52 protein-coding genes and 1 pseudogene (2 of these 53 running past the window's edge) are annotated in these 55304 nt (G+C 70.5%); 30 read left to right on the top strand and 23 right to left on the bottom strand.

Annotated elements, in window-relative coordinates:
* On the bottom strand, positions 1–971 hold the 5' portion of the coding sequence (locus tag ACFWZU_RS05465) for a 2Fe-2S iron-sulfur cluster-binding protein (RefSeq protein WP_439700413.1). 121 nt of this gene lie to the left of the window's left edge; only the first 971 of its 1092 coding nucleotides appear in the window; its start codon is at positions 969–971; its stop codon lies beyond the left edge, outside the window.
* Positions 972–1003: 32 nt separating this feature from the next.
* Here ACFWZU_RS05465 and ACFWZU_RS05460 point away from each other — a divergent pair, with 32 nt between their 5' ends.
* From ACFWZU_RS05460 to ACFWZU_RS05445, 4 genes are all read left to right on the top strand, one after another.
* A complete protein-coding gene (locus ACFWZU_RS05460) occupies positions 1004–1441 on the top strand; it encodes a hotdog fold thioesterase (RefSeq protein WP_439700412.1) in 438 nt (145 codons plus the stop codon).
* A 189-nt stretch (positions 1442–1630) separates the two neighbouring features.
* Positions 1631–2575 carry a serine/threonine protein kinase gene (locus ACFWZU_RS05455; protein WP_439700411.1) on the top strand — a complete coding sequence of 315 codons (945 nt, stop codon included), beginning with the start codon at positions 1631–1633 and terminating at the stop codon, positions 2573–2575.
* Between the two features lie 68 nt (positions 2576–2643).
* Positions 2644–3078, top strand: a complete 435-nt coding sequence (locus ACFWZU_RS05450; protein ID WP_439700410.1) for a hypothetical protein — start codon at positions 2644–2646, stop codon at positions 3076–3078.
* Between the two features lie 124 nt (positions 3079–3202).
* A complete protein-coding gene (locus ACFWZU_RS05445; protein WP_439700409.1) occupies positions 3203–4390 on the top strand; it encodes a class I SAM-dependent rRNA methyltransferase in 1188 nt (395 codons plus the stop codon).
* A gap of 228 nt (positions 4391–4618) precedes the next feature.
* Here the strand turns inward: ACFWZU_RS05445 and pgaD are convergent, their stop codons facing one another.
* From pgaD to ACFWZU_RS05420, 5 genes are all read right to left on the bottom strand, one after another.
* Complete coding sequence (gene pgaD / locus ACFWZU_RS05440) at positions 4619–5086, bottom strand: poly-beta-1,6-N-acetyl-D-glucosamine biosynthesis protein PgaD (protein ID WP_439700408.1); 468 nt, start codon at positions 5084–5086, stop codon at positions 4619–4621.
* On the bottom strand, positions 5083–6339 hold the full coding sequence (gene pgaC, locus ACFWZU_RS05435) for a poly-beta-1,6-N-acetyl-D-glucosamine synthase (protein WP_439700407.1): 1257 nt from the start codon (positions 6337–6339) through the stop codon (positions 5083–5085). Before pgaC ends, pgaD begins: the two co-directional genes overlap by 4 nt.
* A 2-nt stretch (positions 6340–6341) precedes the next feature.
* Positions 6342–8177: a poly-beta-1,6-N-acetyl-D-glucosamine N-deacetylase PgaB gene (gene pgaB / locus ACFWZU_RS05430; protein WP_439700406.1), complete on the bottom strand. Its 1836-nt coding sequence runs from the start codon at positions 8175–8177 to the stop codon at positions 6342–6344.
* A 1-nt stretch (position 8178) separates the two neighbouring features.
* Positions 8179–10233, bottom strand: a complete 2055-nt coding sequence (gene pgaA / locus ACFWZU_RS05425; protein WP_439700405.1) for a poly-beta-1,6 N-acetyl-D-glucosamine export porin PgaA — start codon at positions 10231–10233, stop codon at positions 8179–8181.
* A gap of 194 nt (positions 10234–10427) precedes the next feature.
* Positions 10428–11621 carry an NAD(P)/FAD-dependent oxidoreductase gene (locus ACFWZU_RS05420; protein WP_439700404.1) on the bottom strand — a complete coding sequence of 398 codons (1194 nt, stop codon included), beginning with the start codon at positions 11619–11621 and terminating at the stop codon, positions 10428–10430.
* 122 nt (positions 11622–11743) lie between these two features.
* Between ACFWZU_RS05420 and ACFWZU_RS05415 the strand changes: the two genes are divergently transcribed.
* From ACFWZU_RS05415 to ACFWZU_RS05380, 8 genes are all read left to right on the top strand, one after another.
* Entirely contained in the window at positions 11744–12814 is a 1071-nt protein-coding gene (locus tag ACFWZU_RS05415; RefSeq protein ID WP_439700403.1) for a DNA topoisomerase IB, read from the top strand.
* 46 nt (positions 12815–12860) lie between these two features.
* Positions 12861–14303, top strand: a complete 1443-nt coding sequence (gene rmuC / locus ACFWZU_RS05410) for a DNA recombination protein RmuC (protein ID WP_439700402.1) — start codon at positions 12861–12863, stop codon at positions 14301–14303.
* A 141-nt stretch (positions 14304–14444) separates the two neighbouring features.
* Complete coding sequence (gene folE, locus ACFWZU_RS05405) at positions 14445–15044, top strand: GTP cyclohydrolase I FolE (RefSeq protein WP_439700401.1); 600 nt, start codon at positions 14445–14447, stop codon at positions 15042–15044.
* A gap of 401 nt (positions 15045–15445) precedes the next feature.
* Positions 15446–15781, top strand: a complete 336-nt coding sequence (locus ACFWZU_RS05400; RefSeq protein WP_439700400.1) for an EF-hand domain-containing protein — start codon at positions 15446–15448, stop codon at positions 15779–15781.
* Positions 15782–15887: 106 nt separating this feature from the next.
* Positions 15888–17198, top strand: coding sequence for a TCR/Tet family MFS transporter (locus tag ACFWZU_RS05395; RefSeq protein WP_439700399.1), 1311 nt, complete (start codon positions 15888–15890; stop codon positions 17196–17198).
* A 14-nt stretch (positions 17199–17212) separates the two neighbouring features.
* Positions 17213–17725: a DUF1993 domain-containing protein gene (locus tag ACFWZU_RS05390; protein ID WP_439700398.1), complete on the top strand. Its 513-nt coding sequence runs from the start codon at positions 17213–17215 to the stop codon at positions 17723–17725.
* A gap of 161 nt (positions 17726–17886) precedes the next feature.
* Positions 17887–18099, top strand: a complete 213-nt coding sequence (locus ACFWZU_RS05385; protein ID WP_439700397.1) for a hypothetical protein — start codon at positions 17887–17889, stop codon at positions 18097–18099.
* A gap of 183 nt (positions 18100–18282) precedes the next feature.
* Positions 18283–19938, top strand: coding sequence for an NAD(P)/FAD-dependent oxidoreductase (locus tag ACFWZU_RS05380; protein ID WP_439700396.1), 1656 nt, complete (start codon positions 18283–18285; stop codon positions 19936–19938).
* Between the two features lie 36 nt (positions 19939–19974).
* Here the strand turns inward: ACFWZU_RS05380 and ACFWZU_RS05375 are convergent, their stop codons facing one another.
* Complete coding sequence (locus tag ACFWZU_RS05375) at positions 19975–22923, bottom strand: bifunctional diguanylate cyclase/phosphodiesterase (protein WP_439700395.1); 2949 nt, start codon at positions 22921–22923, stop codon at positions 19975–19977.
* Between the two features lie 218 nt (positions 22924–23141).
* Between ACFWZU_RS05375 and dinG the strand changes: the two genes are divergently transcribed.
* The 7 genes and pseudogenes from dinG (at position 23142) to ACFWZU_RS05340 (ending at position 28509) form a co-directional block, all read left to right on the top strand.
* Positions 23142–25247, top strand: coding sequence for an ATP-dependent DNA helicase DinG (gene dinG, locus ACFWZU_RS05370; RefSeq protein WP_439700394.1), 2106 nt, complete (start codon positions 23142–23144; stop codon positions 25245–25247).
* A gap of 120 nt (positions 25248–25367) precedes the next feature.
* Positions 25368–25928 carry a HutD/Ves family protein gene (locus tag ACFWZU_RS05365; protein WP_439700393.1) on the top strand — a complete coding sequence of 187 codons (561 nt, stop codon included), beginning with the start codon at positions 25368–25370 and terminating at the stop codon, positions 25926–25928.
* A gap of 76 nt (positions 25929–26004) precedes the next feature.
* A complete protein-coding gene (locus tag ACFWZU_RS05360) occupies positions 26005–26592 on the top strand; it encodes an NnrU family protein (protein ID WP_439700392.1) in 588 nt (195 codons plus the stop codon).
* A 77-nt stretch (positions 26593–26669) separates the two neighbouring features.
* A complete protein-coding gene (locus ACFWZU_RS05355; RefSeq protein ID WP_231321914.1) occupies positions 26670–26867 on the top strand; it encodes a hypothetical protein in 198 nt (65 codons plus the stop codon).
* A 1-nt stretch (position 26868) separates the two neighbouring features.
* Positions 26869–27434 (top strand): annotated as a pseudogene (locus ACFWZU_RS05350) (DUF938 domain-containing protein).
* 132 nt (positions 27435–27566) lie between these two features.
* Positions 27567–28034, top strand: a complete 468-nt coding sequence (locus ACFWZU_RS05345) for a lipocalin family protein (protein WP_439700391.1) — start codon at positions 27567–27569, stop codon at positions 28032–28034.
* Positions 28035–28110: 76 nt separating this feature from the next.
* A complete protein-coding gene (locus ACFWZU_RS05340) occupies positions 28111–28509 on the top strand; it encodes a YchJ family protein (RefSeq protein WP_439700390.1) in 399 nt (132 codons plus the stop codon).
* A 122-nt stretch (positions 28510–28631) separates the two neighbouring features.
* On the opposite strand, the gene ligB is transcribed toward ACFWZU_RS05340, so the two are convergent.
* The 4 genes from ligB to ACFWZU_RS05320 all read right to left on the bottom strand — a co-directional run bounded on the left by ligB (position 28632) and on the right by ACFWZU_RS05320 (position 34198).
* Positions 28632–30317: an NAD-dependent DNA ligase LigB gene (ligB, locus tag ACFWZU_RS05335; protein ID WP_439700389.1), complete on the bottom strand. Its 1686-nt coding sequence runs from the start codon at positions 30315–30317 to the stop codon at positions 28632–28634.
* A 243-nt stretch (positions 30318–30560) separates the two neighbouring features.
* Complete coding sequence (locus ACFWZU_RS05330; RefSeq protein WP_439700388.1) at positions 30561–31313, bottom strand: NRDE family protein; 753 nt, start codon at positions 31311–31313, stop codon at positions 30561–30563.
* A gap of 91 nt (positions 31314–31404) precedes the next feature.
* Positions 31405–31983 (bottom strand): TonB-dependent receptor domain-containing protein, encoded by a 579-nt coding sequence (locus tag ACFWZU_RS05325; protein ID WP_439700387.1) that lies wholly within the window; start codon positions 31981–31983, stop codon positions 31405–31407.
* 109 nt (positions 31984–32092) lie between these two features.
* Positions 32093–34198 carry a TonB-dependent receptor family protein gene (locus ACFWZU_RS05320; RefSeq protein WP_439700386.1) on the bottom strand — a complete coding sequence of 702 codons (2106 nt, stop codon included), beginning with the start codon at positions 34196–34198 and terminating at the stop codon, positions 32093–32095.
* 171 nt (positions 34199–34369) lie between these two features.
* Here ACFWZU_RS05320 and ACFWZU_RS05315 point away from each other — a divergent pair, with 171 nt between their 5' ends.
* Together ACFWZU_RS05315 and ACFWZU_RS05310 are read left to right on the top strand one after the other, a co-directional pair.
* Entirely contained in the window at positions 34370–35545 is a 1176-nt protein-coding gene (locus ACFWZU_RS05315; protein WP_439700385.1) for a murein hydrolase activator EnvC family protein, read from the top strand.
* 86 nt (positions 35546–35631) lie between these two features.
* A complete protein-coding gene (locus ACFWZU_RS05310; RefSeq protein WP_439700384.1) occupies positions 35632–36972 on the top strand; it encodes a S41 family peptidase in 1341 nt (446 codons plus the stop codon).
* 386 nt (positions 36973–37358) lie between these two features.
* Here ACFWZU_RS05310 and tatC read toward each other — a convergent pair whose 3' ends face one another.
* The 4 genes from tatC to ACFWZU_RS05290 all read right to left on the bottom strand — a co-directional run bounded on the left by tatC (position 37359) and on the right by ACFWZU_RS05290 (position 39573).
* Positions 37359–38111 carry a twin-arginine translocase subunit TatC gene (gene tatC / locus ACFWZU_RS05305; protein WP_439700383.1) on the bottom strand — a complete coding sequence of 251 codons (753 nt, stop codon included), beginning with the start codon at positions 38109–38111 and terminating at the stop codon, positions 37359–37361.
* Positions 38098–38556: a Sec-independent protein translocase protein TatB gene (gene tatB / locus ACFWZU_RS05300; RefSeq protein WP_439700382.1), complete on the bottom strand. Its 459-nt coding sequence runs from the start codon at positions 38554–38556 to the stop codon at positions 38098–38100. The genes tatC and tatB overlap by 14 nt, the downstream gene beginning before the upstream one ends.
* Before the next feature lie 18 nt (positions 38557–38574).
* Complete coding sequence (tatA, locus tag ACFWZU_RS05295) at positions 38575–38820, bottom strand: twin-arginine translocase TatA/TatE family subunit (RefSeq protein WP_439700381.1); 246 nt, start codon at positions 38818–38820, stop codon at positions 38575–38577.
* Between the two features lie 66 nt (positions 38821–38886).
* Positions 38887–39573, bottom strand: a complete 687-nt coding sequence (locus ACFWZU_RS05290) for a lipid-binding SYLF domain-containing protein (protein WP_439700380.1) — start codon at positions 39571–39573, stop codon at positions 38887–38889.
* 102 nt (positions 39574–39675) lie between these two features.
* On the opposite strand from ACFWZU_RS05290, the gene hemH reads away from it, so the two are divergent.
* Complete coding sequence (hemH, locus tag ACFWZU_RS05285) at positions 39676–40722, top strand: ferrochelatase (protein ID WP_439700379.1); 1047 nt, start codon at positions 39676–39678, stop codon at positions 40720–40722.
* 50 nt (positions 40723–40772) lie between these two features.
* On the opposite strand, the gene ACFWZU_RS05280 is transcribed toward hemH, so the two are convergent.
* From ACFWZU_RS05280 to ACFWZU_RS05270, 3 genes are all read right to left on the bottom strand, one after another.
* Positions 40773–41204 carry a VanZ family protein gene (locus ACFWZU_RS05280; protein ID WP_439700378.1) on the bottom strand — a complete coding sequence of 144 codons (432 nt, stop codon included), beginning with the start codon at positions 41202–41204 and terminating at the stop codon, positions 40773–40775.
* Positions 41201–42394 carry a class I SAM-dependent methyltransferase gene (locus ACFWZU_RS05275; protein WP_439700377.1) on the bottom strand — a complete coding sequence of 398 codons (1194 nt, stop codon included), beginning with the start codon at positions 42392–42394 and terminating at the stop codon, positions 41201–41203. Before ACFWZU_RS05275 ends, ACFWZU_RS05280 begins: the two co-directional genes overlap by 4 nt.
* 105 nt (positions 42395–42499) lie before the next feature.
* Positions 42500–44638 carry a TonB-dependent receptor gene (locus ACFWZU_RS05270; RefSeq protein ID WP_439700376.1) on the bottom strand — a complete coding sequence of 713 codons (2139 nt, stop codon included), beginning with the start codon at positions 44636–44638 and terminating at the stop codon, positions 42500–42502.
* 143 nt (positions 44639–44781) lie between these two features.
* On the opposite strand from ACFWZU_RS05270, the gene ACFWZU_RS05265 reads away from it, so the two are divergent.
* A complete protein-coding gene (locus tag ACFWZU_RS05265) occupies positions 44782–45462 on the top strand; it encodes a hypothetical protein (RefSeq protein ID WP_439700375.1) in 681 nt (226 codons plus the stop codon).
* A 31-nt stretch (positions 45463–45493) separates the two neighbouring features.
* The gene (locus ACFWZU_RS05260; RefSeq protein WP_439700374.1) at positions 45494–46240 is read left to right on the top strand and encodes a pteridine reductase; all 747 of its coding nucleotides are present in this window, start codon (positions 45494–45496) and stop codon (positions 46238–46240) included.
* 3 nt (positions 46241–46243) lie between these two features.
* Here ACFWZU_RS05260 and ACFWZU_RS05255 read toward each other — a convergent pair whose 3' ends face one another.
* From ACFWZU_RS05255 to tsaD, 5 genes are all read right to left on the bottom strand, one after another.
* Positions 46244–47098 (bottom strand): DUF6159 family protein, encoded by an 855-nt coding sequence (locus ACFWZU_RS05255; protein ID WP_439700373.1) that lies wholly within the window; start codon positions 47096–47098, stop codon positions 46244–46246.
* A gap of 162 nt (positions 47099–47260) precedes the next feature.
* Positions 47261–47773 carry a 2-amino-4-hydroxy-6-hydroxymethyldihydropteridine diphosphokinase gene (gene folK / locus ACFWZU_RS05250; RefSeq protein WP_439700372.1) on the bottom strand — a complete coding sequence of 171 codons (513 nt, stop codon included), beginning with the start codon at positions 47771–47773 and terminating at the stop codon, positions 47261–47263.
* Between the two features lie 3 nt (positions 47774–47776).
* Complete coding sequence (locus ACFWZU_RS05245; protein WP_439700371.1) at positions 47777–49027, bottom strand: mechanosensitive ion channel family protein; 1251 nt, start codon at positions 49025–49027, stop codon at positions 47777–47779.
* 79 nt (positions 49028–49106) lie between these two features.
* On the bottom strand, positions 49107–49466 hold the full coding sequence (gene folB / locus ACFWZU_RS05240; protein WP_439700370.1) for a dihydroneopterin aldolase: 360 nt from the start codon (positions 49464–49466) through the stop codon (positions 49107–49109).
* 97 nt (positions 49467–49563) lie between these two features.
* Positions 49564–50625 (bottom strand): tRNA (adenosine(37)-N6)-threonylcarbamoyltransferase complex transferase subunit TsaD, encoded by a 1062-nt coding sequence (tsaD, locus tag ACFWZU_RS05235; protein WP_439700369.1) that lies wholly within the window; start codon positions 50623–50625, stop codon positions 49564–49566.
* Between the two features lie 72 nt (positions 50626–50697).
* Here tsaD and rpsU point away from each other — a divergent pair, with 72 nt between their 5' ends.
* The 6 genes from rpsU to ACFWZU_RS05205 all read left to right on the top strand — a co-directional run.
* The gene (gene rpsU / locus ACFWZU_RS05230; RefSeq protein ID WP_055999514.1) at positions 50698–50913 is read left to right on the top strand and encodes a 30S ribosomal protein S21; all 216 of its coding nucleotides are present in this window, start codon (positions 50698–50700) and stop codon (positions 50911–50913) included.
* A gap of 102 nt (positions 50914–51015) precedes the next feature.
* Positions 51016–51462: a GatB/YqeY domain-containing protein gene (locus ACFWZU_RS05225; protein ID WP_439700368.1), complete on the top strand. Its 447-nt coding sequence runs from the start codon at positions 51016–51018 to the stop codon at positions 51460–51462.
* A 295-nt stretch (positions 51463–51757) separates the two neighbouring features.
* Positions 51758–51928, top strand: a complete 171-nt coding sequence (locus ACFWZU_RS05220; protein WP_231321958.1) for a DUF1328 domain-containing protein — start codon at positions 51758–51760, stop codon at positions 51926–51928.
* Positions 51929–52055: 127 nt separating this feature from the next.
* A complete protein-coding gene (gene dnaG, locus ACFWZU_RS05215; RefSeq protein WP_439700367.1) occupies positions 52056–53846 on the top strand; it encodes a DNA primase in 1791 nt (596 codons plus the stop codon).
* Between the two features lie 67 nt (positions 53847–53913).
* Positions 53914–54537, top strand: a complete 624-nt coding sequence (locus tag ACFWZU_RS05210; protein ID WP_439700366.1) for a DedA family protein — start codon at positions 53914–53916, stop codon at positions 54535–54537.
* 50 nt (positions 54538–54587) lie between these two features.
* Positions 54588–55304: the 5' portion of a bile acid:sodium symporter family protein gene (locus tag ACFWZU_RS05205; protein ID WP_439700365.1), read on the top strand. It continues 297 nt past the right edge of the window; the window shows 717 of its 1014 coding nt (coding positions 1–717); the start codon lies at positions 54588–54590; the stop codon falls past the right edge of the window.

Raw genomic sequence — 55304 nt, 5'->3', positions numbered from 1 at the left:
GCGTCGATCATCGCTGGCGGCCCGCTCATGTAGACCTCGTGACCGGACAGGTCCGGCTGGTCCTCCAGCACCGCCTCGTGCACCAGGCCGGCGCGCACGCCCGAGGCGGCGGCCTGCTCGGGGTCGGACAGGACCGGGTGGAAGGCAAGGTTCGGCGCCTCGCGCGCCCAGCGCTCGGCGAGTCCGCGCAGGTACAGGTCGCCGGCGCTGCGCGCGCCCCAGTACAGCGCCATCGGCCGGCGCGTGGGCAGCGCCAGGAAATGCTCGACGATCGCCTTGACCGGCGCGAAGCCGGTGCCCCCGGCCATGAACACCATCGGCCGCTCCGAATCCTCGCGCGGCACGAAAGTGCCCAATGGCCCCTCGACGTGCAGCCGCGCGCCGATCGCCAGGCCCTCGTGCACCCAGGACGTGAAACCGCCGCCCGCCACGTGGCGCACGTGCAGCTCGATACTGCCGTCCTCCTTCGGGCCGCTGGCGATCGAGAACGGCCGGCGCCTGCCCTCCTCCAGCAGCACATCCAGGTACTGGCCCGGCAGCCAGTTGAGCGGCTTCTGGCCGGCCACGGGACGCAGTACCAGGCCAGTGACGCCCGGCGCCAGCGATTGCTTGCCGGTCACCTCGACGGTGAGACGGCGGCGCGCGATGTCCTCCACCGACGTGACCTCGCGCGCGGCGATGGTCAGGTCGCTGGCCGGCACCGCCTGGCACAGCAGGATCGCGTGGCGCGCCATCGCGCTGCCGCTCAGCGCGACCGGCGGATTGCGCGGATAGCCGCACTGGCCGGCCAGCAGCGTGGCCTTGCAACTGCCGCAGACGCCGGCGCGACATGAGTACGGCAGCGCGATGCCGGCGCGCTGCGCGGCTTCGAGCACGGTTTCGCCCGGCGCGGCGGGGAAGGTTCGGCCGGAGTTCTGGAGGGTGATGGTGAACACCCGCGCATTGTCGCCGCGAGGGCCGTGGACGGACAATGCATGCTTTCCCTTGAAGCGGCGCGTTCCCCATGGCGATCTGGAAGCAGGCACCCGACCTCGAGCGCATCAATGCGTGGAGCGACAACACGCTGATGCAGGTGCTCGGCATCCGCTTCACGGCGATCGGCGAGGACTGGCTCGCCGGCACGATGCCGGTGGATGCGCGTACGCACCAGCCGTTCGGGCTGCTGCACGGCGGCGCCTCGGTGGCGCTGGCCGAAACGCTGGGCAGCACCGGGGCGCTGCTGACGCTCGACCCGGAACTGGAGGTGGCGGTCGGGCTGGACATCAATGCCAACCACGTGCGTGGCGTGCGCTCGGGCGTGGTCACCGGGACGGCGAAGGCGCTGCACCTGGGCCGTTCGACCCAGGTGTGGGAGATCCGCATCGAGAACGAGGAGGGCGCGCTGGTGTGCATCTCGCGGTTGACCATGGCGGTGGTGCCGCGGCGGGCGGTGGTGCGGTGAACGACGGGTCGGAGCGCGCGTGCACTGCTCCCTCTCCCCAGCCTTTTTCGAAGATGGGGGAGAGGGTTGGGGTGAGGGGCCGGGGCTCGCGGGGATGAACGTTCGAAGCGCGCGAAGAGGAGCCACGCACGTGCGAAGTGCCGTCGAAAAACTGCTCCCCCTCCCCGGAGGGGAGAGGGAGCCAAAAGCATGAGCACCACCCCCTACGCCAACCTCACCCCCGACCTCGTCCTCGACGCCGTCGGCGCCTGCGGCCTGTGGCCGGATGGCCGCCTGCTCGCGCTCAACAGCTACGAGAACCGCGTCTGGCAGGTCGGCATCGAGGATGCGACGCCGGTGATCGCCAAGTTCTACCGGCCCGGGCGCTGGAGCGACGAAGCCATCGCCGAGGAACACGCCTTTGCGCTGGAACTGGCCGCGGACGAACTGCCGATGGTCGCGCCGCTGGTGTTCGACGGCCGCACCCTGCTCGACCACGCCGGCTACCGCTACGCGCTCTACCCGCGCCGGGGCGGGCGCGCGCCCTCGCTGGAATCGGCCGAGCAACTGGAGTGGCTGGGGCGCCTGATCGCGCGCCTGCATGCGGTCGGCTCGCGCTCGCCGTTCCGCCATCGCGAGCGCATCGACCGGACCACGCTGGTCGAGCGTCCTGCGCAGGCGGTGCTGGCCTCGCCGCTGCTGCCGCCGCACCTGGCCGAGGCCTACCGCACCGCCGTGCACCGGCTGGACCGGGCGGTGGCCGCACGACGGGAGGCGGTCGGTCCCGTGCGCCAGCTGCGGCTGCATGGCGACTGCCATCCGGGCAACCTGCTTTGGACCGACGCCGGCCCGCACTTCGTCGATCTCGACGACGCACGCACCGGCCCTGCAGTACAGGATCTGTGGATGCTCGCGCATGACGACGCGGCCATGGACATGCTGCTGGCGGGCTATACGTCCATGCGAGACTTCGACCACGACGAGCTCGCGCTCATCCCGACCCTGCGCGCCATGCGCCAGGTCCACCACGCCGGCTGGATCGCTCAGCGCTGGGCCGACCCGGCGTTTCCCGCCGCGTTCCCGTTCGCCGCCGAACCGCGCTGGTGGGAGCAGCATGTCGCCGACCTGCACGAGTTGGCCGACACGCTGGACTGAAGTCGCACACGCGGCGCCGCAAACGCGGCACACTCCGCGCTTTCGTTCACGTGCCCGGAACCTGTTCCATGCGCAGTTTTCTTTTCCGCCTGATCGGCATCCTCGAAATCGCCGGTGGCCTGTACGGCGCCGCGGGCGCGCTGCGCCGGCTGCTGGTGATGGGCTCGACCTACGACATGCTGCATGCGCTGCTGGCGCTGATCGCCTTCGGTTTCGTGCTGTTGGCGGGCGTGTGGCTGGTCGAGGGGAGCGATCGCGGCGTGGCGTTCTCGCGCGTGGCGCAGCTGCTGCAATTGCCGCTGATCGCCACGCCAGTGTTCAGCTATGCGTTGCACGCGGGGGCCTTCCTCAACATCCACACCACCTTCCACCTGGCGCGGCCGTGGCTGGACTGGAACTTCGGCACGCAGGGTTTCGTGCTGGCGGTGGCCGGGCCGTCGGTGTCGCGGATTGGCGTGAACCTGCTGGCGGTGGTGTCCTGGTTGATCCTCAAGCTGCGCTAACCGGATTGTAGGAGCGCCCTTGGGCGCGACCGCCATGTCCGTCGGCAACGCAAACCCCCGCATGGCGGTCGCGCCCAAGGGCGCTCCTACAGGTGTCGAGGGCGGCGCCGGGTATCATGGCGGGATGAACACCCCTTCCCCGCAAGATCCCGCCGCGCAACCTCGCATCCGCCTCAAATCCGACCGCGCGCCAGGCCACCCGTGGGTGTGGTCGGCGCAGGTGTACAAGCCCGAGCAGCGGTTGCCACCGGGCAGCGTGGTCGAGGTGGTGGACAGCAAGGACCGTTTCGTCGGCCGCGGCTTCTGGAACGGACACGCCCGCATCGCGCTGCGCCTGCTCACCAGCGACCCGTCCGAAGCGATCGACGCGGACTGGATCGCCGCACGCATCGCGCGCGCCGTGCAACTGCGCCGCGAACTTTTGCACCTGGACCACGCCAGCGACGCCTGGCGCGTCGTGCACAGCGAGGGCGACGGCCTGTCCGGCCTGGTGGTCGACCGCTACGCCGACATCCTGGTGATCGAGTACTTCGCCGCCGGCATGTGGAAGTTCCGCGAGGCGATCCACGCCGCCCTGCTCGCACACTTCCCCGGTGCGCGGCTGTACTGGTTTGCCGAGAGCCACGTGCAGAAGCAGGAATCGTTCGACTGCCGCAGCCCCGAGCCGCCGGCGCCGGTCGAGGTCCACGAGCACGGGCTGGCGTTCCACGCGGCGCCGGGGCTGGGCCACAAGACCGGCTTCTTCGCCGACCAGCGCGAGAACCGCCGCCGCTTCGGCGAGTTCGCGCGCGGCCGGCGCGTGCTCGACCTGTGCTGCAACTCCGGCGGCTTCGCCGTGCACGCCATGGCCGCCGGCGCGCGCGAGGCGGTCGGCGTGGACATGGATGCGGGCATCCTGGAGATCGCGCGCGCCAATGCCGCGGCGAACGACCTGGCGATCGACTTCCAGCAGGCGGACATCTTCGACTGGCTGCGCGAGGCGGCCGCGCGTGGCGAGCAATACGACGCGGTGATTCTCGATCCGGCCAAGCTCACGCGCGACCGCAACAAGGTGTTCGACGCGCTGAAGAAGTACTTCGCCATGAACCGCCTGGCGCTGGACGTGATCCCGCCCGGCGGCCTGCTGCTGACCTGCTCGTGCACCGGTCTGGTGGCCGAGGCCGACTTCCTGGAAATGCTGCGCCGCGTGGCGCTCAATGCCGGCCGCGAGATCCAGGTGCTGCAGGTCGCCGGCGCCGGCGCCGACCATCCGGTGCGCGCCGACGTGCCGGAAGGGCGCTATCTCAAGGCTGTGTTCTGCCGGGTCGAGTGATCCCCGCTGGGTGGGCTTCAGCCCACGCTGCTCCGCCACCGATCCGATGATGGGCTGAAGCCCGCTCTACGGGCTCCAGTCTTGCGATCCGGCGAAGCTGCCAAGCATGTCTTTCGAGGACCTATGCATGCCGCCCGCGGAACGCGTTCCGCGGCAAGCAGGGCGGGCTTCAGCCCAGCGCTGTTTCAGCGCACATCCGATGGTGGGCTGAAGCCCACCCTGCGAAACCTAGGCCGGCTCGGGTTCGCGATCCGGCGAGCGGCGCACCACCGGCCGCGCATGTTTGTCGAACACCAGCGTGCTGTGCTGCTGGCTGCGCAGGGCCTGGGCCTCGCGCGGGTCGATGTCCAGCGCCATCGCTTCCTCGATCAGCGTCACCGCGGCCGGCCCCTGCCGACGGCGGGTCCTGTGCGCGAAGCGGGCCTGGTTGTAGTAGGCCCAGCCAGCGAATACCACCGCGCTGACCAGTGCGTAGCCGAGGATCGCCAGCAGGTCGGTGGTCTGGTTCGCGTAGGCCTCGGCCGACAGCTCGATCCAGGCCGTGCGCACGCCGGCCAGCCAGGCGACCAGCGTGATCACCGGCAGCCACAGGTAGAACCACAGCATCCACGCCACCAGCGTGACCAGCGAGGACAGCGCGCGCTGCGTGGGCGTGCGGCGACGTTCGTTCTGGATCAGGAAGCCTTCGGCTTTCATCGCAGCCCCCGGTCCGGGCTGACCCATACCGCGCGCACGCCGCGGCGCTTGAGCAGCGCCTTGGGGAACGCCACGACGGTGGTCAGCGTATTGATCATCCAGTAGGCGATCGGGTACCAGATCATCCAGTAGTAGTTGCGCCCGATGCGCGTCTCGTAGCGCCGGTCGACGACCAGGCTGAGCATGAACTGGGTAAGGCAGGTCAGGCCGAGGATGACGCCGTGCCAGCGCGGCAGCAGGCTGGGCACCGCCAGTTCCGGCGGCAGCGCAATGAACTTGCCGACCGCCCACAGCGCGACCACCACCAGCATCAGGTAGGCCCACACCAGGCTCAGCAGGTATTCCAGCGCCACCGGCCACATGCGCCGGCGGCGCCAGTTGAACAGACCGGCGGCGTAGCGCAGCAGCACCTCGCTGCCGCCCTGCGCCCAGCGCAGGCGCTGGCGCCACAGGCCATGCACGGTTTCGGGGGTGAGCAGCCAGCACAGCGCGTTGGGCTCGTAGCGCACGTCCCAGTGGCGCATCTGCAGGCGCCAGCTGACGTCGATGTCCTCGGTGACCATGTCGACGTTCCAGTAGCCGACGTCCAGCAGCGCGCGCTTGCGGAACGCGGCGATCACGCCCGACACGGTGAAGATGCGCCCGTACACGCGCTGGGCGCGCTTGATCAGGCCGATGATCGAGGAGAACTCGCCGACCTGCAGCTTCCCGAGCAACGTCGAGCGGTTGCGGATGCGCGGATTGCCGGTGACCGCGCCCACGCGGGAGCTGTCCAGCAGGTGGCGCATCATCCAGTGCGCGGCGTGTTCGTCCAGCAGGGTGTCGCCGTCGATGCACACCAGGAACTCGTGGCGTGCCGCAAGCGCCGCCATGCGCAGCCCCATCGCCTTGCCCTGGTTGGCGGCGAAGTGGATCACGCGCAGCTGTGGCACTTCCTTCGCCAGCGCGTCCAGTTGCTCGCCGGTATCGTCGGTGGAACCGTCGTTGACCGCGATGATCTCGAATTCCGGCCAGCGCTGGCGCGCCAGTTGTTCGATCGTCTCGCGGATGTGCGTGCCCTCGTTGTGGCAGGGCACCAGGATGCTGATCGGTGGCTGCTCGGGCAGCGGCTGGGGTTCGGTGCGCGGTGGCTGCCGTCGCTCCCAACGCAGGAAGTAGAGGATGCTGCCGCTCATCCACAGCATCGACATCACCAGCGGGTAGTAGAAGGCGAAGTCGAGCAGCACGGACAGGGCGTGGTTCGTCGTTTCCACGATCAGCGCCCCTTGTACGGATAGGTGGCCGAGGAAATGCCCGGGCGGATGCGCTCGAGCTCGGGATGGTCGGCCGGGAAGTCGTCCGGGTAATAGCCCAGGTGCATCGCGCCGTGGACCTGCAGCAGGCGCATGCGGGCCAGCACCGCGTCCGTGTCAATCCGACGGTGCGTGCGCCAGTCTTCGGTGGCGAGCTCGAACACGGTCTTTTCGCGCGCGCCCGGCACCGTGGCAACGGCCGACGCAAGCTGTTCGAACCAGGCCTTGTTCGCCCTGGCGCCATCGAGCTGCGGCATCGCCATCAGGCCCACTTCGTCGTAGCCGGCCACGAACGCCGGCAGCGACTGCGCGAACCAGGCTTCGGCCTTGCCGTCGAGCACGGGCGCGGCGAACAGGTTGCGCGCGGTGCGCAGCTGCGGCCGCCAGCGGCGTGCGCGCTCGGTCAGCTCGTGGGTGTAGTCGACCAGCCATGCGGTGCGCGCGGGGCCCGGCGGCGGCGCGTCGTGCAGGCGGTCGGTGTCGCGCAGCAGCGCGTCGTCGGAGAACAGCAGGCCGTCGAACTTGGCGTAGCTGGCCAGGTCCTCGTAAAGGTCGCCGATCCACTCGCGCACGGCCGGCTGCGAGGGATCGAGCCGCGCCACGTCCTTGCCCTCGCCGTCCAGCACCCGCGCCGCCACCGGGTCGCCCGCGCGCGGGCGGAACGCTAGCGCCGGCATCCACGCGTAGACATGCACGCCGGCGCGGGTCTGCAGTTGCCAGGCCACGCGCGAGAACAGGTCCGCCCGCATCGGCAGGTGGCGGTTGGGGAAGTACAGCGCGTCGGCCACGCCGTCGCCGTCCGGATCGGCGTAGGCCTGCAGCCAGACCTGGTCGACGTCCATCCGCTTGATGCGGTCGAGCAGCTGCGAGAGGTTGCGTTCGCGCTGCACCGGATCCGGGTCATAGACATAGTCGAGGTCGACCTGGACCACGCGGCGCGGTTCCACCTCGTGCGTCGGCATCAGTTGCCAGGCCAGATCCGCCACGCCCGGATCGCCGCCCAGCAGCAGGCGTGGCAGCGTGCGGTCGCGGGCCGGGTCCGGCACGGCGTCGGAGAGCGTCAGCGACATCTCCATGCCGAGTGCCGCGGCGATCTCGCGCGCGGGACGGTTGAAGGCGCCGTAGGGCCACACGATCGCCTGCGGCGACTGGCCGGTGTGCTCGCGGATCGCCGCCGCGCTGCGGGTGAGGTCGTCGGTGATGCGCTCGCGCCAGGCCGCCTCGGTTTCGTAGCGGCTGCCGGCGGGGTCGTAGCGGCGCGTCACCGCCGAAGGCAGCAGGTTGCCTTGCGGGTTGCCGAGGATGCCCTCGTGCAATGCGTCGGTATGCGAGGCGATCTCGACCAGCCCCGAACGCTGCATCTGCCGCACCTGCGCCCAGGTGACGAAACAGGAGGCGTCGCAGTCGCGGCCGTTGTAGTCCAGGCGGTCGCCGGGCGTGGTCTCGATCCAGCCGGTCACCAGCGCCAGCAGCGCGGGGTAGTGGTAGGCCTGAAGCAGCGGGTAGACGCGCGTGTAGAAGCTTTCCAGACCGTCGTCGAAGGTGAGCAGGAAGGCCTTGTCCGGCAACGCGGGCCCGCCGTGCGCGGCGGCGCGCACCTGCGCCGCGCTGACCGCGGTCCAGCCGTTGGCGTGCAGGTATTCGAGGTGGCCGACCAGGTGATCGAGGCTGGTCGCGTCCGGGTCGGTGGTCGGCCCCTGCGCGGGGTCATGGATGTCGTGGTAGCTCAGGATCACCAGCCGGCCGGCGTGCGCGGGCACGGCCAGCAGGAGCAGCAGGGCGAGGATCAGGTAACGCATGTCACTCCCCCCAGTGCAGGGTTAGTTCGAGCGTGGCGCGCGTTTCGCGGCGGCCGTCGTAGGGCTGGCTGTGCCAGCCCAGGCGCCAGCCGAAACCGAGCCCCTCGTGCGGCTGCCAGGTCTGTCCGTAGGCGACGTCGGCGACCCAGCCGGCCGACTGGCCCTGCTGCGCGTAGCTGCCGACCGCCACGTCGACGAGCTGGTGCCAGCTGCGCCCGTAACGTGCGGCCAGCACGTGGTCCAGGTGCGCGGTGACCGTAGCGGCGCCGTCGCGCTCCGGGTTGAAATAGGCGGTATCGGCCAGGGTGTTGTGCGAGGCGTACAGGTCCGCGCCCAGGTCCAGCTGCAGCCGCGGGCGGGTCAGCACGCGACCGCTGACGCCCAGGTCGGCCGCGCGTCGGCGGTTGCCGTCGCTGAAGTTGGCCGCCTGCACGCCCAGCCGCGCGGCGAGCAGTTCGCTCGCGCGCCACTGGACCGTGCTGTCCAGCGTGCTGCCATGGATGCCGTAGTAGCGCGCGCGCAGCGGGATGTCGGCGCCGGCGCTGCTGGCGTCGGTGCTCCACGCCCAGTGGTCGCTGATCGTCCAGTCGAAACCCGCCTCGATCGCGGTGGGGTCGTCGCCGGTGCCGCGCGTGGGCAGCGCCTGCAGGTAGGCCTGCACGCCGCGCCACTGGCCGCGCACGCCCAGGCCGGCGTCGGTGCGATGCGCATCGCCCTCGGGCAGCGAGGCCTGCGCATGGCGGGCGACCGCGTAGAGGCGCCAGTGGTCGGCCAGCAGCGGCGAGGCGAGCGTGGCCAGGGTGTCCTGGTCACGGTCGCCATAGTCGATGGTGCTGCCGTGGCCAAAGGTCTGCGCGGCGTCGAACTGCCAGCCGCGCTGGCGGTCCCAGGCGCGACGCGCGCGCTGCACCTGCGCATTGCGCGGGTACTGTGCCTGGAGCGTTTCCAGGCCGGGTTCGACGCTGGCGAAGTCGCCCAGGTCGCGGCGGGCCTCCAGCTGGCCCAATCGGACGCCGATGTCCTGCGGGTCCAGCCCCTGTGCGATCGCCAGCTCCGCTTCGGCGCGTCGCGGCCAGCCGCGGCTGCGTTCGTTGTTGCCCAGTTCGCGCCGCCAGGATGCGCTGGCCGGTGCCTCGCGCACGCCTGCGGCCAACCGCGCGTTGGCTTCAGCCAGCAGGCCGGCGTAGCTGCGCAGCAGCGCGGCGTTGAGGTCGTCCTCGCTGCGGTGAGGGTTGGCCACCGGCGCGGACTGGCCCGGCTTGCGCAGCCACACCGGCTGCGCGGCGGCCGCCGTGTCGATGGCCTGCCTGGCCCGGGCGTACTGGCCGGCTTCGCTGTAGGCGTACATCAGCGCGATGGCCGGGTCGGACTCCGCCTCCGGAAGGCTGCCCGGGTCCGCCGGACCCGCGCGCTCGAGCAGGCGGGCGGCCTCCTCCGGCCGCTCGCGGTCGAGCAGCGCATCGGCCAGCGGACGCAGCACGTAGCCCGGCAGGGCCTCGCGTTGCGCCGGGGTCATCGCGTCGTAAGCCGCCACCGTTTCGGTCGAACGGCCCCCGGCCTGCAGCGCGACCAGCCGGTCCAGGCCGGCGCGGCGCACGATCGCCCGGTCGTCGGCATAGCGCGCGATCACCGCATCGATCCCGCGCACCGCCGCGTCGGCCGCCGCGTACGGGTCGGCCCCGGGGGCGACCGGGTCGCGCGCCGCGCGCCGCGCGCGCTGGGCCGCTACGTCGGCATCCAGCCGGGCCAGCAGCGCGGGGTCGGCCGGCAGCGCCTGCGCCAGCTCGCGGGCGCGGCCGACCGCGCCGGCGTCAGCCAGGATCGCGACCTGCCTGCGCAACAGTTCGACGTCGTGGGGATGTTCGCGCAGCGCGTCCTCGCAGATGGCGAGCGCGCGGGGCCAGTCACCGGCCTGGCGCAGCCGGTCGATCGCGGCGGCGGCCTCGCCCGGGCCGGCCGTGTCGGCCATGGCGGGGGCGGCCAGCAGCGCCGCCCACACGGCAACGGCGAGCGCAACGCGTCGGCTGCCCACTGGAATGGGGCCTCGAATGGGCATGGCCGTTTGTCCCCCTGCTCCTGTCCGCTCCGGCCGGGTCGGCTGCCGGGGAACGGAGGGTCGATCTGTGCGCGAGCGCGTTTTTTGTGAACTCTATCACAGGGAATTTCGCGGTTTCTTGACAGCCGTCCGGCCTTCCAGACTGCTGTCCCGACTGCATCCACTGGGCCCGGGCGCCGGCAGGTGGCCCGCTTTCAGCCGTCGTGCGGGATGCGTCCGCGCAGCGAGGACGCATCCCATGGGCCGGCCTGCGCGATGAGCCCGCGCGCGGCGTCCACCTGCCCCCACACGTTCCACAGCAGCACGCCGCGCATGCGGCCGTTCTCCAGGTAATAGACCACGCCCTTGCGGTGCGGCTCGCTCCAGTCCTCCACCACCTGCAGGCGCGCGTCGATGAGGCCGACTGCCTCGTAGCCGAGATCGAACAGGTCCGAGTAGAAATACGGCAGGGTGACGAAGTCACTGCCGGCACCGGCCATCGCGCGGCCGGCATGCGTGCCCATCTCGACGGCCGCGTTCTCGTGCTCCACGCGCAACCGACGGCCGAGCGACGGATTGAAGAAGTTGGCCATGTCGCCGGCGGCCCAGATGTGCGGGTCGCTGGTACGCAACTGCGCGTCGACCACCACGCCATCGCCGACCTCCAGGCCCGCCTGCTGGGCCAGTGCCGTGTCGGGCGTCACGCCGAGGCCCGCGGCCACGGCATCCACGCACAGGCGCCGGCCGTCGGAAAGCACCAGTTCGACGCCGTCGTGGCTGTCCTTGCCATCGACCACTTTCACCCCGGACAGCAGCTCCACACCGCGCTCGCGGTAGTAGTCGTCCAGGAACGCCGACAGCGCAGGCGGGTAGCGCCCACTGCCGATCGACGCGCCCGGGAACAGCAGGGTCACCTTGCAGCCGATGCCGCGGAGCGAGGCAGCCAGCTCGCTGCCGATGAAACCGCCGCCGACCAGGGCGACGTGCGCATCCGCCACGGCGTGGCGACGCAGGCGCCGGTAGTCGTCGAGCGTGCGGAACGCGATGGCGCGATCGCCCGCGTCGAAGGGCAGCGGACGCGGCGTGGCGCCGGTGGCCAGCAGCAGGCGGCCGTAGCGGTAGCCGTCGCCGTGGCCGTCGCCGACGCGGCGACTGGCCCGGTCCAGCGACTGCACGCGCCGACCCAGGTGCAGCATCGCCCCGGTGGCAGCGGTGTCCAGGTCGATCGATTCGGGCGTCTTGTCGCCCTTCCACAGCGCCTTCGACAACGGCGGCCGCTCGTAGGGCGGCGAGGTTTCCGCGCTGACCAAGCCGATGCTGGCCGCCGCATCCCCGGCGCGGATCGCCTTGGCCGCCGCGTCGCCCGCCATGCCGCCGCCGATGATCAGGTAGTCGTACGCGTATTCCATGGTCCGCTCCCTTGGCCTGCCCTCCGCCCATGATGCGCCCGTTCGGCGAACGCGGGAGACGCCGCGGTGCAAAGCCTGCCTGCACACGGCCTTGATCGTCGCGCCCGCCACACTTGGGGTCGATGAACACCCGCCCCAGCGAACCCGATCCGACCCTGCGCGCCGAGGTACGCAAGGCCGGCCTGGTCTACGTCAGCGACGCGCAGCCGGGCATTCGCCGGCTGCGGCGGGGCAAGGGCTTCGGCTACCGCGATGCCGATGGCCAGCCGGTCACCGACCGGGCCGAACTGGCGCGCATCCGAGCGCTGGCGATCCCGCCGGCCTACGAAGACGTGTGGATCTGCGCCAACCCCGACGGCCACCTGCAGGCCACCGGGCGCGATGCGCGCGGGCGCAAGCAATACCGCTACCACCCGGACTGGCGCGCTCTGCGCGACCACGGCAAGTTCGACCGCACCCTCGCCTTTGGCGCCGCGCTGCCCAGGCTGCGCCGGCGCACCCGCCAGGACCTCGCACTGACCGGCCTGCCGCGGGAGAAGGTGCTGGCGCTGCTGGTACGCCTGCTGGACGAGACGCTGATCCGCGTCGGCAACGAAAGCTACGCGCGCGCCAACAAGAGCTACGGCCTGACCACGCTGCGCTCGCGCCACGTACGCGTGGCGCGCGGCCGGCTGCGCTTCTGCTTCAAGGGCAAGAGCGGCCAGGAGCAGGAAGTCGAGCTGGACGACACGCGGCTGACGCGGATCGTGCGCCGCGTGCAGCAACTGCCCGGCCAGCGCCTGTTCCAGTACCTGGACGACGCGGGCGAGCGCCAGCCGGTCGACTCGGGCATGGTCAACGACTACCTGCACGAGGCCTGCGGCGAGGCGTTCAGCGCCAAGGATTTCCGCACCTGGGGCGGCACCGCCCTTGCCGCCGGCGTGCTGGCCTGCACGCCGCTGCCGGACAAGGGCGGCGAACGCGCCCGCCGCCATGCGCTGGTGGAAGCGGTCAAGCAGGTGGCCCGGGTGCTGGGCAACACGCCGGCGGTCTGCCGCAAGTCCTACATCCATCCGGACGTGTTCGAGGGCTGGCGCGATGGCAGCCTGCAGCGCGCGATCACCGAGGCCTGTGCGGGCAAGCCACGGGAGCTGGAGAAAGCCACGCTGCGCTTCCTGCGGCAACGCCTCAAGCCGACGCGTCGCGGCAGCTGAGACGGGTGCGCGTAAACTCCGGTTCCGTAGCTTGCCGGAACCTGCCATGCCCCTCGCCGACGTACTGCTCGCCCTCCTGCTCCTGGTCGCCCTCGCCATCCTCGTCTTGCAGGTGGTGCTGCTGCGCCGTGGCCGCGCCGACGACGGCCTCGCCGTCCGCCTGGACGCATTGAAGAGCGACGGCGAGCGCCTCGAACGCACGCTGCGCGAGGAGCAGCGCGCCGGTCGCGAGGAACTGCAGCAGGGTTTCGACCGCTTCCGCACCCACGTCGCCGAGCAGCTGGGCGGCATGTCGCGCCAGCAGGCCGAGCGCATCGACGGCTTCGGCCAGCGCCTGGATGGCCTCACCGCGCGTACCGACGCCGGGCTGCAGGGCCTTGCGCAGCGCCTTGCCGACGATGCGCGCAAGAGCCGCGAGGAAATGGTCCTCACCCTCACCCGCGCCAGCGACCAGCAACGCCAGCAGCTGGCTGCGCTCACCGCCGACAACGAAAAGCGCATGGGCGATATGCGTGCCACGCTGGAAGCCAAGCTCAAGGCACTGCAGGACGACAACGCCGCCAAGCTCGAACAGATGCGCGCCACCGTCGACGAGAAGCTGCAGAGCACGCTCGAGGCACGCCTGGGCCAGTCGTTCCAGCTGGTGTCCGAGCGGCTGGAAGCGGTGCAGCGCGGGCTGGGCGAGATGCAGAGCCTGGCCAGCGGCGTCGGCGATTTGAAGCGCGTGCTCTCGAACGTGAAGAGTCGCGGCATCCTCGGCGAGGTCCAGCTCGGCGCGCTGCTGGAGCAACTGCTCACGCCCGAGCAATACGAATCCAACGTGGTGACCGTGCCCGGCTCCAGCGAGCGGGTGGAATTCGCCATCCGCATGCCTGGCCAGGGCGACGTCGCGCAGCTCTATCTGCCGATCGACGCCAAGTTTCCGGTCGAGGATTACCAGCGTCTGCTCGAGGCGCAGGAAGTGGCCGACGCCGAAGCGGCCGCCGTCGCCGGCCGCGCCCTGGAAACGCGCGTGCGCGAGGAGGCGAAGCGGATCCGGACCAAGTACGTCGCGGCGCCACACACCACCGACTTCGCCGTGCTGTTCCTGCCGACCGAGGGCCTGTATGCGGAAGTGATCCGCCGCCCCGGCCTGTTCGAACTGCTGCAGCGCGACCACCGCGTGGTGGTCGCCGGCCCGACCACGCTCAGCGCGCTGCTCAACAGCCTGCAGATGGGGTTCCGCACGCTGGCCATCGCCAAGCGCAGTTCGGAGGTGTGGAACATCCTCGGCGCGGTGAAGACCGAGTTCGGCAAGTTCGGCGACGTGCTGGACAAGGTCAAGAAGAAGCTGGACGAGGCCGGCAGGCATATCGACGCCACCGGCGTGCGCACCCGCGCGATCGAGCGCAAGTTGCGCGGCGTGGAGACGCTTTCGGGCGAGGTGACCCAGCAGCTGCTCGGGGTGGCCCCGGAGGTCGAGGAAGACCTCGAAGAGGACCTGGGCTGAGGTCCCTCGGCGGGCGCGCATCCGTTCCACAGGCCGGCGCGTAAGAGCAGGCACGCTCCCGGCACGCGCGCTTTGCACATGCCGGGAAGCCAACCCGCGGCATGCCCGCTAAACTTGACCGACCGCAAGCCAAGGATCCGCATGAGCGACTCCCGCCATCCCAACGACGTCACCCAGGCCCAGGCCGAAGAGGCCGTGCGCACGCTGCTGCGCTGGGCCGGCGACGATCCCGCGCGCGAAGGCCTGCTGGACACGCCGCGGCGCGTGGTCAAGGCCTACCGCGACTGGTTTTCCGGCTACGCCGACGACCCGTCCGAATTCCTCAAGCGCACCTTCAAGGAAGTCGAGGGCTACGACGAGATGGTCGTGCTGCGCGACATCGAGTTCGAGAGCCACTGCGAGCACCACATGGCGCCGATCATCGGCCGCGCCCACGTGGGCTACCTGCCGACCAACCGCGTGGTGGGCATCAGCAAGCTGGCCCGTGTGGTCGAAGGCTATGCGCGCCGCTTCCAGGTGCAGGAGAAGCTCACCGCGCAGATCGCCCATTGCATCCAGGAGACCCTGCAGCCGGCCGGCGTGGCGGTGGTGATCGACGCCAGCCACGAATGCATGACGACCCGCGGCGTGCACAAGCGCGGCGTATCGATGGTGACCAGCCAGATGCTGGGTGCGTTCCGCGAAGACGCGCGCACCCGCGCGGAGTTCCTCGACTTCATCGGTATCCGCGGCGCCCGCTGAAGTTTCGTCGTCGGGCCCGATGCAGGGGCGCCCCGCCCCTCGCGTGCGTTTCGACCTTGCCACCCTGAGCCTGCCCGGCGCCCTGCAGGCGCTGTTGCTCGCGCCGCTGTTGCTGGTGGCCACCCGCGCCGATACCGGCCGCGCGCGCACCCGCTTGCCGATGCGCACGCTGGCGAGGCCCCTCGCGGCGAGGTCGCTGGAGCGGAAGGGGAAGTCCAGTCGATACCGCGTCGATCGGCGTGGCATGCTCACGCACGCCGATCGGACGCTCCGGGGGTGCGCCGCGCCGACCGGCGCCTTTACGGGGCGAAGCGCGCCGCCCGCCACCGCGTCGTGGCCGGGGAGGGAGGGTGGGCCTGACGGGCTTGCCGCCGCGGCGCGGGGCCTGCTCCAATGCGCCGATGCGCCACCTGCTTCCGCTCCTGACCGTGCTCTGTGCAACTGCCCACGCCAGCGACTACCCGACCGCGGTCTCCGCCTACCTGGCGCGGTTCGACCGCGACGGCGACGGCCGGATCGCGCCGCAGGAATACGTCGACTACCTAAGCGCCGGCTTCCACGCGATGGATGCCAACGGCGACGGCGTACTCCAGCCCGACGAGCTGCCACCCGGACCGCGGCGCCTGCCGCGCACGCTGGCCGCCTTCCAGGCGGACCTGCGCGCGCAATTCCGCCGCTCCGACCGCAATCACGACGGCTTCCTCAGCGCGCTGGAGCTGGCGCAGCCGCCCGGGTAGCGAAGCCCGGCCCTGCATCCGCCGCACCGCGCCCGTGCCGCGTACGCAGCAATCGGACCGCATCGATGCGCTATCGTGCCCGCTTCATTCGCCGGTGACCCGCCGCATGGATACCCAGCACACCGCACTCAGCGACACGCGCCGCCGCGCGGCGGTGGTCTTCATCTTCGTCACCGTGCTGCTGGACATGCTGGCGTTCGGCATCGTCATTCCGGTGCTCCCGCACCTGATCGAGCAACTGGCCGGTGGCGGCATCGCGAACGCCGCGTGGTGGGTGGGGGTGTTCTCCACCGTGTTCGCGGTGGTGCAGTTCGCCTTCTCGCCGGTGCAGGGCGCGCTGTCGGACCGCTTTGGGCGGCGGCCGGTGATCCTGATCTCCAATCTGGGCCTGGCGATCGATTTCGTGATCCTGGCGCTGGCGCCGACGCTGTGGCTGCTGTTCGTCAGCCGCACGCTGCTGGGCATGACCGCGGCGAGCTTCACCACCGCCAACGCCTACATTGCCGACATCACCCCGAAGGAAAAGCGCGCGGCCGCCTACGGCATGCTTGGCGGCGCGTTCGGGCTGGGCTTCATCGTGGGGCCCGGGCTCGGCGGCTTCCTCGGCGACATATCACTGCGGCTGCCGTTCTGGGTGGCCGGCGGCCTGGCGCTGTGCAACTTCCTGTATGGCTATTTCATCCTGCCCGAGTCGCTGCCGAAGGAACGGCGCACGCCACGTTTCGAACTGCACAGCGCGCATCCGCTGGGCTCGCTCAAACTGCTGCGCCGCTACCCGCAAGTGCTCGGGCTCGGGGTGGTGATGTTCCTGGTGTACCTGGCGCACTACGTGCTGCAGACTACCTTCGTGCTGTACGCGGACTACCGCTACGGCTGGGGCCCGCAGGCGGTGGGCTTCGTGCTGATGCTGGTGGGTGCCTGCGACGGTTCGGTGCAGGCCTTCCTCACCGGACGGCTGACGCCGCGCTTCGGCGAACGGCGGGTGCTGCTGGCGGGCATGGTCTGCGGGATCGGCGCATTCGTGCTGATGGGCGTGGCGAAACAGGGCTGGCTGTTCCTGGCGGGCATCCCGCTGATGGCGCTGTGGAGCCTGTCCGGACCGCCGATCCAGGCGATCATGACGCACCAGGTCGATCCCTCCGAGCAGGGTCGCCTGCAGGGCGCGATCACCAGCCTGGGCAGCTTCGCCGGCATCTTCGGGCCGTACCTGTTCGCTCAGGTGTTCGCTTTCTCGATTGCGCCGACGTCGCCCGTGCACCTGCCGGGCCTGGCCTTCGTGCTGTCGGCGCTGTTGCTGGTCGCCGGCACCATCATCGCCGCGCGTGTGACCGCGCGTACCGCGCCACTGGCCGGCGCCGAGCCCATCCACGACGCGGCGGCCGCCCCCGGCGCGCTGCCGCACGATTCCTCCCACTGACGCTGGAGTTCTCCATGACGCTTTCGATGTACCAGGCTTCCGTCCCCGTGTTCGTGCGTGCGCTGTCCAACCTCGCCCATGTGCTGAAGAAGGGCGAGGCGCACGCCCGGGCCAAGGCCGTGACCGACGAGGTGCTGCTGAACACCCGCCTGATCCCCGACATGCTGCCGCTGGTCAAGCAGGTGCAGATCGCCTGCGACATGGCCGCGCGCGGCGCCGCCCGGCTGGCGGGCGTGGAACCGGCCTCGTTCGAGGACAACGAGACCACGCTGGAGCAGGTCCAGGCACGCATCCAGCGCGCGATCGACTACGTCCAGGGTTTCGACGCCGGCCAGATCGACGGCAGCGAGGGCCGCCAGATCCACCTGAAGATGCGCAACGGCGAGATGGACTTCAAAGGCCAGGATTACCTGTTCGGCTTCGTGCTGCCGAACCTGTATTTCCACTGCACCACCACCTACGTGATCCTGCGCGAGGCGGGTGCGGAGCTGGGCAAGACCGACTTCATCGCCGGCGCGCAGCAGTAGATCTTCCACGGGCGCGGCGGCCAGCCGTCGCGCCCGCCTGAACGAAAGCGATGTGCCGGTTTTCCGGCACGTCGCGAAGCGTGATCGCGCTCACACTCGCCGCCGCGGCATGGCCCGCGCCCTGCTTGTCCCTGCGCGAATCTTCACGCCTCGAGCAGATCATGGACAGCTTCTACGAATGCGTCATTTGTGGCGGCCCGCAGCACGGGCTGGTCTACAAGCGGCCGCTGGACTCCCGCCATCCCACGCCGCTGGCGGTCGTTACCGACGACGGCCAGCTATGCACCCCGGCGGCGCGCAAGTTCGGCTCGCGCGTGGTGCTGCTGCACCCGCAGGCCACCGGCGAGCAGTTCCGGACCATTCTGGCGGCGTAACGGCGTGCCGCGTCACTCGCGCCCGGCGACGCGCAGGTCGCGTTTTGAACGCCTGATGGCAGCGCCTGCCGCAACGCGTCACCTTTGCGCGCCTTGTTCCGGCCGGCCCGACCCGCGGACAATACGCGGCCCGGCGTAACCGACCGCTTTCCCGGTCGCGGCCGCCTGCTCCATGCGAAACCCATGCTGCGACTGACCGACCTCAAGCTCCCGCTGGACCACCCGCCCGAGGCGCTCGCCACGGCGGTGCTCGCACGCCTGGGGCTCCCGGCATCGGCGCTGCGCGGCGTCAGCGTGTTCCGCCGCGGCTACGACGCCCGCAAGCGCGGTGCGATTGCGCTGGTCTACACGCTGGACGTGGATCTGGTCGACGAGGGGGCGGTACTGGCGCGCTTCGCCGACGACCGCCACGTGCAGCCCACGCCCGATACCGGCTATCACCCGGTCGCGCAGGCACCGGCGCGGCTGGAACACCGGCCGATCGTGGTCGGTTTCGGCCCGTGCGGCATCTTCGCGGCATTGATCCTGGCGCAGATGGGCTTTCGGCCCATCGTGCTCGATCGCGGCAAGGCCGTGCGCGAACGCACCAGGGACACCTGGGACCTGTGGCGCAAGCGCAACCTGCATCCGGAATCCAACGTGCAGTTCGGCGAGGGCGGTGCCGGCACGTTTTCCGATGGAAAGCTCTACAGCCAGATCTCCGACCCGCACCACCACGGACGCAAGGTCCTGACCGAATTCGTCAAGGCCGGCGCACCGGAGGAAATCCTCTTTGTCAGCAAGCCGCACATCGGCACCTTCCGGCTGGTGACGATGGTGGAAAACATGCGCGCGACGATCCAGGCGCTCGGCGGGGACATCCGCTTCGACCAGCGCGTGGAGGATCTGCTGGTCGAGACCGCGCCGGACGGCACGCGCCACATGCGCGGCGTGCACATGGCCGACGGCAGCGAGCTGCGCTCGGACCATGTCGTGCTGGCCGTGGGCCACAGCGCGCGCGACACGTTCGAGATGCTGCACGCGCGCGGCGTCTATCTGGAGGCCAAGCCGTTCTCCATCGGCTTCCGGATCGAGCATCCGCAGTCGGTGATCGACCGCGCTCGCTTCGGCCCGCAGGCCGGCCATCCGATCCTCGGCGCGGCCGACTACAAGCTGGTCCACCACGGCAACAAGCCGGGCCAGAGCGGCCGCTCGGTATACAGTTTCTGCATGTGCCCGGGCGGAACCGTGGTCGCGGCCACGTCCGAACCCGGACGGGTGGTCACCAACGGCATGAGCCAGTACTCGCGCAACGAGCGCAACGCCAACGCGGCGATCGTCTGCGGCATCACGCCCGAGGATTTCGCGCCCTACGGCGAGGGCCCGCTGGCGGGCATCGCGCTGCAGCGCCAGTGGGAGTCGCACGCCTTCATGATGGGCGGGAGCGACTACAGCGCGCCGGGCCAGCGCGTGGGCGATTTCCTCGCCGGCCGCGCATCACGGGCCCTGGGCGACGTGCTGCCTTCGTACAAGCCCGGCGTGCACCTGACCGATCTTTCCACCGCCCTGCCCGGCTATGCCATCGGTGCGATCCGCGAGGCGCTGCCGCTGTTCGACCGGCAGATCCGCGGCTTCGCCATGCACGACGCGATGCTGACCGGCGTAGAAACCCGCACCTCCTCGCCGGTGCGGGTCCGACGCAACGACGGCGACTACCAGAGCCTCAACACGCGCGGGTTGTTCCCGGCCGGCGAGGGCGCGGGCTACGCCGGCGGGATCCTGTCGGCGGCGGTGGACGGCATCCGCGTGGCCGAAGCGGTGGCGCTGGCGATCACCGGGTCGGAACCACGGGCGATCTGAAGCCCCTCCCCGTCGGGGGAGAGTAAGCAGAAGCCCTCAGTCGGCGCGACCCTCGCGCCCCAGCCACTTGCCGATCGGCGCGGGGTGCCCGAGCAGGTAGCCCTGGCCCAGTTCACAGCCCATGTCCAGCAGCGCCTCGCGCTGGGCCTGCGTCTCGATGCCTTCGGCGATCACCTGGATGTTGAGCGCGCGCGCCAGCGCCAGGATCGCGGCGACCACGGTGGTCGCGGTGGTGTGTTCCTCTTCGCCCAGCGCGTGCACGAAGGCGCGGTCGATCTTGAGCATGCGCAGCGGCAGCGAGTGCAGGTAGCTCAGCGAGGAGTAGCCGGTGCCGAAATCGTCCAGCGCCGCGCCCACGCCCATCGCGCGCAGGCGTTCGAGCATCGTGCGGACCTGCTCCGGGTTGTCCAGCAGCGAGCCTTCGGTGACCTCCACGATCAGCCGCCAGGGTGGCAGGCCGGTGCGTTCCAGCAACTGCACCAGGCGCGCGTCGAAGTCGCCGTGCCGCAGGTGCAGCGCGGACACGTTGAAGGTGAGGAAGGTGTCCTGGTCGGCCAGCCGCAGGAAGCGCTCGCAGCCGCGCTCGAACAGCCGCCAGTCGATCGATTCGATGTGGCCGCTGTCGTGCGCCACCTTGAGGAAATCGGCCGGCCCGAGCACGCCCAGCTTCGGGTGGTTCCAGCGCAGCAGTGCCTCGTAGCCCACCACCGCGCCATCCTCCAGCCGGCAGAACGGCTGCAGGTAAGGCTCGAACTCGTCGCGCGCCAGCGCCTGGCGCAGTTCGCCTTCCATCGTCAGCACGTCGATGACGTTCTTGGCGAGCGTCTCGTCGAACAGCTCGTAGCGCTTGCGGCCCTGATCCTTGGCGCGGTACAGCGCGATGTCGGCGTCACGCAGCACCTCGTCGGCGGTGACGTAGGTGCTGTCGCCGATGGCAATGCCCATGCTGGCCGAAGGCGCCAGTTCGCGGCCGGCGATCTGCATGGGCACGCCCAGCGCGTCGAGCACGCGCTGCGCCACCGCGACCGCCGCGGAGGGAATCTCGATGTCCTCCAGCAGGATCGCGAACTCGTCGCCGGACAGCCGCGCGACCACGTCCGGCTCGCGCACGCACTCGTGCAGGCGGCGGGCGATCTCCTTCAGGAAGGCGTCGCCGGCCAGGTGGCCAAGGCTGTCGTTGATGACCTTGAAGCGGTCCACGTCCAGGTACAGCAGCGCACAGCGGCGGCCCGGCTCGCGCTGCAGGATCGCCAGCACGCGCTCGAGCCGGTCACGCAGGAACCCGCGGTTGGGCAGGCCAGTGAGGGCGTCGTGCATCACCTCGTGCTTGAGCTGGCTCTGCACGCGTTCGCGTTCGGTGATCTCCTGGCGCAGTTCGGAGGTGCGCTCGGCCACGCGCTGTTCCAGCTCGGCATAGGCGCGCTGCAGCGACACGGCGGCGCGGCGGCGGTGGATGCTGTTGGCGATCTGCAGCGCGGCGAAGGTGAGCAGTTCCTGGTCGGCCTGGTCGTAGTCGATCGAGGGCGTGTAGCTCTGCACCGCGACCAGGCCGATTGCCTGCTCGTCGACCCGCAGCGGCACGCCCAGCCAGCACACCGCCGGGCGGCCCACGCGGACCAGGTCGACCTCGTCCCGCCGCGCGAGCTCCAGCGTATCTTCGTGGAAGGCCAGCAACGGCTGCCCGTTGCGCAGCACGTATTCGGACAGGCCTCGGCCGAGCGGGCGCTCCTGCGCCTTGCGCACGCCGGCGTCGACGTAATAGGGAAACACGAGCTTCTTGCGGTCGTCCGACAGCAGCGCAATGAAGAAATTTTCCGCGTTGATCAGCTCGCCGACCACCGCGTGGGTGCGCTCGTAGAATTCGTTCTCGTCGATGTCCGCGGTCGCCAGCTGTGCCAGGTGGAACAGCGCCGCCTGCAGCCGCTCGGCGCGCTGGCGCTCGAGCACTTCCTGCTGCAGCCCGCGGTTGGCCTGGGCCAGTTCCTGCGTGCGCAGGCGCACGCGCTCCTCCAGCTCGTCCTTGCTCTGCTTGCGTTCCAGCGCGGTGAGCACATGGCTGCCGACGAATTCCAGCAGCGCGCGGTCGTCTTCGGAAAAGCCGATGCCGGGCTGGTAGCTCTGCACCACCAGCGCGCCATGCACCTGGCCGTCGCGCAGCATCGGCACCCCGAGCCAGTCGACCGCTGCCGGGCCGGAGGGCGCGAAAGTGCCGCTCACCTGCCGGCTGATCTGCTCCAGGCTGCCCATCAGCGCCTTGCCGCCGGTGAGCAGGTGCCAGGTCATCGAGTTGCGCAGGCTCTCCAGCGGCACGTCGTGGCTGGTATCCGGCGCGTCGGTGTCCTCGACGTCGGCGTAATACAGGAACCGCATCGTGCCGTGCTGCGGGTCGCTGCGCACGATGAAGAAGTTTTCCGCATACATCAGCGTGCTGACGATACCGTGGAGGCGCTTGAGCATCTCGGGCATGTCCAGGTCGGACCCGGCCAGGTCCGAGATCGCGAACAGCGCACGCTGCAGTACTTCCGAACGCACCAGTTGCTTGTGCGAGTCTTCCAGGTCGGCCAGCTTCAGCGCGCGCTGGAGGTACGGCCCGGCCAGGCCCAGAAAGGGACCGAGCTGGAGCAGCAGCGGTTCCGCGGCCTGGCCGCGTTCCAGTTCGAGCATCAGGAACGCGCGCTCCTGCGGCAGCAGGCGCAACAGCAACTCCTGCCCCTGGCGCACGGATGTCCGGCCGCTGGATGCCAGCAGGGCACGGGCCCGGCCCACGCGGGCGTAGTCGGGCGGCCGGCCGCTGCTGCTGTAGGCGCGCGGCAACCCGCTGCCGGCCCAGGCCACGACGGCGTGGCAGCAACCGGCCAGTTCCTGTGCGAAGTTGGCCACGACGGTGGCGACCTCGGCGGGCGTGGTCGCCTCCACCAGGCGGGCCAACCAGGCCGCCTCGTCGCCGCTCGAGGGCTCCAGCGGCGTGGCACGTGAGAAATTCATGCGCGCGCCCCGCGGCGCGGCCGATCGCCGCAGCCATCGGCCCGCTCATGCGCCCCTGCCCTGCCATAGCGCCGTTTCATGGGATTCCCGTACCGCCCCTCGGTTTCAGCCCACGCGTGATGCATACCACAACATCGACCGCCGCGAACCTATCTTGAGCCGCGTGCATGCGGCGCAACGCCAGGGCGGAGCCCGCCGGCGCGGGCTAGAATCGCACGATGCTCACCGATGCCACCAAGGACGCGATACGCGCCGCCTACGCACGCCTGAAGGAAGGTCTTCCCGGCTTCCGCCCGCGTGCCGCCCAGGGCCGGATGATCGCCGAGGTGGCCAAGGCGCTGGCGACCGAAGGCGGCGCCGCGGTGGTCGAGGCGCCGACCGGCACCGGCAAGTCGATGGCCTATCTGATCGCCGGCATGGAAGTGGCGCGTGCGCAGAAGAAGAAGCTGCTGATCGCGACCGCCACGGTGGCGCTGCAGGAGCAGCTGGTCGAGCGCGACATCCCGCTCTATCTCAAGCTCGACGGCAGCCAGGCAAAGGTTGCGCTGGCCAAGGGCCGCGGCCGCTACCTGTGTCCGCGCAACCTGGCCATGGCGCGCCAGAGCCTGGGCGCGGAAGCCAGCCAGCTCGGGCTGGGCTTCGACGCCGACCTCGCGCTGTGGTCCAAGCCACCGCCCGAGCGGGACAAGCAGGCCTTGTCCAAGCTCGCCGGCGCCTTCGAGCGCGGCGAGTGGAACGGTGACATGGACGCCGCGCCGGAACCGGTGGGCGATTTCCTCAAGCCGATGCTCACCACCAGCGCCGGCGGCTGCACCGGGCGCAAGTGCATCCATTTCATGCAGTGCCCGTTTTTCGCGGCGCGTCGCGCGGTGGCGGATGCCGACCTGATCGTGGCCAACCAGGACCTCGTGCTGGCCGACCTGACCATGCCCGGCGAGGACGAAGGCTGGGGCGGCGTGATCCTGCCCAAGCCGACCGAAACGTTGTACGTGTTCGACGAGGCGCACCACGTGCCGGCCAAGGCGATCGACCGCGGCGCCGCCGAGGTGTACCTGGGCGCCAGCGTGCGCCAGCTGAGCCGCCTTGCGCGCCAGGTGTACGCGGCCTACTCGCTCACCGACAAGGAATCGCTGGGAAAAATCACCCTCGATGCCGGCGATGCGAAGCTGCAGGAACTTTCCGACGGCCTGGAGGAACTGGAAAAGGCGATCCGCCTGGCCTGGCTGCCTGACCCGGCCGAGAACGAGCCGATGTACCGCGGCTCGCTCGGCCAGTTGCCGGAGGACTGGGTGCTGCAGGCACAGGCGCTGCATGCGCAGACCGCCGAAGTCCAGCGCTGGCTCACCGCCGTGCGCCGCGCAGTGGTGGAGATGACCGACGGCGGCCCCACCCAGGAGGCGCTCGCGCGCGAGCTGGGCATGGCACTGGAGCGGCTGGACCGGCAGGAACGCACCTGGCACGCCTGGGCGGGCGACGATGCCGAGGACGCGCCACCGCTGGCGCGCTGGGTGACGCTCGCCGGCGACCAGCAGCTGGTCTGCCATGCCTCGTCCGTGTCCGCCGGCGGCCTGCTGCGCCACGTACTGTGGAACAACGCCAGCGGCGTGGTGCTGACCTCGGCGACGCTGAGCGCGGGCGGCAACTTCCGCGGCTTTGCCGATGCCGTGGGCCTGCCCGATGACGCCGTCACCCTGAGCCTGCCCTCGCCGTTCGACCTGGCCGCGCAGGCGCGGCTGGAAGTGCCGGCGATCGACGTGCTGCCGGACGCGCGCGAAGCCCATGCGCAGGCGATCTGCGACTGGATCGACGAACACCTGGACTGGAACGCGGGCAACCTGGTGTTGTTCACCTCGCGCGCCAAGCTCGACCGCGTGCTGCAGCGGCTGCCGATCGACAAGGTGCGCAAGGTGCGCGCGCAGGGCTCGCTCGGCAAGGCGCAGCTGATCGCCGAACACATCGCCGATGTCGAATCGGGCAAGGGCAGCACGTTGTTCGGCCTGGCCTCTTTTGGCGAAGGCCTGGACCTGCCCGGCAAGCTGTGCGAAACGGTGGTGATCACCCAGCTGCCGTTCGCCGTGCCGACCGATCCGGTCGGCGCCACCTACGCCGAGTGGCTGGAATCGCGCGGGCGCAACCCGTTCCTGGAAGTGAGCATTCCCGAAGCCACGCGCCTGCTCACGCAGTACTGCGGGCGCCTGATCCGCAGCGAGACCGACCGCGGCCGCATCGTGTTGCTCGACCGGCGCGTGGTGACCAAGCGCTACGGCGCGGGCATGCTGCGCGCGTTGCCACCGTTCCAGCGGGTGATCGAGCACGTCGCGTAGGGCCGGGCGCGTCGCCCTGCCAAACGAAGCCCGCAGCGCGGAAGGCGAAGCAGCGGGCCCGCCCGAACCCGCCTGGGCGGGCCGCCGACGCGGGGCCGAGGCCCACCCTACAATGCCGCCATGCCCATCCTTCGCCTGCACGACTGCCCTGCCCGCGCCTGGAAGAACGGCCTGGGCCGCACCCGCGAGCTGGCCGTGGCACCGCCCGGCGCCGGCATGGACGACTTCCTCTGGCGCGTGAGCGTGGCCGAGGTCGACCGTGCCGCGCCGTTCTCCGCCTTTCCCGGCATCGATCGCATCATCGTGCTGCTGGAGGGCGAGGGCTTCACCATGCTGCTCGACGACGGTCGCAAGCACGCGCTGACCGAACCGTTCGCACCGTTCGCGTTTCCCGGCGAGGCGCAGGTGGCGGTGGCATTGGCCGGCGGCGCCACCCGCGACTTCAACCTCATGGTCCGGCGCGGTCGCGCGCGCGGCCGCATCGCGGTCTGGCGCCAGCCCGGTCACGCCAGGCTGCAGGTGGAGACGGTGCTGCTGTTCTGCGCGCGCGGCCGGCTGGAACTGGACGGCCAAGTGCTGGAAACGGGCGACGCCTGGCTGCGGACGGCGACGGCTCCCGCACGCCTGCAGTTGGCAGCCGGTGCCGTGGTGCTTGCGGTGGACATCCTGCCGGCCGACTGAACGCGCGTGGCCATGCCATCGTCACGACGGCTCGCCACACGGCGCCTATGATCGGCCCGAAACCGGGGAGAAGCGCATGCAGCTGATGATCTACGGCCTGTTCGTTTTTCTCGGCATCCACGTGGTGCCGCTGGTGTTCCCGCGATGGCGCCGCCGGCAGATCGAGCGGTTCGGCGAGCGGGCCTGGAAGGGTGTGTTCGCCCTGGTGGCCTTGGCCGGCCTGGTGCTGATCTGCATCGGGTTCGGCCAGGCGCGGCGGTTGCCGCTGGTGCTTTACGCGCCGCCGCCGTCGATGGATCACCTCAACGCGCTGTTCACCCTGGTGGCCTTCGTGCTGGTGGTCGCCGCCTACGTGCCACGCAACCACATCAAGTCGGCGCTGGGCCAGCCCATGTTGCTGGGCGTGGTGGTGTGGGCGTCGGGCCACCTGCTCGCCACCGGCCTGTTGTACGACGTGGTGCTGTTCGGTGCGTTCCTGTCCTGGGCGTTGCCGATGGCGATCTGGTTGCGCCAGCGCGACCGGCTGGAAGGCATCGCCTACCCTGCGGGCACGCTGCCCGGCGATGCGGTCGCGGTGGTGATCGGTATCGTTGCATGGGGCCTGTTCGCCTTCTGGCTGCATGGCTGGCTGATCGGGGTCGACCCGATGGCCGGCATGCATTGACGGGTGCCGCCAGTCATCTTCGCGCCGGCAACCGGCCGCGATAGAGTCCTTCCCTTCCCACCACCCGAGGTACGGCCATGGTCGGTTTCCTGCTCTGGTTGCTGCTGCTCGTGTTCTGCTGGCCGCTGGCGCTGCTGGCGCTGGTGCTGTGGCCGATCGTCTGGTTGATCTCGCTGCCGTTCCGGCTGGTGGGGATCACGCTGCACGCGGTGTTCGCCTTCCTCGGCGCGCTGCTGATGCTGCCTGCCCGCGTGCTGCGCGGCCGCCCGGCCTGAGATGGGCAAGCCGTTCGCGCCGGGCTGCGAACGCAACCGCGAGCCGATCCTGGACGTGTTGCGCGAGGCCTTCTCGGGCTGCTCGCGCGTGCTGGAGATCGGCAGCGGCACCGGCCAGCACGCGGTGCATTTCGCCGCGGCCATGCCGTGGCTGAACTGGCAGTGTTCCGACCGCGGCGAGTACCTGCCCGGCATCCGCGCCCAGGCGGTTGGCCCTGCACACGCTACGACGCGGTGTTCAGCGCCAACACGCTGCACATCATGGGCTGGGCGGAAGTCGGGCAGCTGTTTGCGCGCCTGCCTGCCGTCACGACCGATGGCGCGGTGCTGGTCATCTACGGCCCGTTCAACTATGACGGCGACTACACCAGCGAAAGCAACGCCGCCTTCGACCGCTCGCTGACGATGCGCGATCCGCGCATGGGCCTGCGCGATGCGGAGGCGGTCGACGCGCTGGCACGCGCCGCCGGTTTCGAGCTGCTCGAAGATCGCGCGATGCCGGCCAACAACCGCTGCCGCGTGTGGCGGCGGCAACGTGATCCGCACGACGAGACGCGGGCCGGTTGACACCGGATTGATCGCCAGGCGTGCTTCATGAGGGGGCTTTCGTCGTTCGGGGAGCCCATGCAACAGGACACAGGCAGGCGATCACCACGTCCGGTGCGCAGCACCGGCGCCACCGCGCGTGGCGTAGAAGCCGTGCCATGGCTGGACCTCGAACGCTACATCGGGCGCTGGCACGGCTTGGCCTGGCTGCCGCTGCCGTTCCAGCGCCGCTGCTGGGGCGAACTCACGCTGGAATACGTGCCACGCGACGACGGCCTGGTCGCGGTGGTCAGCGCCTGCCGTGACGAGGATGGCCGGCTGAGCGAAGCGCACGGCGTACTGCGCCAACCCGAGCCCTTGCGCGAACCGGCACGGCTGCAACTGCGCTTCGCCCCGGCCTGGTTGAACCGCCTGCGCTTGGTGTGGAACGAGCATTGGGTGATCGCCCTCGATGCCGACTACCGCTGGGCCGTGGTCGGCGAACCGCGGCGCCGCTACCTGTGGATCCTGAGCCGCGAACCGCGCATGGACTACCACCTGTTCGAGGAGCTCAAGGCCATCCCGCGGCGCATGGGTTACGACCTGGCGCCACTGCTGGTCGCGCGCCAGCGGGCCGACTGATCGATCGGCGCGTTGCATTTTCCGCACGAGCCGTCAGGATGACCGGCAGCACTCTTCCGGTGGATTTCTGCATAACGTGCGCGCCGTCGATACCCTCACTCCCTGCCCTTGCGGCAACCCGGCCGGCTATGCGCACTGCTGCGGGCCGCTGCATGAGGGGCGCGCCGCGCCGACCGCCGAAGCGCTGATGCGTTCGCGCTACAGCGCGTACGTGTTGAAGCGCGAGGACTACCTGCTGGCCACCTGGCATCCGAGCACGCGCCCGGCGCACCTGAAGCTCGCCGCGCAGCAGCCGGCGCCGAGCTGGCTCGGGCTGTCCGTGAAGCGTCACGAGGACGGCGCGGTCGAGGCGGTGGTCGAATTCGTCGCGCGCCTGCGCTACGGCGGCGGGCGGGCACAGCGCCTGCACGAGGTAAGCCGGTTCCTGCGCGAGGGTGGCCGCTGGTATTACGTGGACGGCGAGATCCTGGCCTAGCGGTCCTGCGGGCAGCCCCCCCCTGTAGGAGCGCACCTGTGCGCGACCACGATGGCCAGTCGCACAGCAGATTGCCCCCGGTCGCGCACAGGTGCGCTCCCGCAGGGATTCCGCGTGTTGGGTCAGAACCCGGTGGCACCCATCGCGTGCAGTCGCGCGGCGAGGCGGCCCACCTCCGGGTGGCGGAAGAAGGCCTGCAACCGCGCGGCCCCGGCGGGACCGACGCCCGGCTCCTTCGCCCATGCCGCCGCGTCCCGCGCCGCCAGCACACCCCAGTTGGGCAGAGCGGCATTCCCCGCTGGCGGCATGCCCATCGCGCGCAGCCAGGATGCAAACCCGGCCGCCCGCGCATGTGCGAATGCCCGGGACAGCTTTGCGCCACGGGTGGCGCCGATGCCCGGCACCGCCGCCAGCTGCGCGGGCGTGAGCGAGAGCCAGTCCAGGACGCCGTGCACCAGCCCGGCATCGACCAGGGCGCGCCAGGTTGTCTCGCCGATGCCATCGATGCGCAAGCCTTGCCGACCGCCGAGCCAGACCAGCCGCGCCAGGAACTGGCGCTCGCAACCGGCATCGGGATGCCAGCAGTCCAGGCCATCGCGCGTCGTTGCCGGCGGGACGACTACCGCAGCACGCTCGCGGGTGCGCCACACCACGCCGTCGAAGCGCGGGATGGTGAGGCCGGCCAACGAGAGCGCGACCTGGTCGCCCGGTCGTGCGTCGAGCTTGCGCCAGCGGGCCAGCGAGCCGACGCTCACGCGTCGCACCGTGCGGTCGTCCAGTACCACCGGCTCCAGCTCGAGCACCACGCTGATGCGGCCGCGCCGCCCGCGGCGGAAGTCCACCGCGCGCACCGTGGCCAGCGCCCTGGCGGGCGGGTATTTCCAGGCGACCGCCCAGTCCGGTGGCGCGGGCTGCCACGCGGTGCCGCGCGGCCGGTGGCCCTGGCGCAGCACGGTGCCGTCGCTGGCGAAGGGCAGCGCCTGGCGGTACCAGCGCTCGCGCCAGCGGCGGACCTGCGCGAGGCTCGTCACCGGCTGGGTCAGCGCCACGCTGGCGCCGAAGCCCATGGCCTGGAGGCCCGCCAGTCGCGCACGCATGTCGGCCGGCCCGCTCGGCCAGTCCCACACGAACAGGCCGATGTGTGCCGCCGTCCGGGCGTCGAAAGGTTGGCGTGCCAGCGCACCGGCGACATCGGCACGCGCACGCACGCCGCCCTCGGTGGCCTGCCGGTGCCCCGGCAGGCGCCAGACCAGCTCGCCCTGCAGCACCACGCGCGGTGGCGCGTGCGCGAGGCGTTTCGGCACGGCCGCAATCCTTTCCACCTGCGCGGTCCAGTCCGAGCCATGCAGGCCGTCGCCACGGCTCACGGCCTGGCGCAGCTCGCCCTCGACATACAGCAAGGTGACGGCCACGCCGTCGGCCTTGGGCTGCACCCACAGGTCGCGGTCGCCACGCTCATGCATCCACGCCTGTACGGCCGCCGCATCGGGGAGCTTGGCCAGGCCGGTCTGCGCGATCGGCGCGCGGACGGGGCCGGTCGCATCGGCCAGGTGCGCCAGCGCCGGCGGCGCCTGTCCGGGAAAGCACGCGCGCCAGCTTTCGTAGCGGGCGAGGGCCTGGTCGTAGATCGCGTCGTCGACGGGCGAGCGGCCGTCCGTGCGGTAGGCGTGGTTCCAGCGGTCGAGCTGATCGTGCAGGGCCTGCAGCTCGTGCGTGGCGCGCGGGGTATCCCAGGCTGGGCAGGTGGCCAGGCAAGGTCTGATCAGCAGGCAGGCGGCCAACAGCCACCAGCGCCATCCGTGTGGCATCGAACCCTTCCTCGTGTGTGGCGGGTTAAACACGGTAGCGGTGCGCCGAGCGTTGGCGCAGTGGCGGTGCGCCGATCGGTTGCGTAGGGCGCACCCGATCGGGAGGTGGGGCGATGGCGGAGGAAGCGGTGGGGTTTTAAGGCGAGCCCCGGCCCCTCACCCAACCCTCTCCCCGGCGGGGAGAGGGCTCGCATCGCGCACGGCCTGGATGTCCGGCCCGCGGCGCGATCTTCGCGGGCAGCTTCACCAGGCCATGTCGCTCTGTCCGTCTGGACGTCCATCCGATCCGAACCGTCGCTCCATGATCCGCCCGCCACCCGTGCGGTCGATCAGCACCAGCGTGCTCGCGCGCGTGCCGTATTCGGGCCCGCGGATGAACGCGGGCGAGAGCCAGCGTTCCCGTTCGCGGCCGACGCCGGTATCGGGAAGCTCATGGTCGAGGGCGGGCTGCTCGTCGGCCAGCGCCGCGAACAGCGGCGCGGCGTCTTCAGCGCCTTCGTCCAGCCATGCCTGCAGGCGCGCCATCAGCTGACGCGTCTTCGGCCACGGCGTGTTGAAGTCGGCGTTGGACAGCCCGTGCACGCCCGGCGTCACCGCCTGCATGCGCGGCTCCGGCTGGTTGCCCAGGTAGAAGGCCGCCTGCGCGTCGAAGGTGAGCAGGTTGAACGGGCGATAGCGGGCTGCATCCCGGCACAGCGCGCGCGCGTGCGTGGTGGCGTCGGCCTCGCCGCGCAGCCAGTCGGTGACCAGCAGGCCGCGTGATAGCCCGGTCTGCGGCTGGCGCGGGTCGCGCACGTTGGTGACCACGCCGCAACGCCCGAGCGGGCTTACTCCGAGCCAGGTGCCGCCGGCTTCCAGATCGCGCCCGGCGATCACCGGCATGTCGCTCCACCGGGCCAGCGGCGCGCTCGGGCGCGCGTGGTATTCGTCGCGGTTGCCCGCCAGCACCAGCGGCCAGCGCGGATGGACGTTCCAGGCGAAAGCGATCAGGCACATGGACGGCTCGGGCCAAATGGAAAGGACTATTGTCGCCGACAAAAAAGGGTGCGCCGTTGGCGGCGCGCCCCGGAAGGCCCGCGTGCGCGGGTTACATCTTGTACTTCACGCCCACCGTGTAGAACCGCCCGACCATGCCCATCTGCGACCAGGTCGGGTTGTAGTTGACGCCGGCGTAGTTCGCCGGATCGAACGGCGCACGGCGATCGAACGCGTTGAGGACCGACGCATAGACCGAAAAGTGGTCGTTGAAGTCGTAGTTGCCGGTGAGATCGAACTGCGTCCAGGCGCCCACGTGGCAGCTCGGCGGGAACGGATCGCCGTTGTCGTCGGTGGAGATGCAACCCTCGCCCGCGTCCGGCGACTCCATGCTGATGCCGCTGGTGTAGTACAGCGTGCCGGTGATCGTCGCCGGGCCGAACACGAAGCTGTTCGACCAGGTCGCGCGGTCACGCGGCGTACCGGCGCCGGAGGACACGGCGTACACGCCGTGCGTGCCGACGAAGCGCTGCACCGTGCCGTCCTGCAGGGTGAGGTTCCACTCGAAGATGCGCGTGGCACTGAACTCGCTGCGCAGCTTCACGCCGCCGAAGTCGAAGTTGCCGATCAGGTCCAGGTCCACGCCCTTGGTCTGCAACGCGTTCTGGTTGACGTAGGGCGCCTGCACCACCTGGCGGAAACCGACACATGTCGGCCGCTGGCACGCTGTATGCCCAGTGCCTCGGCGGTTCTCCACCACGCACGCGTTTGCCGGCGTGGACGCCTATACCGCCATACGGCTACAGCTCCAGGCGGATGCCGACCGTCACGCTCCGGCCCGGTGCCGGTTCGTAGTAGCGGCCGTTGCCGTCGTTGACGATCACCGAGCCGACGATGTGGCGGTCGAACAGGTTGTCCACCCGTGCGGAGACATGCAGCCGGGTGTCGCCGAGCGCCAGGCCGTAGCCCAGGTCGAGGCCCGTGCGCAGGTACCCGGGCGCCGTGGCACTGTTGCGGTCGTCCACCGGCACCGCACCCACGCCTTCGAGTTCGAGGCCGCCACGCCATCCCAGCTCGCTCCCACGTTCCAGACGCAACGAGCCGTAACGCCGCGGCACGCCCGGGATGCGCGTGCCGGCCGGCACCATCAGGTCCGGTACGAGACAGGGCGTGTCGGCGCACGCCAGGAAGCCGCTGCGGAAACGCGCATCCAGCCAGGTCAGCCCAAGGCGCAGCCTCCAGCCGGCGCCGAGTTCGCCGTCGACCGACAGCTCCGCACCCTGTCGCCGGCTGCGCCCCACGTTGCGATACGTCGAGCGTCCGTCGTGGCTGCTCGCCACCGCCAGCTCGTCACGGCTGTCCGCGCGGAACAGTGCCAGCTCGACGCCGAGCTCATCGTGCGGTTGCCACTTCAGGCCCAGTTCGCCGTTGCGGCTGCGCACCGGCGCAAGGTCGAGCGCCAGGCCCGCGCCGCCATCGTTCCGATAGCCGAGCTCGTTGAAGGTGGGCGTCTCGAAGCCCTCGCCGTAGCTGGCGTACAGGCGCAGGTGCGCGCCAGGCCGGTAGTCGAGGCCTGCCACCGGCGTGGTCGCACGGTAACGCACGCGACCGCTGTCATCGGGATTGGCGGTGGTGACGTAGCGGTCGCGCGCGCGGAACGCGACCTCGCTGTGGCGCGCGCCGAGCAGCAGCGACCAGCGCTCGGCGAGGTGCCAGTACAACTGCGCGTACTGATCGAACGCCTGCACGCGGTCACGCTCGTCGCGACGAAGCGCCCCCGTCACGCCGAGGGTGTCGCCGACGAAGTTCTCGTAGCCGCGGCGATGCTGGTCCTGCGCGTCCCAACTCGTGCCCAGCACCGCTTCCAGCGGGCGCCCCAGCGCCTGCCCGCGATGGGTCCAGCGCGCATCGGCGCCACCGTAGCCGCCCGCCAGGTCGATCACCCCGCCGGCGCTGAGCGGACTTTGCTGCGCCACGGGCGGGATCGACAGCACCTGGTCCACCGCGCGCTGGCCGGCGTAGCCCATCAGGCGCACGCCATCGTGCTCGCCCTCGGCGCGCCAGGTCGCACCCAGCTGCTGCTGTTGCACGCGCTTGCGGGTGTCGAAGGCGGTGGCGGCGTCGACCGAGTGGCGGGGATCGGCCCGCCACTGCGCGCGGGTGAGGCCCAACGGGTCCTGCGTCCACGGCTGTGCCAGCGTGTCGAGTACGACGGTCAGCGTCCGCCCGTTGCCCAGGTCGAATCCCAGCCGTGCGTTGCCGGAGGTGCGTTGTGCGCGGCTGTGTGCACGGTAGCCGTCGGTGCGGAAATGGCCCAGCGTCACGTTGTAGTCGAGCGGACCGGTCATGCCACGCGCTCCGGCACCCAGGTGCCAGCTGACATCGGCACCGGCGAACGCTTCCAGCGTGCGCACCGGCACCGGCCCGCCGGCGGCCGTCCATACCTGCACCACCCCGCCGGAGGAATTGCCGTACAGCGCCGAGAACGGCCCGCGCAACACCTCCACGCGATCGGCCGCGGCCAGCGCGATGTGCGAAAGCTGGCCCTGCCCGTCCGGCATCGTGGCGGGGATGCCGTCGACGTACAGCCGCACGCCGCGCACGCCGAAGCTGGCCCGCGCGCCGAAGCCGCGGATCGAGAGTTGCTCGTCCTGTGCGTAGTTCTGCCGGTCTCTTGCCAGCACGCCGGGCACGCCGACCAGTGCCTCGGAAAGATTCACGCCCGGCTTGCCGCTGGCGCTGGTGGCTACCGGCACGCGGGACAGCGCGGCCGGCAGGTCGAACGTCGGGATGTCCAGCCGCACCGCCTGCACCGGCACCGGAGGCAACTCGGTGACAGTCTGCGCCGCGAGCGCCAGTGGCCAGCCGGCCACCGCGATCGCGGTCCACGTTCGACGCTTGCCCATCGACGTACCTGTCCGCTGACGAACGACCATGGTAGCGGCCGCCCGTGCAGGCGCTGTCGCCGGTGGCGCGGGGCGGGCTCCAGGCCCTCCGTTCGTCCGTCACCGCGCCGGTGGCCGAAACCCGCCGATGCCCGCCCTACGACGTGTCCGCTTCGGGGATAATCGGTCCCCATGCGCCACGCCACCCTTCGTGCCCTCGCCCGCCTGCTGACCTCCATCGCACTGGCCTTCGCCGTGCCGGCCATCGCGCAGGATGCCTCCCTGCACAAGCAGGCCCAGGCCAAACAGCAACTGGCCGAACTGCGCAGCAAGATGGAAGCATTGGCCCGCGAGCAGGCACAGACCGCCGCCCGCCGCGACAGCGCCAACGCCGAACTGGCGCGCCAGGCCAGCGCACTGGCCGAGGCCGCCCGCGCGCTGCGCGAGGCCGACGCCGCACTGGCGGCCAAGCAACAGGAACTGGAACAGCTCCAACAGCAGCGCAGCGACCTGGAACAGCGCCTGGCCGGCCAGCGCGCGGCCATCGCCGACCTGCTGCGCGCCACCTACACGCTGGGCCGCGGCACCGACCTGCGTCTGCTGCTGGGCGACCAGGACCTGGCGCAGATCGCCCGCGCACTGGCCTACTCGAAGTATTTCCAGCAGGACCGCGCCGCGCGCGTGGCCGATCTGATGAACGAGCTCGGCCGGCTGCAGCAACTGGAGGCCGACATCACCGCCGAGCAACAGGCCCTGGCCGCCACCCGCGCCGAGCGCGCGGACAAGGCCCAGGCGCTCACCGCGCAGCGCGCCGCGCAGCAGAAGCTGGTTGCCCAGGCCAACGCCAAGTACAAGGACGAGGGCCAGCGCCTGGCCGCGATGAAGCAGAACGCGCAGTCGCTGGACCACCTGGTCGACCAGCTGCAGCGTGCGATCGACGAGGCCGCACGCGAGGCGGCGCGCAGCGAGCGCGCCAGCCCCGCCGCGCCCAGCCGTGCCGGCGGCAAGGCGGACATCCGGGGCAACCTGCCCTGGCCCGCCTCCGGTGCGGTGGTCAACTACGGTAACGGCGTGCTGATCAAGGCCGAGGGCGGCAGCGAAGTGCATGCGGTGGCGCGCGGCCGGGTGGTCTACGCGGCCTTCCTGCGCGGTTACGGCCTGCTGGTGATCCTCAACCACGGCGATGGCTGGCTGAGCATGTACGGCAACAACGAAAGCGTGCTGCACAACGTCGGCGACCAGGTCGAGGCGGGCGAGGCGATCGGCACCGCCAGCCCGACCACCGGCCTCAACACCGGCGTGTATTTCGAACTGCGTCACAAGAACAAGCCGGTCGACCCGCGCGGCTGGCTGGCCAAGCGCCGTTGACGCCCCCTGCGGCGCACCGCAGGCTAACTTTGGAACGACCACGCTGCCGCGCGGTCGAAATCCGCCGGATACCCAGGAGTCTTCGCATGCATCCGATCCCCCGTGCCCTGGCCTGCGCCGTGACCGCCGCGCTGGCGTTCGCGCCGCTGCATGCACAGCAGGCGCCGGCCAGCGCCGCGAGCTCGGCGGCGCCGGCCAAGGCCGCCAGCGCGCCCGACCCGGTCGACCTGGACGACGTGCGCAACTTCAGCCGCGTGTACGAAGTGGTCCGCCAGGCCTACGTCGAGCCGGTCGACAACAAGACGCTGATGAAGGCCGCGATCAGCGGGATGCTGAGCGGACTGGACCCGCACAGCGAATACCTGGACAGGCAGGGCCTGCAACAGCTTTCCGAAGACACCACCGGCCAGTACAGCGGCCTGGGCATCGAGGTGCTGGAGGTCGACGGCACGCTGCGCATCATCGCCCCCATCGACGACACCCCGGCCGCGCGCGCCGGCATCAAGCCCGGCGACACCATCGTCAAGATCAACGGCAAGCCGGTCGACCCCGAAAACGTGGACGACATGTTCAAGCAACTGCGTGGCGAGCCTGGCAGCAAGGTCACGCTATCGATCCTGCACGAGAACAGCGACAAGCCGATCGACATGCACCTGGTGCGCGAGCAGATCTCGGTGACCAGCGTGAAGCTGCGCGAGCTGCAACCCGGCTACGCCTACATCCGCATCAGCCAGTTCCAGGAAGACACCGCCGACGACCTGGAGCGCAAGTTCGCCGCGTACGTGACCAGGCACGGCCAGCCCAAGGGCGCCGTGCTCGACCTGCGCTCCAACCCCGGCGGCCTGCTCACCTCGGCGGTGGCGGTCAGTGACGACTTCCTGGACGCAGGCGGCATCGTGAGCACGCGCGGACGGTTGGCCGACGCCAATCTCAAGTTCGACGCGCACCCGGGCGATCTGCTTCAAGGCGCGCCGATGGTGCTGCTGGCCGACAACGGCACCGCCTCGGCGGCGGAGATCGTCGCCGGGGCGCTGAAGGACAACCATCGTGCGCTGATCGTGGGCCGGCGCACCTTCGGCAAGGGCGTGGTGCAGACCGTGCTGCCGCTGGATGCCGACCACGCGGTCAAGCTCACCACCGCCCGCTACTACACGCCCAACGGCACCTCGATCCAGGCTGAAGGCATCAAGCCTGACATCGCGCTGGCCGAGCTCACCGTCAACCCTGCCGACAGCGCGCCCGAGCCGATCAATTCCGAGGCGGATCTGAAGCACCACCTGGCCAACGAGAACACCGCGGCCCAGGACATCGACAACGACGGCAGCGCCGATAACGCCAAGCTCGCCACCGAGGACTACACGCTGGCGCAGGCGTTGAACATCCTCAAGGGGCTGGCGCTGGGGCATCGCGTGGACGCCGTGAAGTAGCGCTTCCACCGTGCGGCTTGCTCCCTCACCTCCGGAGAGCGGCCTGGACTGAGGGGGACAAGGCTTGCGGGGAATGCGGCGAGCCGGGCCTTTGCCGCGAAGAGCAACCGCTCCATGCAACCGCCGGGCGAGCCCCGGCCCCTCACCCCAACCCTCTCCCCGCAGGGGAGAGGGAGCCACAAGCGTGGCCTGCCGCAAGGTAGGCGCACCCCGCCCTCGCAATGAGCGAAAGGGCCGTTCGAAACACGCCGATCACCATTACAACCGTGCGGCAACTTGACTCCCTCTCCCCGGCGGGGAGAGGGCTGGGGTGAGGGGGACAAGGCTTGCGGGAAAATCCAGCGAGCCGTGCTGTCGAATCCTCTCCCGCAGGGAGAGAGCGCGCGCTACTCGGAAGCCTCGCGCGGCTTGACCAGCCAGCGCACCGCCAGCACGCCCAGTTCGTAGAGCACGCACATCGGCACCGCCAGCATGATCATCGAGGTGATGTCCGGGGGCGTGATCACCGCGGCGATCGCGAATGCACCGACGATCGCGTAGCGGCGCATGCTGCGCAGCTTGGCCACGTCGACCACACCCACCGCAGCCAGGATCACTACCGCCACCGGCACCTCGAAGCACAGGCCGAAGGCGAAGAACATCAGCATCACGAAATCCAGGTAATGCGTGATGTCGGTCATCATCTCCACGCCCGCGGGCGTCACCGCGGTGAGGAAGCGGAACGCCGCCGGCAGCACCAGGAAATAGGCGAACGCGCAGCCGACGTAGAACAACACCAGCGCCGCCAGCAGCAGCGGCCGCGCCAGCCGCTTCTCGTGCTTGTACAGGCCGGGGCTGACGAACGCCCACAGCTGGTAGAGGATCACCGGCATGCTGATGAACAGCGCGGTGTAGAAGGCGAGCTTGAGCGGCGTGATGAATGGACTGGCCACCTCGGTCGCGATCAGGTGCGCGCCCTGCGGCAGGTGAGCCACCAGCGGCGCGGCCAGCAGCGTGTAGAGCCGGTTGGCGAACGGGATCAGCGCCAGCAACACGATCAGCACCATCGCGCAGGCCTTGAGCAGGCGCGAGCGCAGTTCGATCAGGTGCGAGAACAGGCCTTGCTGCAGGTCGATCTGCTCGGGCTCAGGCGATGCCATGCGGAGGGTCCTTCACCGGCGCTTGCCCGGGATCGTCGGCGAACAGGTCGCCGGTGAGCGTGTCGCGTTCGGGGGCAGCCTCATCGCTCTCGTCGGTCTCGTCCGCCGCCTCGCTGGCCAACCGCGCCTCGGCTCCGGACGCGGGCGGCGCGAGGGATGCGGGCGTTGCCGCCACCGCGCCGACCACCTCGCGCACCTCGCGGGCGGTGGCGTTCATCTGCGCCTGCGCAGCCTCGGCACGCGCGGCGGCCTCGCGGGCGGTGCGCTTGATCTCCTCGATCTCCAGCTCGCGCTCGACCTCGGTACGCACGCTGTCCCAGGTATTGCGCACGCGGCGCACCAGCGCGCCGGCGGTGCGCGCCGCGCCTGGCAGCTTTTCCGGGCCGAGCACCAATAGCGCAATAAGCGCCAGCAGCAGCATCTTGCCGAAGCTGATCTCGATCATCGCCGCGCCACCGCGCGCTTACTTCGTTTCGCTGGTGTCGCGCGCCTTGCTGGCGGTGGCGTCCGCGGCGGGCGGGTCGGCGCGAAGCTGTTCCTGCGCCTTGCGCTTGGCCTCCTCCTCGTCCTCGTCACCCTGCATGGCCTTCTTGAAGCCACGCACGGCGTTGCCCAGATCCGGGCCCATCTTCGCCAGCTTGCCGGTGCCGAAGATCACCAGCACGACGACAAGCAGGATGATCCAATGCCAAAAACTGTCCAGACCCATGACTTCAAACCTCTGACGGACTGTGCCGAAAACGCTGTGCTGCCAACCGGTATGCCGGCAACGGGATCAACGCGCAGTGTACTCCTCAAGCTGGTCGCGGAAGTCCACGACCGCGCCCGGCACATTGCTGACGCCGCCTTCGAAGATGCGCCGCGGCGTGATGCCCGAACCGTACACGGCCTCGTTGGCGTCGTAATCGATGCGCAGCACCGAGCCGTCCAGCGCCACGCCGGCGAACAGGCCGCGCGAGCGCGAGTAGGAATAGATCTCCGCCTTCATCTGCGCGTCGGTGGCGGCACTGGCGGTGCGTCCGACCGGGCCGGCGGCCGCGGCCGCATCGGCGCCGAGGGTGAACTTGCCGTTGACGATCGAATCCACGCCCCGCTGGGTGCGGAACACCAGCACCACGTCGGTGGAAGACACGCCCGCCTGGAAGCCCACGCTGCCGCCAGTCAGGGTGATGAAGCTGGGGTTGGACCAGGTGCCGTCCGGGGTCCGCACCGAGATCAGTCCCTCGCCACGGCGGCCGCCGAAGATGAAGCCCGCCTTGACCATGTCCGGGATCACCGCGATGGCCCTGGCGTTCTGCAGCAGGTCCTTCGGGATCGCCTTGTCGGGCGCCTGCATGACCTCGTGCAGCACGCGCACCGCGTTCTGCGCGCGCACCAGGGGCGGATCCTCGGCGTGTGCGGCCATCGACGGCAGCAGCAGGGCCAGCGCGATCAGCGAGCAACGACGCATTGCCTTGAACATGGGTGACTCCTTCCAAGGGGATGGGGGGTGCGGCACCGCGCCCGGCGGTGGGCGGGACGGCTTGTGGCAGACTCCACCGCCTGCCTGCCGCCGGTGCCTCCGATGCCACAGCGCAACCACTATACCGACCCTTCTGACCATGCCGCTGACCGGAACGTTCAGGCAGGCGCGTGTACGACCGGCGTGCTGCTGGTCAACCTGGGCACGCCTGAGGCGCCGACGGCGCGCGCGCTCCGGCCCTACCTGGCCGAGTTCCTCTCCGACCGCCGCGTGATCGACTACCCGCGCTGGAAGTGGTGGCCGATCCTGCAGGTCATCCTGGCGATCCGCCCGCGTCGCTCGGCGCACGCCTACGCCCAGATCTGGACCGAGGCCGGTTCGCCGCTGCGCGTGCTGAGCGAGGCGTTGGGCGCGGCGCTGCAGGCGGAGCTCGGCGGCCAGCTGCGCGTTGCGCTGGCAATGCGTTACGGCGCGCCGTCGGTAGCTGGAAAGATCGCCGAGCTGCAGGCTGCCGGCGTGCGCCGCCTGCTGGTGCTGCCGCTGTATCCGCAATACTCGGCCACCTCCACCGGCTCGGTGATCGATGCGGTCGCCGATGCACTAAAGCGCCTGCGCTGGCCGCCGGAGCTGCGGCTGGTCAACGACTACCACGAGGATCCGACCCACATCGAGGCGCTGGCCACCCGCATCGAACGCTGGTGGGAAGCCAACGGCCGCGGCGACAAACTGCTGCTTTCCTTCCACGGCATCCCCGAGCGCTACGTGCGCCTGGGCGATCCGTACCTGGCGCAGTGCCAGGCCACTGCCGCACGGCTGCGCGCACGGCTGGCTCTGGACGAGAACCAGTTGCTGATGAGTTTCCAGTCGCGCGTGGGCCGCGAAACGTGGCTGCAGCCGTATACCGACGCCACCGTGCGCCGGCTCGCCGGCGAAGGGGTCAAGCGTCTGGACGTGGCCTGCCCCGGCTTTGCCGTGGACTGCCTGGAGACGCTGGAGGAAATCGCCATGCAGAACCGCGACTTCTTCCTCGAAGCCGGTGGTCAGGAACTGCGCTACATCCCCGCACTCAACGACTCCCCCGAACAGGTGGCGAGCCTGGCCGCGATCGTGCGCCGGCACGCGCAGGGATGGCCGGGCTTGAACTCGTAGCGGCGTTCGTATCGAGCGTTGCCGCGCGAACGCGGGAGAAGGCCGCTGCGCTACCGGTGTGTCTGTTGCAGGCCAAGCACGCCCTCGACCCGCGCCAGCACACCGGCCAGCGGCGTGCGCAGCAGAAGCGCGCCCAATCCCAGGCCCAGCGCGTCGGCCAGCAGGTCCCACACGCTCGCATCCCTGGGGTTGTGCGGCCACTGCGCCAGCTCGATCAGCAGGCCGAACAGCAGGCAGGCGGCGGCCACGCCCAGGCGCGGGCGCGGCCGGTGGTAGAGGTTGCCCCACCAGCCCATCAGCGCGGCAAAGGCGAGCATGTGCAGCAGCTTGTCGCCCGCCGGCAGGGCCAGTGCCATCGCGGTGAGACGACGCGTCGCCGGCAGCAGCGCGATGGCGGCCGTGGCGGCCATCAGCAGCACGCCCAGCACGGCCCAGCCACGCCGCCAGCGCAATGGCGCGGCGTCCTGCGCCAGCGCGTTCACAGCCGTCCGCCCTGGTCGGCGGCGAGAAGTTCGGCGGCCAGCGGCAGCGCCGGCAGTCCGCGCGCGAACAGCATCGCCTGGAAGCGTTCGCCCATCTGCTCGGGCAGGGTCAGCCGGCGTACCTGCTGTGCCAGGCGCTGGCGGGCGAGGTCGTCGCCGGCCTGCGCATAGGCCTCTTCGAAGGCCGCCTGCAGCCCGCTGGCCAGCAGGAACTGCGCCTGCGGCAGGTAGGCGGCGACGCCGAAGCCCGCGCTGTTGCCGGCCTCGGCCAGCGCGGTGAAGTCCACCGAGGCGGTGAGGTCGTTCAAGCCCGGCAGGTGCAGCGGATCGCCGTGCGCGTGGTGACGGTAATGCGCCATCAGCGTGCCGTCAGCGCGCCCGGGCAGATAGAACTCGCGGCGCACGTAGCCGTAGTCGATGAACAGCATCAACCCCGCCTCCAGCGTGCCGGCGACCGCCTGCACCCAGTACGGCAGCTGCGGCAGCACTTCGGAGCGGTAGCCGTCCTCGAAGGACTGCCCCAGGTCGCGTTCGAGATGACGCACGGCGCCGGCGACCAGCGCGTCGGCCGGGCGATCGGTGCGCATCAGCCGGCCTTCGCCGTCGAGCGCGACGTGTTCCTCGTAGACCTCGCCGGCGCGCAGCGTGAAGCGCGTGGTCGGCAGCGCATCGACCACCTCGTTGGCGAACAGCACGCCGCGCCAGCTCTCTTCCGGCGGACGATCGAGCCAACGCACGCGTGCGTTGAGTTCCGCCGGCAGCGCCGCGGCAAGCCGGTCGCGCTGGCGCTCGCGCAGGTCGGCGCTCGGCTCCAGGATGAGGTAACGGCGCGGCAGCGTGCCGGCGTCGGCGAAGGCGCGCAACACGGCTTCGGCGAAGGCGCCGCTGCCGCCACCGAGCTCGAGGAAATCGGCCTGCTCGCCGAGCATCGCCAGCACCGGCTGCACCGCGTTGGCCACGCAATGCGCGAACAGGCCGCCCAGCTCCGGCGCGGTGACGAAATCGCCCGCCTCGCCGAACTTGATCTTGCCGGCGCTGTAGTAGCCCAGGCCCGGCGCGTACAGGCAGCGCTCCATGTACTGCGCGAACGGCATCGGCCCGCGCGAGGCGATCTGCTCGCGCAGGAGTTGCAGCAGGCGATCGGAGTGCGCGCGCTCGTCGGGGCCGGGATCGGGAAGTCGTGAAGCCATGGGCATCGGGTTCGGGCAAAAGATGCACAGGTTAGCCGATGGGATGTGGCGAGCCTGTCGGGGGCGTTCTCCTGCGGGAACGGACGCTTGCCGTCATCGACCCGCTCAGAAGTCCTTCTGCAGGCTCAGGTAGACGCCCCGGCGCGGTCCGAACTGCGGTGCGCCCACGCCGATGCCGCTGCCGTCGCGCAGCTGGTAGCTGCGATCGAGCGCGTTGAGCACCGCCAGCCGTGCGTGCAGGTCGCCGAAGCGGCCGGCGGCGAAGTCGTGCGCCACGCTCAGGTCGAGCTGGAAATACGCCGGCAGGTGAGCGCCGTTGGGGACCGCACCGTCGCGCCGCAGGCCGCTGCCGAACAGGTAGTCCGCGCCGACCCGCGTGCGCTCGCCGAGCACGTAGCTGACGCCGCCGGACGCAGACAGCGTCTGGTCGTGGTCGAGGTGGATGTAGTGCCGGGCGACGTAGGCCAGGTCGTCCGGATCGAAGTTGTACTGGCTGGTGATGATGCCCTTGCCGACCGCCTTGCTGGCCGCGAGGTTGAAGTAGGCCGAGACCGGCCCGGCGCTGTAGTCGGCGGTCAGTTCCAGGCCCTTGACCCGGCCCTGGGCGAGGTTGAACGTCGAGTAGACCAGCGCCGAGCCGAACTGGCCCTCGTCCTGAAGGCGGTCGACCTTGCGGTAGTAGGCGTCCGCGCCGAAGGTCCATCGCCCCAGCGTCTGCTGCATGCCGAGGTCGAAGTAGTCCGAGCGCTCGGCCAGCGGCGTGTTGTTGCCCAGGTCGGGGACGGCGTTGGTGGTGCCGTCGAAGCGGGCGATGTTCTCGCTGGTGATCATCTCGGTCGCCGGCGGTGTGAAATAACGCGCGTAGCCGGCGTGCACGACGGTGTCGCCGGTGAGCTGCCAGACCAGGCCGATGCGCGGGCTGAGCTGGCTCTCGGTGCGCTGAAACCGGTAGCGGTCGCCACGCAAACCCAGATTGAGTGTCCAGGCCTCGCCGAGGCTCCATTCGTCCTGCACATAGGCCGACCAGGTCTTCGCGGTCAGCCGGCTGGCGTCGAGGATCTCGATCGGCGTCGTGCTGGCCTGCCCGCCGTCGGCGTTGGCCGGGAACACCCAGGCGTCGTTGCCGCTGCCGGCACGCTCGAAGCTGCCGTAGAGGCCGTAGCGCAGCGTGTGGGCGCTGCCCAGCGGCGTCGCGAAGTCCGCCTGCAACGTGCTGGCGCGGTTGCTGCGGGTGACCGCCGAGGCGACACCGTTGAACATCAGCTCGCCGGCCCGGTCGGGCGTGTAGGCCACCCCGGTGTAGCGCTGGCCGAGGGAGACCTGGTAGCCGGTCTGTCCCAGCTTGCCCTGCAGCGCGAGTACGCCGAAGCGCGTGTCTTCCCGCTGGCCCGCATCGAGCAGGGCGGAATCGAACGATGTTCGGTCCTTATAGCCGAACTGGGGCTGCTGGCCCGGTGCGTCGGGAATCTCGAAGTGGTTGTTGGCGGTACCGAACAGGAAGCTCAGCCGCGTGTCCGCGTCGATCAGGTAGCTCACGTCGCCGAAGCTCCTGAGCTGGTCGGTATGGTCGTGGATCGGCTTGCGCGTGGCGGCCGGGTTCTCGATGCCGGCGTCGCTCTCCAGGTAATTGGCAGTGAAGAAGGCGCTCCAACGCTCGCTGCTGCCCCACAGCGCGACGTTCGGGTTGAGCGTGCCGAACGCGCCGCCCGTCACGCCCACGCTGCCGCCGTTGCCGAGCCGGTGGCCGCTCCTGGTGGTGATGTCGACCACCGCGGCGGTGCGCAACCCGTACTGCGCCGGCAGCGCACCGTCGAGCAGCGTGATGCTCTGGATCGTGCGCGCGTCGAGCGTCTGCCCGAAGCCGGAGATCGACTCGGGAATGATCACCCCGTTGATGCGGTATTGCAGGTTGCCGTGATCACCACGCACGTGCAGGCCGCCATAGGCGTCCTGCACCACGCCCGGCGCCTGCAGCAGCACCTGGTTGACCGGGGTGGCCGCGCCGAGGGGCAATTGCGCGATCGCCTGCTGGTCGATGACGTACTGGCTCGAGCCGGTGTCGGGCGAAAGCGCGTTGCGCGACAGGTCCAGCGCCGCACTGACGTCGATCGTGCCCAGCTCGCGCACCTGCTGCGGGGCGGGCGGCGCCTTGGCGTCGTCGGAGGTGGCATCCCCCGGTGCGGCGGCGGCAAGGGCGGGGCTCAAGGTGCAGGCGAGGCTCAAGGCAATCAGCGAACGATGCATCAGCGGGTTCCGGGAGAGGCTGGGGCGTGATGTTATAACGTAACTTGTCGGTGATCGTCCGCCCCGGGCCGGAAGTCACGCCGCGGCATGCACCATTCACGGCCACTCGCCCACACTGGGCGCCCCCGTCCGCAGGAGCCGCCATGGCCGATTCACCGATCCAGGTTCCCGCCGTGCCCGCCCCCGTCGAGCACAACCGCATCACGGCGGCCATCCTCGACTTCGCCAGCCAGATTCCCGACAGCCACGTGCACCGGGGCCTGCACCCGGAGGCGAAGGCGCGTGAACTGGCCGCCCAGGCCGCGCGCAAGGCGGCGCTCACCGCCGGCTCGCTGGCGCTGCCGCCGGGGCCGCTCGGCTGGCTCACGGTGCTGCCGGAACTGGTAGCGATCTGGCGCATCCAGGCGCAGATGGTGAGCGACATCGCGGCCGCCTTCGGCCAGCACGCCAGCCTGGGCCGCGAGCAGATGTTGTGGTGCCTGTTCCGCCATACCGCGGCACAGGCGTTCCGCGACCTGGTGGTCCGCATGGGCGACCGGCTGCTGTTCCGCCAGCTCTCGGCCACGGTGGCCGAGCGCGTGGCCAGACGGATCGGCGTGAGCCTGTCGCAGCGCGCGGTAGGCGCCGGTGTTTCGCGCTGGCTGCCGGTGATCGGCGCCGCGGGCGTGGGTGCCTATGCCTGGTACGACACCCGCAGCGTCGCGCGCACGGCGATCGAGCTGTTCGGCAGCGGTAGCCTGGTGCGCACCGAGCCGCTCGCGGTAGCGGACGAGGTGATCGAGCCGGACGATGTCGTCGGGCCAGATGGCGCCCCGTCACCGTGACGCCCCGCGCGCTTTGCGGCAAGCTCGCCCCATGAGCCCCCAGCATCCCCGTCCCGTTGCGCTGGTCACCGGCGGCGCCCGTCGCGTCGGCGCCAGCATCGCGCGCACGCTGCACGCCGCCGGCTACGACCTCGCCCTGCACTACCGGCACTCGGCCGACGAGGCCGCCGCCCTGCTGGCAGAACTGGAGCACGCACGTACCGGCAGCACGCTGGCGCTGCAGGCCGACCTTGCCGCGGTCGACGGCCTGCCCGCGCTGGTGGACCAGGTGCTGGCCCGCTTCGGGCAGCTCGATGCGCTGGTCAACAACGCCTCGGCGTTCTTCCCCACGCCGGTCGGCAGCGCGACGCCGGCGCAGTGGGACGAGTTGTTCGCTTCCAACGCCAGGGCACCGTTCTTCCTGGCCCAGGCCGCGTGGCCGGCGCTGCGCGAGGCGCGCGGGGCGATCGTCAACCTGGTCGACATCTATGCCGAACGCGCGCTGGCCGACCATCCGATCTATGTGATGGCCAAGGCCGCGCTGGCCGCCATGACACGCACGCTCGCGCAGGACATGGCACCTGACGTGCGCGTCAATGGCGTGGCGCCGGGCGCGGTGCTGTGGCCCTCCGAAGGCAAGGACTACGACGAGCGCGCCGCGATGCTCGCGCGCACCCCGCTCCAGCGTGCAGGCACGCCGGAGGACGTCGCCTCCGCCGTGCTGTGGCTGCTGCGCGACGCGCCGTTCGTCACCGGACAGGTGATCCGCGTCGACGGCGGACGCACGCTGTCGGTGTAGGCCCTACTGCTTCGGGCGGAAGGCGCCCTGCAGCAGGGCCGGTTCGAAGCCCGCGCCGGTCTCGCCGTCTTCGGCATAGCGGTACAGCGCGGCCGCATAGATGCCCTGCAGCGAGGCCTGCACCAGGCTCAGCAACACCAGCGCGACAACCACCACGACCACGGCCACCACGACCGCCGGCATCGAATGCAGCGCGAAGGCGCCACCGATCAGCAGCGCGCCCAGCAGCAGGGCCAGGAACGTCATCAACCCGAACGCCGCGCCCAGGCCCACGTTGCCGATCAGGTTCTCGCCCCAGGTGCGCTTGAGCAGGTCCACGCTGCGCTTGACCGCATCGACCGGCCCCGCGCCCTGGCTCGCCAGCACCGGCACCACCAGGAACGTCGCCACGGTCCAGGCCAGGCCGAGCAGACCGGCGACCAGCCGGCCGACCAGGCCCAACCGCTCCTGCAGCGCGCGCAGGAACAGGCCCACCGTGGCGGCGATCAACGCATAGCCCAGGATGCTGGCCCAGCGCGAGCCGGCCAGGGCGAGGCCGTCGGACAGGCTGGTCGGCTCGCCGCGCAGGTGACGCAGCGCGCAACCGGCCAGCGCGGTGTTGAAGAACACGATGACGAAGTACTGCACCAGGTAGAAGCCGAACATCAGCAGCCAGGTGGCCGCGGACCAGTGCTCGCGATCGAGCGTGCGGCCGTCGCTGGCGATCGCCGCCAGCGCCACCGGCACGAGGAAGCTCGCCGCCACCACCAGCGAACACAACCCGGACAGCAGCGGAAAGGCCAGCAACGCCTTGTCCGACCGCAGCACCGCGGCACTCGCCTTCATCAGTCCCCAACTGCGCGCGAACTTGCCGGCCATGCGATTCCCCCCATCGATCCGTGAATACCGGGCGCCTTTCTAGCACCCGCTCCGCGGTAACGACAGTGTCCGACGCATTTGCGACGCCCTGCAGGAGCGCGCCCTGTGCGCGACCGCGATGCAGCGCGGGACCGGCTGCACGGTCGCGCACAGGGTGCGCTCCTACGGGCGTCTGGCCGATCCAGGAATTGCCTGCGGCGTCACCAGTTCCAGCGGTTCGCGGTCGTGCGGAAAGTCGGCCCACAACTGCGCCATACTGCGCCCGTCCAGCGGATGGCGCAGGTCAGGCGCGATGTCGGCCAGGGGTTTGAGCACGAAGGCGTGGCGCAGTTCCTGGCGCGGGATCTGCAGGTGCCCGGGACCGTCGAGCACGCGCTGGTCGTAGAGCACGATGTCCACGTCCAGTGTGCGGTCCGAATAGCGGGGCACGTCGCGGCGGCGGCCGTGGCGGTCTTCCAGCGCATGCAGCCAGTCGTTCAGCGCTTCGGGTTCCAGCTCGGTCTCCAGCGCCACCGCGAGGTTGATGAAATCGCTGCCCTCGAACCCGACCGCGCGGCTGCGGTAGGCCGGCGACACGTCGATCGCGCCGAAGCGCGCACGCAGCTCGTCCAGCGCCGCGCGCAGGTGGCGCTCCGGTTCGAGGTTGGAGCCCAGGCTCAGATAGGCGCGTCCCATCGCTCAGGCCCCGGCCAGCGCGCGGGCACGCACGGGCGATGCCAGCACCGTGCGCACGTCCTGGCCGGAGGGGTGCTGGTAGAGCGCCAGGCCGAACTCGGGCAGCAGCGCGAACAGGTGCTCGAAGATGTCCGCCTGGATGCCTTCGTACTCGGCCCATGCCGTCGTGGCGGTGAAGCAGTACAGCTCCAGCGGGATGCCCTGCGCGCCGCTGTCGAGCTGACGCACCATGCAGCTCAGGCCATGGTGGATGCGCGGATGGGTGTCCAGATAGGCCTGCACGTAGGCACGGAAGGTGCCCAGGTTGGTCAGCCGGCGACGGTTGGCCGGCAGCGCGGCGGCCTCGCCCAGCGCCTGGTTCCACTGCGCCACATCACGCGACTTCGCCGGCAGGTAATCGGCCAGAAGGCGCAGCCGGGCCAGCCGCGCGAGCTGCGCCTCGTCCAGGAAATGCACGCTCGCCGCGTCGATGTGCAGCGCGCGCTTGATCCGCCGTCCGCCGGTCTCCTGCATCCCGCGCCAGTTCTTGTAGGGCTCGGACATCAGCCGCCAGCTCGGGATGCTGGTGACGGTGTTGTCCCAGTTGCGCACCTTGATCGTGTGCAGGGCGATGTCGATGACGTCGCCATCGGCATGGAGCTGTGGCATCTCGATCCAGTCGCCTACCCGCAGCAGGTCGTTGGACGACAGCTGCACCCCGGCGACGAAGCCCAGGATGGTGTCCTTGAAGATCAGCATCAGCACCGCGGACATCGCGCCCAGGCCCGACAGCAGCAGGCCCACCTGCTTGCCGGTCACCGCCGCGATCACCACCAGCGCGCCGACCAGGCACAGGCCCAGCTTGGTCAGCTGCACCGCGCCCTTGATCGAGCGTTGCTGCCCGGCGGGCGTCTGCCGGTAAACGTCCTCGGCGGCCGACAGCGCGGCGTTGAGCGCCATCACCACGCACAGCACCACCAGCGCCAGCATGGCCTTGGCCACCGCGGCCTCGGCCGCGTCGGGTACACCGGGTACCAGCGCGATGCCATAGGAAAGCGCGAGCGGCGGCACCAGCCGTGCCAGCCAGCGAAAGGCACCGTGCTGCAGCAGCGCATCGTCCCAATGCCACGCGGTGCGCCTGGCCAGGCCGCGCACCAGCCGCAGCAGCAGGCGCCGGCACAGCTCGCCGGCCAGCCACGCCAGCAACAGCACGGCCAGCACGCCCAGCAGGGTGCGCATCCAGGGACGGTCGATCAGTTCGGACAGGGAAGGCATGCGGTCTCCTTTCGGGGCCGGTCGCGCGCGGCAAGCCACGCCGTGGCGGACGGCGCCAGCGCGGGCGCCGCCGGTGGGTTTACTGCGGGCGGATGCCGCGCTCGATGCGCACGCCGACCGATTTCGCGCCGCGCACGGCGCCGGGCTTGGACAGTTTCAGGCGCACCCAGGCCACGCCGAATTCATCGCGGATGATCGCCGCGCAACGCTCGGCCAGCGTCTCGACCAGGCCGAAGCTGGAGCTGCCGACGTAATCGATCAGCCGCTTGGAGACGTCCTTGTAGTTGAGCGTGTGCGCGATGTCGTCGCTGGCGGCCGGCACGGTGTTGTCGAACGCCATCTCGATGTCGAACGCGAGCGTCTGGCGCACGCGCCGCTCCCAGTCGTAGATGCCGATCACCGCGTCGATGCGCAGGTCTTCGATGAAAACGATATCCATCGCGTCAGTTTAGGACATGTGGCCAGGCGACCCGCGCGCGACCCGCGGTACCGCCGTCGCGGGAGGCCGCGCATGGCGGTCGCGCACGGGTGCGCTCCTACACCGGTTGCAGGCTTTCGAGGTCCCAGCGGGGCGATACGCGCACGGCTTCGTCCTGGCCCTGGCCGGCGGCCAGCCGGATCGCCCCGGCCAGCGCGATCATGGCGCCGTTGTCGGTGCAGAACTGCAGCCGCGGGAAGTAGGTCCGGAAACCGTCCTTTTCGCCGGCGGCCGCCAGCGTCTCGCGCAGGCGCTTGTTGGCGCCGACGCCGCCGGCGATCACCAGCCGATGGGTACCGGTGGCCTCCAGCGCGCGACGGCACTTGATCACCAGCGTGTCCACGATGGCTTCCTCGAAGCCGCGGGCCACGTCGGCGCGAGTCTGTTCGGACTGGTCGGACTGCTTCCAGGCCAGCAGCACCTGGGTCTTCAGGCCCGAGAAGCTGAAATCCAGCCCGGGCCGGTCGGTCATCGGGCGGGAGAAGCGGAACACGCCCGGCCGCCCCTGCTCGGCCAGCTTCGCCAGCGCCGGGCCGCCCGGGTACGGCAGGCCCATCAGCTTGGCGGTCTTGTCGAACGCTTCGCCGGCGGCATCGTCTAGCGTGTCGCCAAGCAGGCGGTACTGCCCGATCGCGCGCACCTCGACCAGCATCGAATGGCCGCCGGACACCAGCAGCGCCACGAACGGCGGCGCGGGGGGATCGGGCTCCAGCAGCGGCGCCAGCAGGTGGCCTTCCATGTGGTGCACGCCGATCGCCGGCACGTCCAGCGCCCAGGCCATCGCCCGCGCCGCCGCCGCGCCAACCAGCAGCGCGCCGACCAGCCCGGGCCCGGCGGTGTAGGCCACGCCGCCGAGGTCGGCCGGGGTCATCCCCGCCTGCGCGAGCGCCTCGCGCACCAGCGGCAGCAGCTTGCGCACGTGGTCGCGGCTGGCCAGTTCGGGGACCACGCCGCCGTAGTCCGCGTGCAGCTTGATCTGGCTGTACAGCGTGTGCGCCAGCAGGCCCTCGCCCGGCGCCCCGGGCGTCCAGCGCAGCAGCGCCACGCCGGTCTCGTCGCAGGAGGTTTCCACGCCGAGAACGGGCTTGACAGGCGGGTTTGAAATTTCTTTTTTGTCCACGCTATAATTCGCGGCTCGCCCTATTCCACAGGCGCGCCAGGTTGGCGGGCCAGTTTACCACTCGGAGTTTTCATGCCCAGCGTCAAAGTCCGCGAGAACGAGCCGTTCGAGCTTGCCCTGCGCCGCTTCAAGCGTACCTGCGAAAAGGCCGGCGTCCTCGCCGAAACCCGCAAGCGCGAGTTCTACGAGAAGCCGACCCAGGAGCGCAAGCGCAAGCGTGCCGCCGCGGTGAAGCGCCACCTGCGCCGCCTCTCGCGCGACGTTTCGCGCAAGACCCGGATGTATTGATTCCCGCTGCCGCTGCGTAGCGCGCGGCACGGTGGCAAGACATCCCGAGGCCGGTGTTGCCCATAGGCGACACCGGCCTTTCGCGTTTCCGGAGACAAGCCCATGAGCCTCAAGCAGCGCATCACCGACGACATGAAGGCCGCCATGCGCGGCGGCGAGAAGGATCGGCTGGCCGTGATCCGCCTGATCCTGGCCGCGATCAAGCAGCGCGAGGTGGACGAGCGCATCGAGCTGGACGAGACGCAGACGCTTGCCGTGCTGGAGAAGATGCTCAAGCAGCGGCGCGACTCGATCGTGCAGTACGATGCCGCCGGTCGCGTGGACCTGGCTGACGTCGAGCGCGCCGAGATGGTGGTGATCGAGGCCTATCTGCCGGCCAAGCTCTCCGAGGCCGAGGTCGACGCCCTTATCGACACCGCCATCACGCAGACCGGCGCCAGCTCGCCGCGCGACATGGGCAAGGTGGTCGGCGTGGTCAAGCAGCAGGCCGCCGGGCGCGCCGACATGGCGCAGGTGTCCGCGCGGATCAAGGCGCGGCTAGGCGGCTGAGCCGCCCTTCCTCTCCCCTCCGGGGAGAGGATTGAGGTGAGGGGCCGGGGCTCGCAGGAAACCCAGCCAAAGCCGCGCTCCGACCTGCTCCGCCGCGAGAGTGGCCCCTCACCCCAGCCCTCTCCCCGGAGGGAGAGGGAGCAAGATCGCAGCCCCCGAGAGGAGAGGAAGCAAGTTCGCGTCACGCCCCGCACAGCGAGCTGATGCGCACCCTTCACGCCCCATCGCCTACAACAGCGCGGCGTCGCCTGATCGGAGGCCCCCGCCTCCGGCCGCGCGGCGAGGGAGAAGCCGCATGCTCAAGTGGGCCATCATCTTCGCCATCATCTCGCTGATCGCCGGCTGGCTCGGTTTCGGCGGGATCTCCGGCATCGCGGCGACGATCGCCAAGGTGCTGTTCGTGATCTTCGTGATCCTGTTCATCATCGCCCTGCTGGCGGTGATCGGAGTGTTCCACATCCTGTAGCGCACGCAGGGTGGCCTCGGGCCCACCGGCGCCGCGACGCGGGTGGTGGGCCAGCCCGCCCTGCCGTCGCCTACATGGCGTCGCAGGCGCCCCGCAGCGCGCGCGCAAGCCCTAGACTAGGCCGTCTATGCGCGGCCGTATTCCTGACAGTTTCATCGACGAGCTGCTTGCCCGCGTCGACATCGTCGACGTGATCGAGCGGCGCGTGCCGTTGAAGAAAGCCGGGCGCGAATGGACCGCCTGTTGTCCGTTCCACAACGAGCGCTCGCCCTCGTTCTACGTCAGTCCGGCCAAGCAGTTCTTCCACTGCTTCGGCTGCGGCGCGCACGGCAGCGCGGTGAAGTTCCTGATGGACTACGAGCGGCTGGAGTTCCCGGACGCCGTGGAGGAGCTGGCCCAGGCCGTCGGCCTGACCGTGCCGCGCGAGGGCGGGCGCGAGGCGGCGCCGCGCGAGGACAAGACCGACCTCTACGGGCTGCTCGACAGCGCCGCGCGCTGGTACGAGGGCGAGCTGCCCAGGAACGCCGAAGCGCAGGCCTACTGCCGCAGGCGCGGACTGGACGCCGAAACCATCGCGCGCTTCCGCCTCGGCTGGGCGCCGGCCGGCTACGACGGCCTGATCAAGGCGCTCGGCGGCAATGACCGGCGCATGCAACTGCTGACCGAAGCGGGCATGGTCGCCACCGGCGAGCGCGGCCATCGCTACGACCGCTTCCGCGAGCGGCTGATGTTTCCGATCCTCGACCGCCGCGGCCGCGTGATCGCCTTCGGCGGACGCATTATTTCCAGCGCGCCTCCCGCGCGCGAAGATCAAGAAGCGGGCATCCATGCCCGCACTTCTCAACAGAGCACGGGCCCGAAGTACCTCAACTCGCCCGAGACGCCGCTGTTCCACAAGGGCCGCGAGCTGTTCGCGCTGTGGCAGGTCAAGCAGGCCAACAGCCAGCTCGCGCGGATCGTGGTGGTCGAGGGCTACATGGACGTGATCGCGCTGCATCAGGCGGGCCTGCCGATCGCGGTGGCCACGCTGGGCACCGCGACCACGCCCGAGCACACCGAGGTGCTGTTCCGTGCCGCGCCCGACGTGGTGTTCTGCTTCGACGGCGACCGCGCCGGCCGCGCCGCCGCCTGGAAGGCGCTCGACGCCGCGCTGCCGCGGCTGCGCGACGGCCGCCAGGCGTACTTCCTGTTCCTGCCCGACGGCGAGGATCCGGATTCGCTGGTGCGCAAGGAAGGCAAGGAAGGCTTCGAGAAGCGCCTGAAGGAGGCCACGCCGCTGTCGGACTACTTCTTCGGCGAACTCTCGCACGACGTCGACACCGCCAGCCTCGACGGCCGCGCGCGGCTGGCCGAGCGCGCGCGGCCGCTGATCGCCAAACTCCCCGACGGCGCCTTCCGCGACCTGATGGCGCAGGAGCTGGAAAAGCGCACCGGCGCCCGCGCCAACGTCCCGGCCGAGCCGGCCGCGCGCCGCGCGGTGCAGCGTCCGGTGGCCGTGCAGCGCTCGCTGGTGCGCAGCGCCATTGCGCTGCTGCTGGCGCAGCCGGGGCTGGCCGACCTGGTCGAGGCGCCCTACCGGTTCCTGCGCCTGGACAAGCCGGGCGTGGGGCTGCTGGCCGAGTTGATCGACCTGTGCCGCGCGCGGCCAGGCATCAACCCGGCGATGCTGGTCGAACACTTCGCCGAGCGGCCCGAGTACCTCTCGCTGCAGAAGCTGATGGCCGCGATGGTGGTGGGCGAGCCGGAAACCCAGCGCGAGGAATTTCTCGGCGCGTTGGCGCGCATGGACGAACAGGCCACCACGCTTCGCCGCGAGGCACTCACCGCCCGGCATCGCGACGGCACGCTGACCAGCGCGGAGAAGGCCGAACTACGCGAACTGCTGGCGGCCCGCCGCCCGGCCCGGACGCAGGGCTGATCGATGCCGTTCGTCTGCCGGCGCGTGCGCCAGGTCCATTGCGCACGCGCGCCTGCCGGGAGCACTGATGCCGCTGCTTGAACGGCTGATCCTGCTGTTTGCCGACAGCGGCTACCTCGCGGTGTTCGGCGCGTTGCTGCTGTGCGGCGCCGGCGCGCCGTTGCCCGAAGACATCACGCTGGTCGCCGGCGGCGTGATCGCCGGCCTGGGCTTTGCCAACGTGCACGTGATGGCGCTGGTCTCGCTGGTCGGCGTGCTGGCCGGCGACGCGGCGATGTTCCTGCTCGGCCACCGGCATGGCGCGCGCATCATGCAGTGGCCGCTGGTGGCGCGCCTGCTCACGCCCGAGCGCTACTGCAGGGTGCAGGAAAAATTCGCCCGCTACGGCAACCGGTTGCTGTTCCTCGCGCGCTTCCTGCCCGGCATGCGCACGGCGGTGTACGTGACTGCGGGCGCCACGCACCGCGTCTCGTTCCTGCGCTTCTTCCTGCTCGACGGGCTGGCCGCGCTGATCAGCGTGCCGGTGTGGGTCTACCTCGGTTACTTCGGCGCCAACAACCGGGAGTGGCTGACCACGTGGATCGGGCGCGGGCAGCACGGCATCTGGATCGTCGCCGCGGTGCTGGTGGTTGCCGGACCGGTGCTGTGGTGGCGCCATCGTCGTCGGATGCAGTGCGGCAGGGGCGACTGACGCACCCCCGCTACACTCCGCAGCTGTGCTCGTTTCCGCTGCCGCACCCCATGCCACCTCTTCCGCTGCGCCGCCTGCTGCCCGACGGTTTCACCCTAGCCCTGCTCGCCGCTGTCGCGCTGGCCACGGTGCTGCCGTGCCGAGGCGAGGCGGCCGTGTGGCTGGACAACACCACCGACGCCGCAATCATGCTGCTGTTCTTCCTGCACGGCGCGAAGCTTTCGCGCGAGGCCATCGTGCGCGGCGTGACGCACTGGCGGCTGCACCTGGCGGTGTTCGCCAGCACCTTCGTGCTGTTTCCGCTGCTGGGCTGGCTGCTCGGTCCACTGTCACGCGCGCTGCTGCCCCCGCCGCTGGCGCTGGGCATGCTGTTCGTCTGCACGCTGCCGTCCACGGTGCAGTCCTCGATCGCGTTCACTTCGATCGCCGGCGGCAACGTGCCGGCCGCGGTGGTGAGCGCGTCGCTGTCGAGCCTGATCGGAATCGTGCTGACGCCGCTGCTGGTCGAGCTGTTGCTGGCCACGCACGGCGGACACGCGCCCGGCGCCGCAGGCGTGTGGGGGATCGTCAAGCTGTTGCTGCTGCCGTTCGCCGTTGGCCATCTGCTGCGGCCGTGGATCGGGGGCTGGGTCGACCGGCATCGGCCGCTGCTGGGCTTCACCGACCGCGGCACGATCCTGCTGGTGGTCTACGCCGCGTTTGGCGAGGCGGTGGTCGAGGGCCTGTGGCGTGCCACCGCACCGCTGGCCCTGCTGGCCACGCTCGGC

It is taken from the genome of Frateuria sp. GZRR33, assembly GCF_051900425.1.
GTDB lineage: Bacteria > Pseudomonadota > Gammaproteobacteria > Xanthomonadales > Rhodanobacteraceae > Frateuria_A.
The sequence above is the reverse complement of the archived record's forward strand: the minus strand, read 5'-3'. Positions and strand labels throughout refer to the sequence as shown.

Coding starts and splice junctions, on each gene's coding strand:
- ACFWZU_RS05460 (WP_439700412.1), top strand. CDS start 1,004: ATGGCGATCTGGAAGCAGGCACCCGACCTCGAGCGCATCAATGCGTGG.
- tatB (WP_439700382.1), bottom strand. CDS start 38,556: ATGATCGAGATCAGCTTCGGCAAGATGCTGCTGCTGGCGCTTATTGCG.
- ACFWZU_RS05330 (WP_439700388.1), bottom strand. CDS start 31,313: ATGTGCCTGATCGCTTTCGCCTGGAACGTCCATCCGCGCTGGCCGCTG.
- ACFWZU_RS05390 (WP_439700398.1), top strand. CDS start 17,213: ATGACGCTTTCGATGTACCAGGCTTCCGTCCCCGTGTTCGTGCGTGCG.
- ACFWZU_RS05320 (WP_439700386.1), bottom strand. CDS start 34,198: ATGGGCAAGCGTCGAACGTGGACCGCGATCGCGGTGGCCGGCTGGCCA.
- tatA (WP_439700381.1), bottom strand. CDS start 38,820: ATGGGTCTGGACAGTTTTTGGCATTGGATCATCCTGCTTGTCGTCGTG.
- pgaD (WP_439700408.1), bottom strand. CDS start 5,086: ATGAAAGCCGAAGGCTTCCTGATCCAGAACGAACGTCGCCGCACGCCC.
- ACFWZU_RS05360 (WP_439700392.1), top strand. CDS start 26,005: ATGCAGCTGATGATCTACGGCCTGTTCGTTTTTCTCGGCATCCACGTG.
- ACFWZU_RS05255 (WP_439700373.1), bottom strand. CDS start 47,098: ATGGCCGGCAAGTTCGCGCGCAGTTGGGGACTGATGAAGGCGAGTGCC.
- rpsU (WP_055999514.1), top strand. CDS start 50,698: ATGCCCAGCGTCAAAGTCCGCGAGAACGAGCCGTTCGAGCTTGCCCTG.
- pgaB (WP_439700406.1), bottom strand. CDS start 8,177: ATGCGTTACCTGATCCTCGCCCTGCTGCTCCTGCTGGCCGTGCCCGCG.
- ACFWZU_RS05395 (WP_439700399.1), top strand. CDS start 15,888: ATGGATACCCAGCACACCGCACTCAGCGACACGCGCCGCCGCGCGGCG.
- ACFWZU_RS05220 (WP_231321958.1), top strand. CDS start 51,758: ATGCTCAAGTGGGCCATCATCTTCGCCATCATCTCGCTGATCGCCGGC.
- ACFWZU_RS05265 (WP_439700375.1), top strand. CDS start 44,782: ATGGCCGATTCACCGATCCAGGTTCCCGCCGTGCCCGCCCCCGTCGAG.
- ACFWZU_RS05315 (WP_439700385.1), top strand. CDS start 34,370: ATGCGCCACGCCACCCTTCGTGCCCTCGCCCGCCTGCTGACCTCCATC.
- ACFWZU_RS05245 (WP_439700371.1), bottom strand. CDS start 49,027: ATGCCTTCCCTGTCCGAACTGATCGACCGTCCCTGGATGCGCACCCTG.
- ACFWZU_RS05450 (WP_439700410.1), top strand. CDS start 2,644: ATGCGCAGTTTTCTTTTCCGCCTGATCGGCATCCTCGAAATCGCCGGT.
- folB (WP_439700370.1), bottom strand. CDS start 49,466: ATGGATATCGTTTTCATCGAAGACCTGCGCATCGACGCGGTGATCGGC.
- ACFWZU_RS05455 (WP_439700411.1), top strand. CDS start 1,631: ATGAGCACCACCCCCTACGCCAACCTCACCCCCGACCTCGTCCTCGAC.
- ACFWZU_RS05445 (WP_439700409.1), top strand. CDS start 3,203: ATGAACACCCCTTCCCCGCAAGATCCCGCCGCGCAACCTCGCATCCGC.
- ACFWZU_RS05275 (WP_439700377.1), bottom strand. CDS start 42,394: ATGGCTTCACGACTTCCCGATCCCGGCCCCGACGAGCGCGCGCACTCC.
- ligB (WP_439700389.1), bottom strand. CDS start 30,317: ATGCCACACGGATGGCGCTGGTGGCTGTTGGCCGCCTGCCTGCTGATC.
- ACFWZU_RS05210 (WP_439700366.1), top strand. CDS start 53,914: ATGCCGCTGCTTGAACGGCTGATCCTGCTGTTTGCCGACAGCGGCTAC.
- dnaG (WP_439700367.1), top strand. CDS start 52,056: ATGCGCGGCCGTATTCCTGACAGTTTCATCGACGAGCTGCTTGCCCGC.
- ACFWZU_RS05365 (WP_439700393.1), top strand. CDS start 25,368: ATGCCCATCCTTCGCCTGCACGACTGCCCTGCCCGCGCCTGGAAGAAC.
- ACFWZU_RS05375 (WP_439700395.1), bottom strand. CDS start 22,923: ATGAATTTCTCACGTGCCACGCCGCTGGAGCCCTCGAGCGGCGACGAG.
- hemH (WP_439700379.1), top strand. CDS start 39,676: ATGCCACAGCGCAACCACTATACCGACCCTTCTGACCATGCCGCTGAC.
- tatC (WP_439700383.1), bottom strand. CDS start 38,111: ATGGCATCGCCTGAGCCCGAGCAGATCGACCTGCAGCAAGGCCTGTTC.
- dinG (WP_439700394.1), top strand. CDS start 23,142: ATGCTCACCGATGCCACCAAGGACGCGATACGCGCCGCCTACGCACGC.
- rmuC (WP_439700402.1), top strand. CDS start 12,861: ATGCCCCTCGCCGACGTACTGCTCGCCCTCCTGCTCCTGGTCGCCCTC.
- pgaA (WP_439700405.1), bottom strand. CDS start 10,233: ATGCCCATTCGAGGCCCCATTCCAGTGGGCAGCCGACGCGTTGCGCTC.
- ACFWZU_RS05260 (WP_439700374.1), top strand. CDS start 45,494: ATGAGCCCCCAGCATCCCCGTCCCGTTGCGCTGGTCACCGGCGGCGCC.
- ACFWZU_RS05420 (WP_439700404.1), bottom strand. CDS start 11,621: ATGGAATACGCGTACGACTACCTGATCATCGGCGGCGGCATGGCGGGC.
- ACFWZU_RS05400 (WP_439700400.1), top strand. CDS start 15,446: ATGCGCCACCTGCTTCCGCTCCTGACCGTGCTCTGTGCAACTGCCCAC.
- ACFWZU_RS05385 (WP_439700397.1), top strand. CDS start 17,887: ATGGACAGCTTCTACGAATGCGTCATTTGTGGCGGCCCGCAGCACGGG.
- ACFWZU_RS05415 (WP_439700403.1), top strand. CDS start 11,744: ATGAACACCCGCCCCAGCGAACCCGATCCGACCCTGCGCGCCGAGGTA.
- folE (WP_439700401.1), top strand. CDS start 14,445: ATGAGCGACTCCCGCCATCCCAACGACGTCACCCAGGCCCAGGCCGAA.
- ACFWZU_RS05310 (WP_439700384.1), top strand. CDS start 35,632: ATGCATCCGATCCCCCGTGCCCTGGCCTGCGCCGTGACCGCCGCGCTG.
- ACFWZU_RS05290 (WP_439700380.1), bottom strand. CDS start 39,573: ATGTTCAAGGCAATGCGTCGTTGCTCGCTGATCGCGCTGGCCCTGCTG.
- folK (WP_439700372.1), bottom strand. CDS start 47,773: ATGGGACGCGCCTATCTGAGCCTGGGCTCCAACCTCGAACCGGAGCGC.
- ACFWZU_RS05380 (WP_439700396.1), top strand. CDS start 18,283: ATGCTGCGACTGACCGACCTCAAGCTCCCGCTGGACCACCCGCCCGAG.
- ACFWZU_RS05270 (WP_439700376.1), bottom strand. CDS start 44,638: ATGCATCGTTCGCTGATTGCCTTGAGCCTCGCCTGCACCTTGAGCCCC.
- ACFWZU_RS05355 (WP_231321914.1), top strand. CDS start 26,670: ATGGTCGGTTTCCTGCTCTGGTTGCTGCTGCTCGTGTTCTGCTGGCCG.
- ACFWZU_RS05225 (WP_439700368.1), top strand. CDS start 51,016: ATGAGCCTCAAGCAGCGCATCACCGACGACATGAAGGCCGCCATGCGC.